Consider the following 57,671-nt stretch of genomic DNA (forward strand, 5'->3'; position numbering starts at 1 on the left):
CACGTTCCCCCCGGTTAATGGCTAACGTACGATGCGGCGGCAGCTTCTTAATCGGTTCTTGGTAAGCATAATACATTTCATAGACGGATTCTGCCTCGGCATCCTTCGCTTCGGTACGCAGCAAGCCTTGATCAATGGTATATTGCCGTACCCATGCGCGAATGGCAGCATCATCTGCAATCATCTCCGCTAGAATGTCCATGGCACCCTGCAAAGCTTCCTCTGGACTCGATACACCCTTCTCTTCATCGATATATCCGGTTGCCTCTTGCATCACATGGCCTTGTTTGGGCTGTGCCCAAATCCATAAGGCTAACGGCTCCAGCCCTTTTTCCTTCGCAATGCTCGCGCGTGTCTTCCGTTTCTGACGATAAGGACGGTATAAATCCTCGATTTCTTGAAGTTTCTCCGATGCAATGATGGCCTTCTGCAGTTCCTCGGTCAATTTCCCTTGCTCATCAATAAGGCGAAGAACCTCGCGTTTCCGCTCTTCGAGGTTACGGAGATATTGAAGACGTTCTTCAATCGAGCGTAGTTGATTCTCATCCAATTCTCCCGTCATTTCTTTCCGGTAACGCGCAATAAACGGGATCGTATTGCCTTCATCCAGCAATCCAACCGTTGTACGTACCTGTTTTGCGGCTAGCGATAGCTCTTTTGCCACTTGTTTGACAATGCGTTCGAGCTCTGCCGCCTTCATTTCTTCCGTCTGCAATCCTGCATCGGTCGTCTTTTCTGCCATCCACAATCCCTCACTTTTATCAACATCATACATTCTATTGTCTCAAAATGACAAAAAAAAACAAGGGTACGAAAAACCCTCGCATTGTTGCAGCATTAAAACTCGATCAACCCAATGCTAATTTGTAGAGCGTCGTCTACTTTACGCATGGTATCCTCGTCGAGATGAGTAATCTTATCGGTAAGTCGCTGCTTATCGATGGTTCGAATCTGTTCGAGCAAAATGACAGAATCCCGATCAAATCCATGGGTCTCTGCATCAATTTCCACGTGTGTCGGCAGCTTCGCTTTTTGGATTTGCGCTGTAATAGCCGCTACAATAACCGTTGGGCTGAAGCGATTGCCGATGTCATTCTGGATAATCAATACAGGTCTTACCCCACCTTGCTCCGAACCGACGACAGGCGAGAGATCCGCAAAAAATACGTCGCCACGCTTCACTATCAATGGTTACACCCCGCTCACTAAACGTCCAAGAGTGTCCTCTGCATCTTCCTCCGCATAAAATGCTTCCGATGCCATGGTCAAATTAATCTTGGCCATTTCCATATAGCCACGTTGCATCGATTCCCTGATATAACGTTTCTTACGATCCATTAAATACAATTTCATGGCTTGACGGATAAATTCACTACGGTTGGAGTTTTCTTTTGCTACGATCCCATCCACTTCCTGCAACAAATTGTCCGGTAGACTAATCATGATTCTTTTCGTGTTCTGAATATTGGACACCTTTACTCGCACCCCCACAAACTTTCAACAACAATTAATACCAGTATGTCGATAACGAAGTAAATTTATACAAAAGAATATATATGCTGTATATATACTATCTATGATCACTGTACAAGCATACTCTCGCGAATCGAGTACTTATCGACTTCTTCCCCCTACTACATTCTAGAAACGGGGACCAAACTCCTCTAACAAATGACAAAGTTTTTACTGGTAAATAAATACTAAGTATATCAGAGCAATCGATTGTCTATATCCATCGGCTGTCCATCTCGTGTATAGACTCTTGCTACTCGGCTAGCCAGCATACAGACGAACTCATAGTTAATCGTACCTGTGTGTGCGGCTAGCTCTTCGACCGTGATCGTCTCTTCCCCTTGGGAACCGACAAGAACAACCTCTTCACCAGCTTCGATATTCATTTCTTCCATTTCACTTAGCTGCACCATACATTGGTCCATGCAGATGTTCCCTAATACAGGCACACGTTTGCCGCGTACCAATACTTCAACTTTTCCGCCCATCATACGGGAGAATCCGTCAGCATATCCGATCGGCATCGTCCCAATGATCTCACCATTTCGCTTCGTCACATACTTCTTGCCATAACTGATGCCATATTGTTCAGGCAATGACTGAACGCGGACCAGTTTTGTTTTCAAGGATAATACAGGTTTCAAATCTACCCGATCTTGCTCCACCTCATCGGATGGATACAAGCCGTACAGACTGATGCCAAGACGCAGCATATTGCCTGTCAATTCAGGCAGGTCAATTCCTGTTGCGCTGTTACCTGTATGTATAATCGGAATAACAATCCCCAAGGCTTGCAGCCCATCTACCATATATTGAAAGCGACGATACTGCACCATCGTATAACTCTTGTCACATTCATCCGCACACGAAAAATGCGTAAACATGCCTTCAAGCTCCACTTGGGGCATTTGTTGCACGGATGCTATAAATGCAAGTGCATCTTCCCCTGGTAACAGACCGAGTCGTCCCATACCGGAGTCTATTTTGACATGCACCTTTAATTTCTTCTCATCAACAGGCAATTGAGCAATCGCTTCTGCCACTTCCTGGCTGAATACGGTCAATGTCACGTTAAATTGTTGTGCGACGGTTACGGCTTCTGGTGCCGTATAACCTAACACGAGGATCGGCGTCTTGATGCCCGCCTGGCGTAATTGAATCGCTTCATCTAGAAAGGCAACGCTCAAATAATCAATGCCAAGTCGTTCCGCTTCGCGTGATACACCGATCGCGCCATGCCCATAAGCATTCGCCTTCACACAAGCCAGCAGCTTCGTTGATGGTGAAATCGCACGACGAAACGTCTCTATATTATGTTGTAATGCATCTAATGATATCTCAGCCCATGTCGGGCGGTAATATGAATCCAATGATTCCACCTTCTTTTCACAGTACACATGCCTATTCCAATTATTTAATCGTAACGCCATGGAACTGTCAATGCAATGCGCTGTTTTATGGATATGAAACCATTAAATGCTAATTATGTGCATATAGTATAGACAAAAGGCTGCGCCCGAAGCATTTCGTCTGCTTCTTGGCCCAGCCTTCATTTAAGTACGTTTTCGTGCAGCTTTCAAGTTACTTGCCTGACTGATCTGCCAATGAGTTCGCAATGTTGACCATTTCGGCCTGCGGCAAATCTGCGCTCGTTAATTTGTACATAATGCCTTCATTCGTCCATGTCAACGTTCTTTGTTCGGTTCCCGTTAGTAAGCCGACGGTGTAGTCAAGCTGTACGCTATCACCTTCGATTAATGCGACTTCACGATCCTGCGGTCTGGATTCATGAATCGTATAGTTGTAGGTTCCAGCATAGCGAAGAAGCACCGAATGATTACTGTCATCTTTCATTTGAGAATAATCTTGAAGCACGACACCGTTTGGCACGTATCCTGGCTCAATAATACCGAAAGGCCCTAGAACCTTCGTTGGCGCTGCTGTTTCTTGGCTTGGCTCTGTCGTTGGTTCTGTCGTTGGTTCTGTTGTAGCCGTGCCATCTGTCGATGGAGTTACGGCATTCCCGTTCTCATCCACTTCATTCAACGCAGGCAGCGAATCCACGTTCATACTTGTCATGTTCCGCTGCATTTCGAAGGAATCCTTCTCAAATTGCGCATTGAAAGCAAATTGATCGAACTTCACTTCGACGACGACATTGGAATTGGCATCTGTCACTTGAACTTGCTGTGGCGCATACGTTTCTTTATTTAACCAAATTTTCTGCCGGACAAGCGAGCTCGTCTGGTAATTGGCTAGCACATCGAACACGTAAGACTCTTTCTCCGAAGCGAATTGACGCGCGTTGTCTGATAGAATGCTTTGGACCAATGTTTGATACAGATAGACCTGACCTTGCTTCTCTGGCCAGTCGCTTTGGAATCGGAAACTTTTGTTCAGGCTAGGCGTCAGCACGAACACTCCTTCATCGTTACGCAGGACGATTTGGGTAATATCCTTTTTTGCATTTTTGAGGGCAATCCGATAGTACGATGGGTTCTGGTACCAGACTTCCACTTGATACTCTTGTGGTTGTTGTCCAGTATACAGCTTCATCGTTCCTGTTCCTTGATAGCTCTGCAACTTGCTGACCACATGATCCAAATCCTTGACGATCGATGCTGCATCTTTTGTTCCGCATGCTGATAACAACAATGTTACGCATATCACGATGGCTGTTATCCATGTGATCCGACGCATGAAATCATCCCCTCTGCACAATTGTTAATTCATTGATACATGTCTATGAGGGACCTTGGCCAATTATGCAGACAAACATGACGAGCATGACAAGCATTTCTTTTTGCTAGGAAAATTACCCTTAATCGGGATTACCTCTACAACATAAAAAATGCACCTCATACCCCATCCATCGACAAATCTTCATTTGCCTTATGTATGAGATAGAGGTGCATCGTACGCCAATGGCTTAAACATCTCTAGGATTATCCTTCGGGATCAACTGATAGATGTCTCCGCTCTCCAACGAATCAATCAATCGATTTAACCACAGATAATAGCCTACCGCTTCTTCCATCTTCCGCTGATCTTCCATTAGAACACGTCGAATCGCGTCCTCCTCCGGTACATCCTGTATTAATTTTTGCATCTCCTCAATGGATTTGCGAAATATTTGAAGACTGGTCTCCACGGATTTTCTCCACTCGATGGCAAAGTAATCCGTAAACGTCTGGAACCAATCGTACTCTACTTCATAAAGATCCTTGCGAGAGCCCTTCTCCCACACCTTGTTGACCATCTGTAAATCTAACAACGTGCGTACGCTTGTGCTCATACTCGTCTTACTCATCTTCATTTCTTGGCCCATCTCGTCCAATGTCATGGGCTTGTCCGCAAAAAATAACAGACCGTACAAATGGCCCGTTGACTGGGTCACGCCATATAAATCCATGCTCCGGCCAATGGCTTCGATCACGCGTTTGCGTATTTTGATGACTTTGTCTTGATGCTCCTGGCTTAAATGGTCCAAGCTCATTGCTTGTAACCTCCTATTCTCAATCCATCCCGTTGTTGATTCTTCACCCACCAAATCCTCACAAATTTCTACATGTTTATCCATGATTATGGTGAATATAGTTATACCGCGTTTTATGCAGTTTATGCCTCTATAACGCCTTTGTCTATTGTAAGGAATGTCAAAAAAAATGTAAAGATACGCTTTGATTAGTTTGTACAGTTTTTACTGTACGTTCTAAATATACAGTATTTTTACTTGATATATTGTTCCCCTGTTTGTTACAATTAGTAGCGTTACTTTTGAAAATCAGGTAAAAACTGTGAATATAAGGAGTGAATTGCATGACGATTTTGGAAGTCAAAGACGTAAGCAAGCTCTTTGGTCCAAATGCAGAACAAGGTGTCAGCCTGCTTAACCAAGGCTATACCAAACAACAACTAGCAAAAGATAAACATATTACCGTCGGCGTCAATCGCGTCAACATGGAGATCCGTGAAGGGGAAATCTTTGTCATTATGGGTCTGTCAGGGAGTGGGAAATCCACCCTCGTACGGATGTTGAACCGACTCATTGAGCCTACCTCCGGCCAAATTCTTGTTCATGGCAAAGATATTATGAAAATGAACAAAGAACAGCTTCGGCAAGTTCGCCGCAAAACCATCAGCATGGTATTCCAGAGCTTTGCGCTATTCCCTCACCGCACAGTCCTCGAGAACGTGGAATACGGACTCGAAATTCAGAAAGTCAATAAATTGGAGCGCAAAGAAAAAGCGCTCAAATCCCTTGAACTCGTCGGCCTGAAGGGCTGGGGCGATAAAATGCCTAACGAACTCAGCGGCGGGATGCAGCAGCGTGTCGGTCTTGCCCGGGCGTTAGCGAACGATCCCGAAGTATTACTGATGGACGAAGCATTCAGCGCACTTGATCCACTCATTCGCCGCGATATGCAAGATGAATTGCTTGAACTACAAGATAAAATGAAACGGACGATCGTCTTCATAACCCATGATCTAGACGAGGCTCTCCGGATCGGAGATCGCGTCGCTTTGATGAAAGACGGATCTGTTGTGCAAATCGGGACACCCGAAGAAATCATGATTCATCCGGCGAATCGATTCGTCGAGAAATTCGTTGAAGATGTCGACTTGTCCAAGGTGCTTACTGCTGCCCATGTCATGCGTCGTCCAGAGACGATTACCTTAGATCGCGGTCCGCGGGTGGCACTCGGTCTGATGCGCGATATTGGGATTTCCAACTTATTCGTCATCAACCGCTCGAAGCAATTGCTTGGGGTCATTACAGCAGAAGACGCATCGAATGCCCTCAAGAACAATCAAACTTTACAGGATATCCTTATCACGGATGGCCCTCGGGTCACTCCAGAACGTCTCATAGGCGAACTATTCGAAATCACAAGCTCCAGCAAAGTCCCGTTGGCCGTGGTAGACGAGAACGAGCGCCTGCTTGGCGTTATTGTTCGCGGTGCTGTCCTCGGAGCGCTTGCTGGTGAGATCGATCTCAAGGAGGTGAATCAGCCTCATGCCTAGGATTCCATTAGCCGAGTGGGTTCAACGTATTGTCGAATGGATGGCTGATCATTTAGCAGGTCTGTTCGATGCCATCTCGTTAATCATCGCGACCGTCGTAGACTTTATATCCTGGTTGTTTCTGTTACCGCATCCGTTCTTATTCATTGTGATCCTTGGGATCATCGCCTATTTTGCGGGACGGATGTCACTCGCGATATTTTCCATGGTCGGGTTTCTTCTTATTTATAATCTGGGTTATTGGACGCAAACGATGGATAGCCTCGCTTTGGTCATCACATCTGGTCTGATTTCGATTATTATCGGGGTTCCCCTCGGGATTCTCATTGCTTACCGGCCAACCGCTCGCAAAATTATCGTCCCCATACTGGATTTTATGCAGACCATGCCTGCCTTTGTCTACTTACTTCCTGCGGTGACGTTCTTCAGCTTAGGGGTCGTTCCGGGTGTCATTGCTTCCGTCATTTTCTCTATTCCACCAACGATTCGCCTCACGCAGCTTGGCATTCAACAAGTTCCTGAGGCATTAGTCGAAGCTGCGAATGCGTTCGGATCAACTTCCTTCCAGAAGTTATTCAAGGTTCAACTTCCGCTCGCTATGCCTACCTTGATGGCCGGAGTCAATCAGACGATCATGTTATCCCTATCCATGGTTGTTATTGCTTCGATGATTGGTGCGCAAGGGATCGGTGCCGAAGTATATCGTGCGGTAACGCAATTGCAGATCGGGAAAGGGTTTGAAGCCGGGCTCGTAGTCGTGATCCTGGCCATCGTGCTCGATCGTCTCAGTCAGAATATTTTCAAAACAAAGGCAAGATAATGTTTCTCTCTATTGGACCAAATGAAAGGAGTGTCATATATGAGAAGAAAATCAACGCTCCCTGTGGTGCTCAGCTTATTAACGCTTGTCGTGCTCTTATCTGCTTGTAATCCAGAGCGCCGAACGCTAGGCCAGACCATTCCAGGGAAAAATAAAAATACTTCATTGGCTGAAAGCTCAATAGGCCAACAAGTAGATTATCAAATCATTGGTATCGACCCTGGGGCAGGGATTATGAAAGCAGCCCATAAAGCACTGCAAGATTATGAGCTGAACGACTGGACCTTGGTAGAAGGCTCCGGGGCTGCCATGACAGCAACGTTGGACAAAGCCATCAAGACGAAAAGTCCGATCATTATTACGGGCTGGACACCGCATTGGATGTTCTCCAAATACGATCTGAAGTATCTAGAAGATCCGAAGAAATCGTTCGGTGAAGCCGAAGAAATCCATACCATGGCAAGACTTGGACTCAAAAAAGATAAACCAACTGCCTATGAGTTCTTAAGCCGGTTTAAATGGACAGCCGATGATATGGGAGAAATCATGACGGCTATCCAAGGCGGGAAGCCAGCAGAAGCAGCGGCAAAGGCTTGGGCGGATTCGCATCCTGACAAAATAGAACCTTGGATAAAAGGGTTAAAGCCTGTGAACGGAGATGCCTTGCGTCTTGGCTACGTGGCGTGGGATTCGGAGATTGCGAGTACAAACCTGCTCAAAATTGTTCTCGAGGAGAAACTTGGCTATAAAGTTACTGCGTTACAAGTAGAAGCAGGACCGATGTTCACGGGCGTAGCCAATGGGGATGTCGATGCTATGGCTGCGGCTTGGTTGCCTCTAACCCATGCGGACTATTGGGATCGTTACAAGGATCGCCTCGATGATCTCGGAGCCAACATGACAGGTGTCAAAACCGGGTTTGTTGTTCCTGCCTATGTTGATATTCAATCCATTGAAGATTTGAAAAAATAAGGACATATCGTCGGACGGTTGCAGCACGGAACCGTCCGACTTTTTATGTTATAATGTGCAGCAAGCAGTATGTCACTACATATATAAGGAGAGATATTGATGAACCTACAAAATAAAACAGCCCTAATTACAGGCGCCGGCAAAGGAATTGGGAAAGCTCTAGCTGAAGCACTAGCTAAAGAAGGCACGCACCTCGGTCTCATCGCTAGAACCGCTTCCGATCTAGAACAGCTTCGCGCTTCTCTGACGGAAACATACGGTGTCCGTGTAGCCATTGCCACAGCCGATATCGCAAATCAAGGCCAAGTTGAATCCGCTGTGTCGACTCTTGTCCAAGAGCTGGGAGCCGTAGATATCCTTATTAACAATGCAGGAATGGCTAGCTTTGGTACGCTCGTAGATATGGACCCGCAAGAATGGGAACGTATCATTCAAGTGAACTTAATGGGGACCTACTATGCGACTCGCGCAGTCCTCCCCGCACTTATCGCACAGAATAGCGGGGCCATCATTAATGTGTCTTCGACCGCAGGCGAACGCGGATTTGCAACAGGTTCAGCCTATAACGCATCGAAGTTTGCTGTCATGGGATTAACAGAAGCCCTCATGCAAGAGGTACGCAAGTATAACATCCGTGTAACGGCTCTTACACCAAGTACGGTTAATACGGATCTCGCTGTTAACGCAGGCCTTAAAATCGGTGATGAAGACCGTATGATGCAGCCTGAAGATGTCGCAGAACTTGCGCTCGCTACATTAAAATTATCCGACCGTGTATTCGTCAAAACCGCGGGGATCTGGACAACAAATCCTCAATAAACCAAACAACGCCCCTATCGTGCATGACATCACGATAGGGGCGTTCCTGTATTAATTAAGCTTGTCCACGGATTGCATCATGGCAGCCATTTCCGCGCGTGTTACGGCTTGCTTAGGTCGGAAGGTACCGTCTTTATACCCACTAATAATGCCGTAATCTGCTAAGGATCGAATGGCTTCCGCTGACCAACGATCTCTGCCCACGTCAGAGAATTTCAGCGTACCTGAAGTGGATGGGGTTAACTCTAAGACACGAGATAACATCACTGCGAGCTCTTCCCTTGTAACGGGTTGATTAGGTCCAAAGCTGCCATCTGCACGCCCGCCTATCATCCCCTCTTGCTTCGCAATTCGGATATCAGCCGCTGCCCAATGGTTAGCCGGGACATCCCAATACAATGAAGTCGATGATCTTTGATCTAATGTTGCCCCCGTCATCCGCACCAGCACTGCAGCTGCTTGTGCCCGGGATAAGGAGCTGTTCGGCTGGAATAAATTCGATGCCGTACCCGTCATCCATCCTTTATCCGATACAAATTGGATGGAAGATTCCGCCCAATGACCGATAATATCCCGAAATGTAGAATTATTAATCCATGCCGTGTAATAATCCCATATAGAATCGGCTTCCTCATTCAGACTCCAGTTCCCGGCGCCTTTTAAGTCATACTTTTGCACGAGACTTAATTTCGCTTGGATCGATCGATCATTCTCATACCATACGGTATACGAGCCAGCCGTTAATTTCTTTCCATGCACACTCGTTCCAGGATCGCCTGCAGGAATGACGAACGACGCTTTGGCCGATTGGCTATTCTCATCAAAGACTTTTTTTCCGCCATATTTTTGGACCAATTGGTCTACGACGGTGTTCTGAATCCCTAGTCCCTTTATGCTTCCATCTGATTTCCAATAACGTCCGTAGAATGGAATCCCGATGACGATTTTTTCGCTGGGCACATATTTCAAGGCCTGTTGGATCGATTTCTCCACAAATGGCAAACTAGAAACAGGTCCAGGATCACTGCCTTCATAGCTTTCATCATACGTCATGAACATGAGGTAATCACTTGCTTTGCCGAGAGCGGCATAATCGAACGAACCAAACCAATCGCCCTCCCAGCCTTCTGGATTGGCTGCTACAGCAACCGACACTTCCTTCTGGGCTGGTATGGCAGCACGAAGCATTTGTACAAATTGGGTAAATGCATCCTTCTCTTTACCAGTAATATTCTCAATGTCTACATTCACACCGTCTAAGTTATAGGTCTCAATCGCTTTTGCAATTTGTTTTACGAGTGCTTCTTTATTATTCATAGCAGCGATACCCACATTCCGGTCCCAATGATTACTGAGGAATGGAACGACTTTCATCCCCTCTTGGTGCATCGCGGCAATGAAGTTTTTGTCCAATGCCGCTGTTAACTGTAAGGAACCATCCGGATTCAAGTCAAAATAACTCGGAGACACCATATCCAAGCTGCCGTTGGTCTGATTCACGGCTTCGATATACTTATCGGGATGGCCGAAATAGATATAAGACATGACAAACTTATGATTCGCTGCTTCTGCGGCAGGACTACTCGTTAACGTTAATCCTATTAATGATAGACCAATAATAGCTCCCTTTATGTATTTCTTCATATGCATACTCATCTTCCTCTCTGTCACCAGTTAATCTAGCAACCTATTCTATCTTGACATTTGAAAACTATTAGGAACAAGTAATAAATATTGGTAATCTAAGTTGTATCATCTGACATAACCTGTCGAAAAAGGGGCTAAAATTGTGTTTTGCCTCCATTCATGTTACCGTTAAATCATTGATGAACATAGGAATGAACACTACTCTGGAGGGAAATCCATTGCCTAACATTTACAAAAACCTAACAGAACTCATTGGTAACACACCATTGCTGGAACTTACCAATTACAATGCAAGCTTGCATTTAGGAGCGAATATTATTGCAAAGCTTGAATATTTCAATCCTGCGGGAAGCGTGAAGGACCGGATTGGATTTGCCATCATTAAAGACGCTGAGGAACGCGGATTGTTAAATAAGGATTCTGTTATTATTGAATCGACAAGCGGAAATACGGGGATTGGTCTTGCCTTTGCTGCCGCTGCACTTGGGTATAGATTAATTATCACGTTACCTGAAGCTTATAGCATTGAGCGTAGAAAATTACTTAAAGCACTAGGGGCAGAGCTTGTACTTACCCCTGCTACGGAAGGAATGACCGGTGCCATTCAAAAAGCCGAAGAACTTGCTGCTGATATTCCCGGCGCGTTCATTCCACAGCAATTTGACAACCCGGCGAACCCTGCCATCCACCGCGAAACGACAGCGGAAGAAATATGGAGAGATACGGACGGCAAGGTAGACATTGTTGTAGCCGGTGTCGGCACGGGCGGAACCATTTCGGGTGTAGGAAGCGCGTTGAAGGAAAAGAATCCAGCGATTCAAATCATCGCTGTCGAGCCTTCCGAATCCGCTGTTCTATCCGGAGGAAAACGCGGCATGCACGGTATTCAAGGGTTAGGGGCCGGGTTCATCCCTGGGAACTACAACGGGGATGTTGTAGATGAAATTATCCCAGTTAAGAGCAATCACGCTTACGAAACCGCTCGGATACTTGCGAAACGCGAGGGACTATTAGTCGGTATCTCATCGGGCGCAGCTGCTTATGCGGCAACGATCATCGCCAAGCGTCCTGAGAATAAAGGAAAGACCATCGTGGTGGTATTACCGGACACTGGAGAACGTTATCTCTCCACTCAATTATTTGACGAAGAATAGTTAACAATTTCGTGAATTTTAAAAATAAGCGAAAATCGAAGATTTTCAGTGATATTTCGCAATGCAATTTCTTGAGCAGGCGTACTCGCCTGCTCTTTATTCTACGCTCATCCCACTTCCTTCACATAATAGACAAGGAATGTTCAAAGATACTCCTTTAATTTCCTCTTATTTCCTCTTGTTTTCACCCTGTTTCCTTATTATTATTGGTTATGACTTCCAGAAACAGCAGGTTTACCGCTTTCAATTGTGACGGAATATTGATAATTGTTCTTTTTATCACAATTATGAATAAAAATCAAAATCACGGAATTCGGCGTTTTTCTGTGATATTTAGCACATTTCCGGGTTTTATTCATTTGAAAGCTTAAAAACCTTCTTGTAAAAATGGGAAATTATTGCTGCGTTGGTATTCTCTCGTGTTTGTTTTCAGTTCATTTTCTGACTACGATGAAGTATAGAAAATTGTTCTCCTAACGAATACATCATCTATTGTTCAATGCAGAGAAAGGGGTTAGTTATGAAAAAGAGAGGACCGCTATTTTTATTGTTTATCTCTGTGGTTTTACTGCTCAGCGGTTGCAGTTCAAACTTACTTGTACTTGATCCGAAAGGCCCCGTAGCTAGGACCCAGTCGAACACCATTATCTTCTCGATGATCGTTATGGCTGTGATCTTACTTGTTGTCTACATCTTATATGTTTTTGTGTTGACCAAGTATCGGGCTACGAAAGCTAACGAAGGTTATGAACCACCGCATGAGGAGGGTAACAAATGGTTGGAGTTAACTTGGACGCTGATTCCGGTGATCATTGTTATTGTTCTTTCCGTCGTAACCGTACGTACAACGAATGCTGTTGAGAAAGTTCCAGCAGGCTACGATAATGAAAAACCACTCGTCATTTATGCTGCATCCTCCAACTGGAAGTGGCACTTCAGTTATCCTGAAGAAGGGATCGAGACCGTCAACTACGTCAATATTCCGACACACCGCCCTGTTGAATTCCGCTTGTATGCCTACGGGCCAATTGCAAGTTTCTGGGTTCCACAGTTAGGCGGACAAAAGTATGCAATGAGTGACATGGTCAATACCTTGAACTTAGTCGCTGAAAGCCCAGGTTCATTCATGGGTAAGAACTCGAACTTCTCAGGTAAAGGCTTCGCACACATGGAGTTTGAAGTGTTAGGTATGAGTCCGACAGATTATACCAAATGGGTTGACGATGTGAAAAAGACAGCACCTAAATTGACCGAAACGGAATTCGATAAATTGCTTAATACGGAATTAGTTGGCCGTAAATCTTATTCATCCACACATCTGAGCTTCCGCCCAGCACCTGAAGGTGAGAACGCTGGTCATCATCATGGTAAGGCGAATTCCACAGATAACATGGATAACATGAATATGGATGATATGGACATGAGCAATATGGACCATTCACAACATGAATAAAATCACCTGGAAAGGAGTCATAGCTGTATGAATTTAGATAAATTTTTGGTTAAAGGCGAACCTATGATTTACGCTGCTATGGTCAGTATTGTCGTAGCTTCACTTGCGATTCTCATCGGTTTGACCTACTTCAAAAAATGGGGCTATATGTGGCGAGAATGGTTAACCACCGTTGATCATAAGAAAATCGGCGTCATGTACATCATTGCTGCACTCCTCATGCTCTTCCGCGGGGGCGTTGATGCATTGCTCATGCGTGCTCAACTTGCCATGCCAGAGAATGGGTTACTTGATGCACAGCATTACAATGAAATATTCACGACCCACGGGGTTATCATGATCCTGTTCATGGCGATGCCGTTTATTATCGGTCTCATGAACATCGTTATACCACTGCAAATTGGTGCGCGTGACGTTGCGTTCCCTCGCTTGAATGCCGTAAGTTTCTGGCTCTTCATGGCAGGGGCGATGTTATTCAACATTTCATTTGTTGTCGGGGGATCTCCTGATGCAGGTTGGACAGCTTACTTCCCGCTCGCAAGCTTAGAATATAGCCCGACTGTCGGGAATAACTACTATTCCATCGCATTACAAATTGCCGGGATCGGTACGTTGTTAACAGGTGTTAACTTCATCGTTACCATTCTAAAAATGCGTGCGCCTGGCATGAAATTAATGCGTATGCCTATGTTTACTTGGTCGGTATTAATTACTTGCGTCATCATCTTGTTCGCTTTCCCTGTCTTGACGGTTGCACTTGCATTAATGATGTTTGACCGGATGTTCGGAGGGCAATTCTTCACGATGGCCAATGGCGGTATGGATATGCTCTGGGCCAACTTGTTCTGGGTTTGGGGACATCCTGAGGTTTATATCGTTATTCTGCCTGCTTTCGGTATTTATAGTGAAATTATTTCTACCTTCTCGAAGAAGAACCTTTATGGTTATAAATCAATGGTTGTCAGTATGGTTGCTATCTCGTTACTCTCCTTCCTTGTATGGGCGCATCACTTCTATACAATGGGTCACGGAGCTATGGTTAACGGATTCTTCTCGATTACAACCATGGCGATTGCCATCCCAACCGGGGTTAAGATATTCAACTGGCTCTTCACCTTACGAAAAGGGCGAATATCATTTACAACACCAATGCTCTACTCACTCGCCTTTATTCCGATCTTTACGATCGGCGGTGTAACAGGGGTAATGCTAGCGATGGCATCTGCCGATTATCAGTATCATAATACAATGTTCCTGGTAGCCCATTTCCACTATGTATTAATTCCAGGTACCGTATTCGCTGTAATTGCTGGGTTCCACTATTGGTTCCCTAAAATGTTCGGATTCCGTCTGAATGAGAAACTTGGTAAACTTGCATTCTGGTTTATTGCCATCTGCTTCAACATTACGTTCTTCCCATTGTTCTTCTTGGGACTTAACGGGATGACACGTCGGATGTACACGTACTCCGAAGGCAGCGGCTTTGGGCCGTTAAATATGCTAGCAACAATCGGTTCTGTTGGTCTTGCGATTGGTTTTGTTATTCTGGTGTACAACGTGTACTGGAGTTTCCGTTACGCGCCGCGTGACACAACAGGCGATCCTTGGGATGCACGTACGCTCGAATGGAGTACACACAGTCCTGTTCCAGAGTACAACTTTGCAATTACACCGAATGTTAAGGGTATGGATGCTTTCTGGGCTGCGAAGAAAGAAAATCAACCTTTGTATGAAGGTAAAATTGAACCTATTCATATGCCGAACAATAGCGGTCAACCATTTATTCTAGGCGTTATTTTCTTCTTCCTTGGTTTCTTCCTTGTCTTTAGTATGTGGGTACCGGCCATTGTTACAGGCGTCGGCGTTGTCATCATGTTGGCATGGCGCTCCTTTGAACGTGATCACGGTCGCCACATCTCTGTTGAGGAAATCATCGAGACAGAACGCAAGTTAGGAGGGGATACCGTATGAAAATAAACTCTAATGTACCACTTGAGTATAGTACGGAAGAGAACAGTAATAAGATCCTCGGGTTCTGGCTATTCCTTGGCGCCGAGATTGCATTGTTCTCCACGCTGTTCGCAACGTATTTCACGCTATGGAACCGTACTGGCAATGGGCCGACGGGCCATGAGCTTTTCGAACTCAATGGCGTGTTGATGGAAACTTTCCTACTGTTAACCAGTAGTTTCACCTGTGGCCTCGCGATTCATGCGATGCGCCACGGGTTCAAAAAAGCAACGATGGTATTCTTCGCCATCACATTAGTTCTTGGTCTTGGCTTCTTAGGCGTTGAGATTACAGAGTTCGTCACTTATGTACATGATGGTGCTACCGTCTCCACAAGTGCGTTCCTATCCAGTCTATTTGTCTTATTAGGCACGCATGGTCTCCACGTATCGATGGGTATCCTGTGGGGAGCAGCGATCATGATTCAAATCAAACGACAAGGCTTTACAGCAGAAACAACGAACAAATCATTCATCTTCTCGCTTTACTGGCATTTCCTTGATGTGGTTTGGATCTTTATCTTTAGCTTTGTCTACTTGAAAGGAATGATGTGATATGAAACAATTATTCCCGATTAAGCACGTGATGGGATACCTTTTCTCACTCGTTCTTTCAGTAGTCGCACTAGCTGTTATTTTCTTTGATCTATCGTTCTCTGCAGCCATGGTGATCTTGCTTGTCTGTGCAATCTTGCAAGCATCCTTGCAATTGTTCCTCTTCATGCACGTGAGCGAGGCAGCAGATACGAAGAAAACCCTCTATCTCAACATTGCTTATGCCGTGTTTGTTGGACTCGTTACCATCTTTGGTACGTTGTTCACGATGATTTGGGGCTATCAATAATAGTAGAAACCGTCAGGGGAAACCCTGGCGGTTTTTTTGTTGTGACGCGTTTATTGGTGGATAGCATTGAATAAGGTTGATTGCGGGTAGTATCTCTTTCCGATCGCTTCTTGTCCGCCATTTTCTTTGATTAGATAGAAGGTTGAAAATGGCTACCAAAGAGCGAACGCAGGCTTCTCCAAGAGACACTACTCCTCCATCGAAATATTCACTGCTATCATCGTAACAACCTCTTAACAGCTCAAAACCGCCAACGCTCCCACCTGAGGTTTCAGGTGGGGGAGTATGTAACGACAAAGCCAGTCAGTGAGATCCTGACTGGCTTTGTTTTATTGAATAGTCGATTGTAGGAGTTTATGGAGTCGCTTGTGCTCCGTATCGTTCACGAGATAATAATAAATATGGTTGACTCCGGGTAGTATCTCTTTTCGATCGCTTCTTGTCCGCCATTGCTTTTGATTAGACTAGGAGGTTACCAATGGCTTCCAAAGAGCGAACGCAGGCTTCTCCAAGAGACACTACTCCTCCATCGAAATATTCCCTGCTATCATCATAACAACCTCTTAACAGCTCAAAACCGCCAACGCTCCCACCTGAGGTTTCAGGTGGGGAGTATGTAATGACAAAGCCAGTTATACATATTTAGTATTATTTCCTTTTCCTTAATTGCTTTTCTCGCTTCTATTTTCTTCTTATTTATCTTCTTTTGGCATTGGCAATGGTACTTTCCAATCCAGGTCATAGCTCTTTTTTGCCAATTCTGAAGTAAGACTGAGCTTTTGAGGGAGTTCTTTCATTTCATAACTTTGCAATTTTATTCGGATATGGTTTCTGCCTTGTTCATCCTTTCCTATCATTTTAAAATCTCCACCTGTTACATTGTATATTTTGCCCTTTTCATCCTTTATAGTCCAACCAAAACGATTAATAATTTTATCTGTGTCATCATCCATTAAAATCGTATCTGCTAGATTAATATATGATATATCCTTTAAATAAGCCTCTAGTAAAATAGTAGCGTGCTTCTCATTCTTTGGAGATGCTTCATTTAATGGTTCGTCAAAGGTTACTGACATGATCTCAATCGTTTTGCCATCCTTATCTACTCTTACAGGTTTTTCGGCAAGCTGTTTTGGCTCAAATGATACGTCTAGCTCATACGGTTCTGTTTTTTCTAAAGAATCCAATACTAGTATATATTGATGATCAGGAGACAGTGGAGCAAATCCATAACTCCGATTAGAATGACCGTATTCTCCTACGGCCTTGCGTGGAGTATCAAGCGCCCTAGTTAAATCTTTTACTTTCTCTCCTTTTTCATTTTCAACATGAAAATTCAGTTTATAATCATCATAGCGAACATAAGGATCAACTGAATCTACTTTTCCTTTCACTTGTTTGCTTTCCTGTACTAATCTTTTCTTTGCCTCTTCCGTCCATTTCGTTTCATAATCCACACGAGCAGCAGTCGGTGAATGCATAATGCTGTTTAGATTGATTTGCAGTCCCTGTGGTGTGGTATACGTCTTATCGATTGGTAGCACCTTTGAAGCCTTAATTGTTTTTTCTAAATCAAAAGGAATCTCTAAGGCCCAATTTCCTTTAACAGAGTCGATCTGATTCCCCTCGAACTGTAATAAAAGCTTCTGTTCTTCTGTTTCCCCGGGTTTTTTTAGAGTGAGATATCCGTAATTTTCTTGGATTTCTACCCCATACGTTTTAGTTTCTTTAATTACATTCCCTTTCAAATCTGTTACCTCTACGTTACTTATGTGAAGCTTATCCGGATGAATAAAGTTATTTTGCTGATCCTTGATCGAATAAACGGCCACAATTCTCATCGGATCAGCCAATATCTCCTCTATTTCAAGAGTATAGCCCCGATCAGTAACAGAGGCATTTACCTTCTGTGAAAAACCCTCCTGTGCTGCATATTGCAGTTCTTTATCAGAACCATCAAATAATGATTTAACATAGGCCGCAAAGGTAGGACTCACCGATATCGTTAAAAGCAAAGCGCAGCTAATTGAGACAGGAAGTACCAAAGTGCCTAGTAAACGCGACCTTTTTCTTTTATAGGCTACCACTTGGTCAGGCATCACAAAATTAGGCTGATCCAATTCTCCAGCTACCTTTTTTAGAGTTTGTGTAATCTGTTTGTCAAGATTAGTCATGCATGTTCACTCCCATCTCGGTAAATACCTGTGTTTCTTTCTTAACTTGTATTTTTTCAGCAATTAACTTTCTGGCCTTATGTAGCCTTGATTTTACCGTTCCCTCAAATACACCAAGGATTTTTGCAATTTCAGCTATACTAAACTCCTCATAATAGTAAAGAATAACTGCAGAGCGATGTTTCGGCGGCATCATCTGAATCGCTCGCCAAATCTGTTGCTCTTTCTCCTTTTGAAGAATACTCTCCAATGGGTTTTGCCCAGGGTCAATAGAGTCCATATATTCTTCCGTTTTTTTCTTTCTACGCACCATATTAAGTGCACGATGTGTCACAATTTTTATAAACCAAGCTCGAAACGATGTCCCTTTTCGTTTATCATATCGATAAAGTGATTGATACGCTTCCCATAGTGCTTCTTGAACGGCATCCTGAGCTAGATGGTAATCATGGACGATCAAAAAAGCGACTCGAAATGCACTAGTTAAGTGAGGTTGAACAAGTGTTTCAAAATCAACTGGACCTCCTTCCTTGGGTATTGGAAAATGATGATTTTCTTTCACTTAAAAGACCTCCTCGTTTTTCCTTTCACTTCTTATTCACCAGTTCTCGTATTTTGGTTCATAAAAAGAGGAAAAAACTTTTCCCTCACTTGGGTGAACTGCTACTTGCGAGGTTATCAATAAATTTTCCCATTTAATCAAATATACTTTGCGAGTGGTGTCAGCTTTGCTGGTACTACCCCGATTAAGAAAAAGAAGATGACGGGTCAAATTGAATAAACCCATAGTTTGAATTTCTTTTCAGGCTTTTTTGGCGTTAGTTCATTACGACAAGCTATTAGAGAAATCACCCATCTTTTCATAATAACCGTTCAGCTGAAGAAGTTTTCAGCCTACATTATCCAGCTTAATGGAGTCCAGTCTAACATTTGATCTCGTTTAACACCTAGGCTGAAAACTGAAGTTGGTACTCAAGTGGTGTCAGTATTTTTATTTATATCCGTAACCCATTTTTGGTTTGGTTTTGCTGTCGTGAATTCATGATCCAGCAAGTAACCTTTATATACGATTTATTTGGTTGCTCTCTTTTCCCCACAAAAACACCCCCTAAAGTAACATCGGTTTCCCATATGGGCTTTTCCAATGTCTACTTTAAGGGGTGCACTTAAGTATTCTGACTGGCTTTGTTTTATTGAAGAGTCGATTGTAGAAGATTATGGAGTCGCTTGCGCTCCGTATCATTCACGAGATAATAATAAATATGGTTGATCCGCGTTCCGCTGCCCTCTACCTCCGTCGAATCAATTTGTTGCAATGCAGGCAAATAGTTTTTATACATAAACTTCATTTCTTCAAAGGTGATATTCGTCTTTATATTACTCCCTAAAGCTTTGAGCATCCCAGGGATCCGATCGATATTGCCCCAGTTCATCGCGGTATCCATCAACTGCTCTAACACTTGGCGTTGTCGGTCATTACGTCCCAAATCGCCGCGTGGGTCTTCGTACCTCATCCTTGCATATAACAGAGCTAACTCCCCATCAAGCTTGATTGTCCCTTGATCGAAGTGTGTTCCCTCTTGATTAAAGGCAAATGGATTATTTACCTCAACGCCTCCAACCAAGTCGATCAGCTTCACAAAGCCCTCCATATTCATTTTGACCACATAATCGATCGGCATATCCAAAAACTTCTCCACACTTGCTAATGACATTTCAATGCCGCCGAACGCATACGCATGATTGATTTTATCCACGGTATGATGACCTACAATCTCTGTTCTTGTATCCCGAGGAATATTGAACATCAGCATGGATGGCTTATTCGGATTCACCGCAATGACGATCATCGTGTCTGATCTTCCGCGATCATGCTCCCGTTCATCGATGCCCATCACCAACACGCTAAAGGGACGAAATTTCTCCTCCTGGGCGGTTTTCGACTGATCATTTTGCTCCGTGCTGCCTTTAACTGAAGGGGGTTCGGTTACGGTTTTTTTTTGCATTAGGGACACCGGTTTATCCGCTTTAATAGGCACATACATCTGATCGACGGTTTCTTTCACAGAACTATATACGTAATAGAAAACACCGCCTGCACCGCACAACAACACCATAATCGTGATCGAGACAATCCACATCCATCGCTTCATTGCAAATACGCGCCTCCACATTGCTGCACGATTTCACCCCACGTAATCAAGAGTTGAATTTCATCCTCCTCGGTGTTACCCATCCCTGCCTGAATCTCCACCCATTCCACTTCCGTGATCCCGCGAATACTATGCCGATTCCCTGGCGGAATTTGTAAGACATCTCCTGCACGGACACGTCTTCGTTTCTCATTATGTATATATTCGCCTTCACCGAAAGTAATCACCCAAACCTTACTTCGTCTCCGGTTGCATTGATATTCAATATTACATCTTGGCTTCAAAAAATACTTCCCCGTAATGACAAGATGCCCACTGTCTTCTTGCTTCATATCCAGCACGCGGTATCGCCCCCATGCCCGCACTTCCTCATGCATCGGGTTCACCCGCGCTTCTAATCCCTTAACCATCCCAGAAACACACCTTCCTAATCTTACTCCATCGGTTTTAAAGCACTGCTCCTGTCGATATCGCAGATACAATAAGCTGTGCCAACACGAATATGAATCCTGTGATCTTCAGCAGCATCGGATCTATCATATCCTCGACCCATGTTCCAGATTGCCAGATATAACTATATATCCAATCGAAGTGCAGCATCGACGTGATCCTCCTCTATAGGGTCTATGTTGATGTATACTTAATTTATGATACAATTTGTAACTTGTCAATCCGAATTTACTTTAAACGATACAAATTGTTTCTTTTATATGAATCTAGCATAGATCATTAAATCCAACAAAAAAAGCACCCTAAGGTGCTTCTGCGTTATTATGATCTTGCAGTATCTCCTGTTCATTATGAAGCGTGAATAATGCGAAAATAAGCAGAACGGCAGCGATCCATACGGCCATCGTCCCCCAATACTGCGTTAAGAGCGCACCAATGACTGCTCCCATTAAAAACGATACGATGATCTCACTAAATTGCCGAAATTGGGTTGCTGCTTTCCGATCATGCGTAACGTAAGTCACATAAGCCGCTTGTATAGCCGTCCGAAGATTACCAGTAGTCATCGTTGTGTTGTAAGGCCAATTCCCTAGTTTACGAAATGTCGAAACCTGAACCGAGGCCACGAAAGCGATCGTTACCGTCACCACCATATTGGGTACACTCGCAGGTAGAATACCTACAAGAACAAGCACGATACTTTCCAACAATAGAATAGCTCGTGCCGGATCACGAAAAACGCGCTGCATCGACGGATGCTTGAATGATTCCGATACGATGACACCAATCATAAAAGCTAGGATCGGCGGGACATGCAGCAAAGCTTGTTGCCATGCACCTTGCGCGATCTGTACCCCAAGCAATACGATATTGCCTGTCTGTGCATTCGCAAATACGCCATCCCGACTAATAAACGTATACGCGTCTAGAAATCCGCCAACAAACGCTAATAAGATCCCTAATTTCACAGATTCCGAGGTGACATTTAACCATTTGGATTGAATTCTGCGCAAGTTCCTCTTACACCTCTTTAAGTATCCGGAGGATTTCTTGCTCCCGTTCGGTGCTTAGCCCCGCCTTCAACGATGCTTCATTCCGGTCTTGGTCCCATTGCCACAAATCCCGTAACGTATCCTCCAAAGGTCTACAGGATAATCCAGCTGCAAATGCCTTCTTGCAATTTACCGAGCCGCCGCCACGCCAAGGTTCTCCGCCTTCTTCTAACGGATATTTCTCCGGAAGCCACAAAGGCAGATCCGTCCAAGGTGCCACCTTTTGATCCAATAAGAAACGCTCGGATGTCCATACCCATGCCGCATCGGACTTCGTGACTCGCTGGCACGTCTCTAACAATTGCTCAAATGTCAGTGGATATTCAGGTCCCGTCGCATTATAGATCCCTGTTACTTGATACTCCATTGCATGAAGAATCCAGCGGGCAACATCCCGGGCATCGATGAACTGTACCTTTTGATGTGGATTCTCGGGAGTTAGCACAGAACCGCCTTGATGAACTCTACGAACCCAATACGTTAAGCGATCCGTATAATCATAGGGGCCTACCAAAAGCCCTGCACGAATAGAAAGCACCTGACCTGGCAAATGTCGTTCTGCTTCAACTTCACACATCCGTTTAAAAGGACCATAATAAGGCCCTGGCAGGGATACGGTGGAATCATTCATGACCTCTTGCAGCTTCTCCGCTGATAAGGTAGGCGTATCGTAGCTCTCGTCAATCCCTTCAGGTACCCAGTCTTGATACACGGAGATACTTGAGATGAACGTGTAATGCTTCGTTTTGCCTTGAAGCAGCTTGGTTAACTTCGTTACTTGTTCCGGAAGAAAGGCACAGGTATCAACAACTGCATCCCAAGTTCTTCCCTGCAATATCTCCAAATCGCTATTTCGATCACCAATCAGCATTTCAACGGATGTTTCTGCAAAAATTTCGTTATAATTCCCACGATTCAGCAAAGTCACTTGGTGTCCTCTGCTTAAAGCCTCTTGTACAACAAACCTCCCCAGAAACTTCGTACCTCCAATGACAAGGATGTTCATGCGGTTCGCCTCCCCTTCGATATGATTCTGCATCTCTTTCACCAGATTACCTTGATTCACGATAAAAATCAAAAAGCTGACCCCTCGCTGTGAATACGAGGAATCAGCCTTCTTCGCTTTATTTTGCCGTCAACAACTGACTTGCGATCTTATGCTCCATGAATTGAATAAATTGAACGGCAAGTTCAGGATCAAATTGACTTCCCGAGCATAGACGAATTTCTCCAAGCGCTTCATGGAATGATTTCGTTGCTTGATAAGGTCGTTCCGTCGTCATCGCGTCGAACGAGTCAATAATACATAACAACCGGGCGAGTCGCGGAATTTCTTCCCCTTGCAGGCCATATGGGTATCCTTTTCCATCGTAACGTTCATGATGCAATTCTACCAGAGGGATCAACTCTTTATATTTACCGGAAGCAAGGACAATTTCTTTCCCCCAAAGCACATGCTTCTTAACCATTTCCCATTCATCGGGCGTTAGCCGCGTTTTCTTGTTCAGTACATCGCGCGGAATCTCTAGTTTACCGATATCATGAATCAATGCGCCCAAGATCAAAGTCCGCCGGTCTTCTTCTTTCAATTGCAGAACTTCAGCCATTTCCACCGCATAGGAGTATACGCGCTTCGAGTGCTTATAGGTATAAACATCCTTGGATAGAAATATCTTAACTTGCTGCTCTATTTCATGAATATCATGCTCGAATCGTTGGGGGAGATAACTCTGCTCTCCATAGATAGACACCGTATTCTTCCCCTTCGACTTCGCAATATATAGCGCACGGTCGGCATGGTCCACAAGTTGGGATTTATCGTAATTATCCTTCGTGATCTCGAGTATCCCGGCTGAGAAGGAGATACAACCGTGCGGGAAGACGTCTACGCCATCGAACAACGAATTATTAACCTTTTTTCGCAATTCATTGATGAACTCATTTGCCTTTTCCTTGGTAACACCAGGCATAATAATCGAAAATTCTTCCCCACCATAGCGAGCAGGGAGAAATTTAGCGGCTTCACACTCTTTTTTGATGATGTCTCCAAAGAAACTAAGTAAGCGATCCCCTTGTGGATGTCCGTATGCGTCATTGTATTTTTTAAAATCATCCAAGTCTAACATGGCTAATGAGAATACTTGATCTCGATCGCGATAGAGCTTAATATAATCATCCAGCTTCTCTTCAAAATAACTGTGACTGTACAATCCCGTCCTTTGATCGATATTTGCCTTATCGCTTATTTGATTATAAATAACAAAGAGCTTTTTAAATGCAACGGATAAAAACATTGCAATACTTAAAAAGAGCATTAACCCAAAAATCCCGCTATTATCCGTCAAAATAAGAACGACAAGCGACAACAGCATCGTGCTAAGATAAGCAAATAGACTATTTCGAGAATAGATTAATAGCGTTTCTTTAACACTGCCTCCTTCATATATGACCGTAAGTACACTGATTAACAAAATATTAATTATTGAATAGACGATGATTGCGCCCAGGTAAGGATAAAGGTTATTAAATTGAAATGAACCTGTCATCCCCCCTGTCCATTTATAAGTGACATCTGCTCCTACAATCATAAAAGTATATAGGGCAGCGTTTACTCCATGCTTAATTATAGATGTTGTTTTGATTGTAATTCCTCTAATGATCATAAATAGGAAACTAATCATCATAATGATTAAGGTGAAACTTCCCCCATACATAAAGACAGCAGCTAGATAGACGGAGGAATCCATTGACTCACTATTACCCTCCGGGGGAATCTTAAACATATAGACGTCTAAGAGAACCACCGCGACAACCATGGAATAAATGATAATCCAATCCGATATGAATATAGGTCTGTAATGATATAAACTATAGATAACACCAAGTACGAGTCCGGTAAGTGTAAAGAAAAGCTCAAATATATGTTTATATTGACGCAGCTGAAGGATAGTCTTATCTAGCAATTCTGTTCACTACTTTCATATGATCTTCATAAAATAAGAAAGAAACAGGGTAACCCTGTTTCTTTCTTATTTATTTTATGGAGTAATTTTAATTCCTGATGTAAGCGCAATAACGACAGAAGCAACAATGACAGTATTGAGAAGAATGCGAGAAACAGTAGCTTTTTTCAAGGTAACATCCTCCTTTCACTTAGTATAAGTGATATTATGTAAATTTTATTATGCATCAACGGAAGAAGTTCGGAGTTTTTCTACGAGCATGATTTTTTGTAGATATATAAAAATTCCTATATTCATAACAATATCTCCAATACTAATGACTTGAGTCCGAGGATAAGGAGAAGATATAGGAATAATATCACCTAGAAACGAAAGATGTGTTGAATCGTCTAACATAATATGCTTTGTGACCGTCACACCGTCTTTCAGCATCTGGGTATAAATAGGGTCAAGTACCTTAGCAGCCTCTAGGGACACCGGCATTCTTCCACCATTTAGTACCATCACAAGAAAATTCAGACCCACTCCTATGAAAATATACCAGAAGCCTGGTTCGTTACGATTCAACCACAAAACATAAAGGCCTACAATGTATACAACCATAAAGAAATATCCGCTTATTTGATTAAAAAACTGCACTTGATCCTGAAAATAAAACATAAAAAACTGAAGAAGCAGCAATAAAGGGAAAATAATTCCACCTTTAATCCGAATATTCGAAAGGGCGACTAGACCGTTCTTGAAACCTGCACGGATCAGTCCTACGATGATTCCTATCACAATTCCATCGATAACCATATACTAACTTCTCCTTTAGACAGGATATTATATTTTAAAATAATATTTTACAAAAATATGTAAAATAAAAAGGATAAATAGACAAATTTCTCCATAAATATATGGCGATTATATGTTATCTTTGGTATAAAGTCAATCATTGGTTTTGTTCTGTAAAGGTTCTATTCAAGCCATACACACCTGAATGAATGAATAAATGAATGAATAAAAAAAAGGCTGTTCATTGGGTTGAACAACCTCTTACGATAATATACTTGGCTTAAGTCAATTTCACTAAGCTATAATTCTTCTTGCCTTTACGAATAATGATAAACCGGCCATCAAAAGAGTCCTCTACGGTGACATTCATCTCAATGTCATTAACACGTTCGCCATTCATTGAGATCGCACCTTTGGTAATATCCTCGCGGGCTTGGCGTTTGGAAGGCTCAATCCCAAGATCTACAAGCCAATCCACGATGTTTTTGGTTTCTTTCGTCGCCTGGAAGGTAGGCATCTCTTTGAAACCTTGCTCGATTTCGTCGGCTGTTAATGATTTGATATCCCCGCTGAATAACGCTGCTGTGATCTTTTTCGCTTGCTCAAGCAATGCCTCGCCATGAACGAATTTCGTCATTTCTTCGGCCAACGCTTTTTGCGCTTCACGTTTGTGAGGTTCGGTCTGCACCTTTTCAGCCAATCCATCAATCGCTTCTTTATCTAAGAAGGTAAAGAACTTCAAGTATTTGACGACATCACGGTCATCGGTATTCGCCCAGAATTGGTAGAATTCGAATGGCGTTGTCTTGTTCGGATCAAGCCAGATCGCGCCGCCTGCTGTTTTTCCGAACTTGGTTCCGTCAGCTTTCAGCATCAACGGAATCGTGAGTCCGAATGCTTTGGCCTCTGATCCTTCTTTCTTCCGGATTAAGTCTAGACCACTTGTAATGTTCCCCCATTGGTCTGAACCCCCGATTTGCAATTGAACGTCCTCTTCTTTGAACAAATGAAGGTAATCCAGGGATTGAAGAATCTGGTAAGAGAACTCCGTGAAAGAGATTCCGCTATCCAATCGGCTAGCCACGACATCCTTCGCTAACATCGCGTTAATGCTGAAGTTCTTTCCGTAGTCACGTAAGAATTCGATCACGTTGATTTTATGTGACCAATCATAATTGTTCACCATACGAAGTTGATTGCTGCCGTCGGTATCAAAAAGCTTTTTCATTTGTGCCGTTAACGCATCCACGTTCGCTTGCACTTGCTCCATCGTCTGTAAAGAACGTTCTGTCTGACGTCCGCTCGGATCACCGATGGTTCCCGTTGCTCCGCCAATCAAAATCACGGGACTGTGCCCTGCCAACTGGAACCGTTTCAACATCATAAACGGAATCAAATGGCCGATATGCATGCTATCGCCTGTTGGGTCGACGCCGCAATATAAGGAGATTTGTTTCTCATTCACAAGTTCGCGCAATCCTTCTGCGTCTGTCTGCTGGTTAATCGCGTCGCGCCATTCAAGTTCATCAATAATATTCATGATCTTTTTAGCCCCTTTTAATTAATTTATCTTCTACTTCGGATATACGCTGCTCTAGAAAAACAAAAAATCGTCCCTTGTCTATTCTAGACACAGGGACGATTGAATAACCGTGTTACCACCCAAATTGCATTCATAGCGCGATCGTCGCCACGAATACCACTTTTAGCAATAATATCGATTGCCACGCCGCTTAGGTTCAACTAAGATACTCCAGAGTGTAATTCGCAGGTTTGTGTGTGCTAGGTTCCATCAACCCCTAGCTTTCTGAAAACAGTGACAAGCTGCTACTAGGCTCTTTCAACGTATATCAAATATAAGATTACAGACAGTATAGTGAAATAATAATACAATGTCAATCACCATAACCAATTCTGTATTAGTTCTTCCATTTCTCCAGTAAATTCGCCAGTACTTGGGCACTCTCAGCACGTGTCAATGGGTTTGCAGGATGGAACATGTGTTGACCGCTGCCGCGAAGAAGTCCTAACGATACCGCTTCATCAATGGATTGTTGTGCCCAATCGCTAATGTTAGCTTGATCCCTAAATGCTGCATGTGGCATATCCTCTAATTCCTTCATGCCAGATGCCTTATAAGCATTCATAAGCAGTACAGCCATTTCCTCTCGGGTGATCGCAGCATTCGGATGGAACAATCCATCGTTCGACCTGTGAATGAAACCTGCCTTCGCAGCTGCTGATACTTCACCGGCGAACCAGTCATTCGTCTCAACATCAGCGAAAGGAGTATCCTCACCGGTCGGTAACTTCATAAGACGAACGAGTAAGGATACAAATTCACCTCGGGTGACCTCCTTGTTCGGGGAGAACGTCCCATCTGGTAAACCTTTGATGACATGTCTTGCCGCCATATCTTTAATCACTTGTTCTGCCCAATGTCGCGAATCAACATCGGTGAACGACTTGTCGTATGACATCGCGCCATATTGACCCGACTGCGAAACATCGGTTGTTATACGATTCCCTTCCGTTATCGTTCCGCCCACATATTGAATGCGCTTCTGCTCATCAATGCCATAAATCCCAACGCGTGAAGCCTTTGCAGTCTTAGGAATTGGGAGCGTAAGTGTTATTGGTTGTTTAAATGTTTTAAGTTCCGTTTTTGTCCCATCTTTGGATAGGACAAAGATTTGGAGTGTTACGATTTGTTCGCCGGATACAATCGCATCGGATTGCTTTTGCAAATCAGTCATTAGGTTCGTTATTTGCACGGTATCCAGTCGCTTAAGCGCTACGCCGATCTGGACGTCCACCGTGCTGGTGAGTTGTGCCTGCTTCACAGCTTCCTGTAAGACAGAAATCGGTATGGATACTGCCATTCCGTCAAAATCAAGATGAACCGTACCTTGTTTGCCCAAACGCTCCGCTACATTACCCGGCAATTGTACCTGTGTCTTGCCCGCTCCAGCAGAAATGTTCAGCTTACCATCTGGGGCATTCATTAATTCCTTCTCCGTTACGGTATAGACATCCGATGGCTTCGGCTTTGGAGCCGCTGGTGTGCTTGGTGCAGGATTCGAATTGGATGTCCCCGGCCCCGGATTCGTTGTCGGCTGGGATTGGACCGTCAGCGTATAGGATACGCTTTTACCTTGGTATGCTGCTGTAATCACCGTCGTTCCCGGAGCGAGCGCCTTGATCAAACCTGATTCGCTTATGCTAGCGATCGCCGGTTCCGTGCTCGTGAATGTGACACCCGAAGTCAGAACCTCTTCCTGTCCATTCTCATGCACAGCACTTACTGTTACTTGCTGAGTGTTACCCACGGTCATACTAGTTAATGGATTCAGCTTCAACTCTTGGATCGGGGACGCCAAGACGGATAGGCTATACGTCGCGCTAAATCCTTGATACGTAGCTGTTATCGTGGTTACTCCAGCTGCATGTGCTGTGATAAGGCCTGATTCGCTTATGCTAGCGATCGCCGGTTCCGTGCTCGTGAATGCGACATCCGAAGTCAGAACCTCTTCCTGCCCACTCTCATGCACAGCACTCACTGTCACTTGCTGAGTGTTACCTACGTTCATGCTAGTTAATGGATTCAGCTTCAGTTCTTGGATCGGGGACGCCAAGACGGATAGGCTATACGTCGCGCTGAATCCTTGATACGCTGCCGTTATCGTCGTTATCCCAGCCGTATGCGCTGTGATCAGTCCATTAAGGCTAATACTAGCCACCGTCGGTTGTGTACTTGTGAATTCCACACCTGAAGTCAGAACCTCTTCCTCTCCATTCTCATGCACAGCACTCACTGTCACTTGCTGAGTGTTGCCAACGCTCATATCAGTTAATGGATTCAGCTTCAACTCTTGGATCGGGGACGCAAAGACAGATAGGCTATACGTCGCGCTGAATCCTTGATACGTTGCCGTTATCGTGGTGATTCCAGCTGCATGTGCCGTGATAAGACCCGATACGCTTATACTAGCAACTTTGGCATCTGAACTTTGAAATGCAATACCGGATGTGAGTTCCTCTTTGTCGCCGAACACATTCGTGCCAAAAACATGAACCTGCTGGGTTTGCGGAATGATCATACTTGTTAATTCACCTAATTCAATGCCCAAAAGTGACGGCGATGTCGTAGGTTCAGAAATCGTATTGCTCATGACGCTCTCCACATGCAATCGGCTGACCGCCGTTACCGCATAGGTATAGACTTGACCCGGAACAGCTGTATTGTCCGTATAGGTCTGAATCGGACCCTCTGCTCTTCGGACCGTGTCCAAAAGATTCGCGGTATTATTTACATCAGGCGCTTCAAGACCTGATGCTCGATACACCGCATAATAAGTAGGCTGACTGCTTCCGCTATCTTTCCAAGACAGTTGCTTCGCTCCAGAAACCTCGCTTAATCCGACGATTTCCGGTGCATTTGGCACATCTCCCTTTATCCACGGCATAACGGGAATAAGTGCTGGCCGGGCATACATCGATGCAATTGCATCTCTCACACCAAGCGGGTTCGCGAGAACATCTGACGAACTAAACAAGATGTTCCCTGAAACCTTATCCCCATAATCATTATTAAATCGCAGCTGCGCCGGCAGCTGATCTGGGTTCTTCCAGTTATCTTCGCCTACGCGGTAGGCTCCCTGACCAATGTAGAGATGAATATCGTGTTTGCCTGAACCGTCATTTTGACCGTTAATTTCCTTGGTCCACCAATCCATTAATTTCTCGTATGCCGCTGCGGAATATCCAAAATGCCAGTAGATCTGCGGCGCGAGATAATCCACCCAACCTTCTTTCATCCATGTTCGAGTGTCGGCAAATAGACCATCATAATTTTCCTGACCTGCCGTATCTGAGCCTGTAGGGTCTGTTCCCTTGTTTCGCCAAATACCGAACGGGCTGATACCGAATTTCACGTAAGGCTTGATTTGCTTAACGCCTGTATGCAAACCCTTCACGATGGAATTCACATTATCTCTACGCCAGTCTTGAAGATTCATCGTCCCGCCATTCGTTTTGTATGCATCATACTGCTTGCTGTCATTAAAAGGCTCATTGCCCGGATAAGGATAGAAATAATCATCCATATGAATGCCGTCGACATCATAATTCTCTACAATTTCTTTCACGCCGTTGATAATATAATCTTTGGCCTCGGCTACGCCGGGATTAAAGTACAGCTTGCCGCCATTGGCCACAACCCAGTCCGGGTGAAGCCTCGCAGGGTGATTAGGTGCGAGCAGGTTCGGATTATCATGCATGCTAATCCGGTAAGGATTAATCCAAGCATGGAATTCAATATTGCGTTTATGTGTCTCTTCTATCATAAATTTAAGCGGGTCATAGCCGTCGCTTGGCGCCTTCCCTTGCTCTCCCGTTAGCCAGTGCGACCATGGGAAATACTTCGAAGGGAAGAAGGAATCGCTTGTTGGTCTGACCTGAACGAATACAGCATTGATGCCCGTGTCATGCAATTGATCGATGAGGCGAATAAAGTCTTGTCTTTGCTGCTCCGGATCAAATACATTTTTGGTCGGCCAATCAATATTCTCAACGGTAGCAATCCATGCCCCTCGCAACTCCCGCTTCGGATGAGCAGGCGGATTCGTTACGACAACAAGCTGTTGCGCTGTTTTTCCTTCCACCGTAGCCGTAATCAAGGTCGTGCCCGGCGATACCGCCTTCACCTCACCGGTGAGTGAATCGATTGTTGCAATGGCTGGATTCGCACTCGTGAACGCTGCCCCCGAAGGTATTTCTTTTTTCCCTTCGATCTTATAGTCCCCGAAGACTTTAGCCTTCACGGAGTCACCGCCTATAATCACGGAAAATACATTGGCAATTTCAATGCTTTTTAATTCTCCTGCCTTAACTTGTACGGTATAGCTATGCTTCCGTCCTTTATAATTAGCAGTGATGTTCATCGCCCCGATCGCTTTCGCTTGAATCGTCTGGCCCGTGACCACAGCCACTGGGCTTCCCTCTTCCCCTGTAAATACCGTATCCGATGATACATCGACAGGTTCATTCGTTCCAAAGATCGCAAACGCCTTTAGTTTGGCTGTTTCTGTAAGAACAAGTGAAGCCGGTCCTTCCATCTGCAGGGCATCCGGTAGCACAGATTGATCCGAGACGACCAACCGATAGATGGTTGAAAAGGTATTATACGTGGCCGTCAATTCCGTCTCCCCCGTTCCGACCGCCTTGATCCTACCCATCGTATCGATGGTCGCCACATTCTCATTGCTGCTTGTGTAGGTGACGTTACCGTCTACAAGCTGTGGTTCGGCATATCCTTTTCGCGTGACGAGCACCTGAGCTTGCAGCGATTCACCTACCCCCATCGGCATCACGCCCGCCCATTCCAACCCGAACATATCGGTATTTTCATAGACAGCGCTCACCTGGTCCACATAAAGAGTGCCCGAGGTTTTATTGCTCGTCTCTACCAGATATATATAATTCAGTTTGATTGGAAAGTTGCTAGACGGTATATCCGCTGTAACGTAACGCCAACCATTTAGCACTTCACTGCTCCCGGTAAAATCAAGCGTAAATTGTCCTCCCAACTGATCCTGCACTTGGCCGCGAATCCAATGCTTTTTATCTTCACCATAAACCCAGAAGCCGATCTTCTTCGGTTTTCCTGCGATCTCTCGTCCATCTTTTCCTTCTGCATTTTTAAATCGGATATAGGCCGCTGAAGTCCCTCCCGTCCCCGTAAAATCATACTCGAGCTTGCCAGCCTTGAATCCGTATTTCACTGGAGCTGGACGTTCTGACTGCGTCAGAACCGCGGAATTCGACTGTACGGACGTGACGCGAACATCACCGATATCCTCAAAGTCCTCAAACACTTGGGTCCATGCCGTATTGGCGGATGCCATGAGCGAGGGGGCTTCGACGATCACGTTCACTTCCGCGGTGATCCCGTTATACACAGCCTCGATGACACCTGTTGCCGGTTGATCCCCTGTTGTTAGCGTCCCATCCACTAAAGTGCCTATCCCCGGTACGCTGTCCGATTTGATACTCCAGTTAATCTGATCTTGCGGCACTTCTAGTTCCTTAGCGTTTGTATCAAAACCCTTTGCTGTGAACGTCTGTGTAGAATGGGTCGGTATGACCACAGGACTTGGTTCAATCTCCAGACGCGCGGCTTCACCCGTTGGCATGGATTGTTCAATGATTTGAGGGTCTGAATTACTCTGCTCTGTCAGCACATCTACAGTCTCTCCTTCATGGTAGACAGCACTATATACTGGCTTTACCGCAATCGGTATGAATGCGCTTACAATTAAACTTATTATGAGTACTACGCTTAGAGGTCTGCTAAATAATGATAACCTACGTACCATGCATTGCACTTCCCTTCCCCATAACTAAAAGTTTAAAATACATCAAATGCACACCGCAGAGTTATACCTCGGTCATCGTATCACCGCCTCATTCCCCTGTTTAATTCATTTTATGAAATAAAATTTCATAAATAACATTTCATAAAAATTTATTATACGAAATATTCCTTCTAGTATATGAATTACTAGTTTCCTTGTAAACCCTTTTTTGCTTAAAATTTAAAATAAATCACCAATGAGAAAAACCGTCAGGGGATCACCCGACGGTCCTTTATTGTGGGAACTTATAAATCGGTGGATAGGAGATGCATAACGGACATGAGAGACCTTATTGTTTGCTATGCTCATAGATTAGCCGTTTTCGCGGACCTAGATGCCCTTATTCCATTCGAATCATGAGTATACAGCTTATGTTTAGCATGATAAGAGCTGCTGTGTCCGTTCATTTCACTCCGTTCCCTGCACCCTAATTTGATTTCGCCAATCTCTCGAAAAGTTATAAATTCTAGAATGTCAAAAAAAAGCCTTCCCGGTTTCACCCAGAAAAGCTCTTAAACTTATAAAGCAGCTTGATTCATATGAAAGCCTGAAGACGTACGATTGCTTGTGCACGGTCGACGACCTCCAATTTGCTATACAGGTTACTGATATAATTACGCGCCGTACCCTCAGCAATGTGCAGCGTATCGGCGATTTCACGGTTGTTCAGACCCTTGATAATAAGACGGGCCAACTCCTCTTCCCGCTCAGTCAACTTGATGCTGCTCAAATTAGTTTTTTGCAAAAAATCATAATCCTCCGTCAATTTGTTCATTCTTGCCGCCAATTTAGCTGCGACAGAAGCCGGGAGAATGAATTGCCCAGATATCGTATCGCGAATGGAACCAATCATTTTATCCGCATCCATGTCCTTCAGCATATACCCGCTTGCTCCGTGCGCCATCCCTTCGACGATGTAGTCTGTCTCAATAAAAGTCGTCAAAATCAGAATATACATCCCTGGGCAACTCCGCTTGATTCGCTTCAACGCACTAATCCCGTCCATAACAGGCATTTGGATATCCAATAAGACGAGATCCGGGCGAAGCGTCTCCGCCATTTCACAAGCTTCCAGTCCATTCTTAGCAACGCCAATGACCTCTATATCGTCCTCCAAATCAAGAATTGTTCGAAGACCTTCCCGCGTCAGCATTTGATCATCTGCGATGACAATCCTAATTGTTCTCATTTTCGCATCTCCAATCCGCCGCTTCGAATAGGTAAATCAATCCCCAGCAAGCTGCCGCGGTTCGCCCAAGAATCGATCATGAAACGCCCCCCTAATTGTTCAGCTCGCTCTTTCATCGCTTTCAGTCCAAATCCCAGCGTAATCTGATCCGTGCCTAACCCTTTGTCTTCAAGCCTGAATTGCACATACGAGCCTACTAGCTCCAGACTGAAGCGGAACTCCTTGCTCCGACCATGCCGAATCCCATTGGTTAACCCTTCCTGCAGCGCATGATAGATCATTTTTTTATGAAAAATCGATAACTCAGGCACATCATGAATCATCCGATGAATGACAACTCCTGCGTTTCGCTCCGTATCTTGAATAAGTCGATTTAACATCGCGGACAGATCGGCGTATTTGTCCTCCTTCAACATATGGACGGAGCCCCGTATTTCATTTAGGCTATGGCGGACAAGATCCTGTGCCTCATTCAGCCGCTGAACACCCGCTGTTATATCCTTACTGAGCAGCCGTTTGCCAGCCTCGATTTGAAGGATTGTTGATGTGAGCGTATGTCCCACGATGTCATGAATTTCGTGCGCGATACGATTCCGTTCCTCATAAATCGAAACTTCCGCCAGGGCAGCCGACGTCTCACGCATCGATCGTTCCAGACTGCGGGTCCTTTCCTCTACTTGATCTTCCAGATGATGTGTAAGATATTGAATCCCGGCATATAGCTTCGCATTCATAATGGAAATAGCGCATTGCGAGCCCAGCATCTTCAACACATCCAACCGATGCGGCGTAAATATGTTCCGCGAGAGTTTATTCTCCATATAGAGCAGACAAATCAGCTTGTTCTGATGTATCACCGGAAGACAGAGAATCGATTTCAAATCTTTATCCATTACATATGGAATCTGGACAAATAACCCTTCTTGTGCCGCGTCATGCAGCACAACTTCCTCTTGCGTTCTTGCTGCATATCCGATAATGGCTGCGGGAACTAAGTTGGACTCTTCCTCCAGCGGGATGGATTCGATACGAAGCTCCTCTTCCGTTCCATGCACTTCGATAACCCATTTGTCCTCATGGTCAAATAAGAGCGCACCGTATTCGGCCCCTGCATTGTGGAGCATGATGCGCATCAATGTGTCGAGCAGGCGGCTCATCTCCATTTCACCCGACAAGGCTTGCGCCGCCATGACAACGGAGAGTGAATCGACGCGTTCTAAACCCGACTGTCCGCTGATATGCAGCAGATGTCCGTATTTTTGTTCCAAATCTGCGGCTTTCGCTGCTGCGCCCCATTGCACATAGGCTTCATACGCCTCTGTCATATAGACCTTTGCAAGCTGGAGCTTGCCTTGACGAAGACTATATCTACCGTAACATTCCGCAGCGATCGCCAAATCGTGTATATGACCATTCGATCGTGCAGTCTCCATCGATTGCGAATAAAAATCTTCGGCTTGGCGGTTTTTACTTGTCAACCGAGCCATTTCTGCATGGATCAGTAAGTACTTATGCTGATAATTTTCAGGGCAACGCATGGCATATTTCTTCATTTTTTTCAGTCGGTAGCGTAACTTCATCCAACATTCTTTTTGCTCCTCAACCGACATTTCTTCATAAAGCTGTGCCCACACAAGCGATTCATACATGTATTGAACGACACGATTAGAATCATCCTGGCGTAATGCGATGATAGCAGCCGATTTCTTCAACGCCTCATTCGCCTCTTGATACTGACCGAACAAATAACCGGGTAAATATTGCAGCGTGTAGACAAGCTCTTGAATCATTTGGAACTCATCTCCGTGAACCGAATCCGCGAAATCCTCCCGCATAACATCCGATAATTCGAAAGGATCATCCGGTGCTCGGTATCCTGTTAGACGGACAAGCAGCGATGTAAATATAGCTGCTTGCTTCCAATGCAGGCTGTTATTATGACGTTGAAAATCCCCCGACTGCGCAATTAGTCGATCATAAATGTCCCCAAGTGGATGACCGAATTGAAGCAATGAAGCACAATTGACGAGTACGCTCTGATTCCCATGCCACAGATCCCCAGACTCGAGTCCTACTTTGCCAGCGTGATCCGTAAACATCTTAAGCAGCGTTGGATCATAGCGGCGCCAGCTATCGTAACACAAGGTGAATGAAGTCAGCGTCTTCACATACAGCGTTGGGTAAGGTCTTGATACGTTACAGGCCAGCATCCCCCACGTAAATGCCTCTTCATCTTGCCGAAAGTGAAAATAAAGAAACATGGCGTATCCCACAAACCCGATCGAAGCTTCCGGAGTCAAGCCATAATCCAGCGTCATTTCAAGCATGGTGAAGGTGGATGCAAGCCAGCCTTTCGGATGTATAAAGTAGCAGGCATGGCCCGTATGGACTAAGGCGGTCATAGCTACTCTGCGCGTTTCTTCGTTCATCGGCGGAAGTTGACCAAGCGATTCAAGCGGATGTTTGCGGATTTTCCGACGCAGCCTAAGCCATTGAAGGGTCAGTTGGGTTGAACTTGGCGTGAAATTGTGGCGCACATCTAACAAAGCCAAGGTTGTACGCCCTAAAGAAATAACCTTCTCATAATTGTCATGATTCGCCTCCAACTGAATCTTTATCGTGCAGACGCGCGCCTTGTCCAAATTTGTTGCCGCTTTGTGAATTAATATATCGAACAAATCATTCGCCGTCTCGAACTGGGCACACAAGAATTCCGTCTCCGCCCGTTCTTGGAAAGCACTGAAGGTTAAGGCATAGTCTTGATTCCAACTTTCTTCATCTAACAATGACGTCGCTTGGCGCAAATACGCGAGCGATGTCTCATAGGCGGTGGATTGCTTCGCCTTCAAACCCGCCTGCAAGTTCAATGCTGCCACTTCCAGCTTCTGTTCCGGACATGGGATCCGCGCTAAGGCTTGATTTAAATGGTTAACCGCTTCGAAAATGTTAGTCCCCTCACCTGATTTCATACGATGTATGAAAAGCCAGCCGATTCTCCCATGCAAGTCAGGACGTTCTATCTCGTCAACAAGTGCATAGGCGGCTTGATGAATACGGTCATGTTGAAATCTGTACTGCTGAGCTCCTTCAACCCCAACAGGCTGTAGCAAACGCTCGTGCATCGCGATCGTCATCACTTCGGCAAGCTCGTGTAAGGAAAGTTCCGTAATCGAAGAAAGGGTATTAAGGTCAAAACTGCTGCCCAAAAATGCAGCCCTTCCAAGAACGTAAACCGTAGGATATGAAAACAACTTCAGCTTATCTGATAGATAGTCGGCTGCATTATCCGGCACGCTCATCTCGCCAATGCGCTGTAGATCCCATTGCCAGCTTCCGCTCCATTCGTCAAAGGTTACCTGTTTGTCGTCAATTAAATCTTGAAGAAATTGCTTAAGGAAAAACGGATTTCCTTCCGTCTTGTGCAGCAATAGCTGTGCAAGTTCGTCCGTATCAGAACCTTGGTAACGCATGGCATCCCTTATCAGCTGCTGCAGATCTTCGAGTTCGAGCGCCTTCAGATGAATGCTGCTCATGGCTATGTTCCGTTCTGCAAGCTCCTCGCTGAGTCGATGGACCGGATGCGAGACTGAAGTTTCTGCTCGACAAGCCATGACGATAAGGAGATTCTTCGTTGCCCGATCCTCTAGCAGGTGGGCGAGATATTGAAGCGACGCATCATCCGCCCACTGAAGGTCGTCTAAGAATACCACCAAAGGATGGTTGGGATGAAGGAACAGTTGGAGAAATCGATTCATTATCGTATGCAATCGGTGCTGGGCTTGCACAGGTGGTAAAGGCTGCACTTGCTGTTGCTTGCCAATAAGCAATTCCAACTTGGGAACGAAATCAATCAGAAGCTGTCCATAGCCATCTACCGCGTTCAGAATACGAAGCTTCCACACTTCCTCTTGCAGCTTGTTCTCCATCAATAGTTGACCGACTAATTCTCCTATGGCCTGTACCCATACATCATAAGGGAGTGCGGTGTGTTGTGGATTACACTTGCCCTTCGCGAATATACCTTCAAATGGAACTAATTTACGAAATGTTTCTCTGACCAAGGAAGTTTTCCCTATCCCCCCGCTTCCTTTGATCCAGACAACCTCTGCAGCCCCCTCCGACGCCCTTTGCAGCGCTTCTTGCAAACATCGTTGTTCTTTCCGTCGACCGTAGAAATGAGCTGGAACCGTCCAGCGCTCAGGAATATCTCGGCTTGCAAGCACAAAGGAGTCGACTTTCCCAGAAGCTTGATATTGTTCGAGGCACTCCTGCAGATCCGACTTCAGTCCAAACGCGCTAGCATATCTTGCATCAGGCATCTTCTCCATACATTTTCCGATAATGTCCGAGACGGGTCTAGGTATCGAGAGAACTCGATGATGTAGAGGTTGGGGTGTACTGGCAAGATGGCGGTATACGATATCCAGCACATCTTGAAACGCAAAAGGAAGGCTGCCTGATAACCATTCATATAAAGTAATACCCAGCGAATAAAAATCAGAACGATAATCCGGCGTGATTCCTGTTCTGCCCGTCAGCTCCGGCGAAATATAGGGTAGAATATCGTCCGATCGACCACTTAACAACGGCAGCGGACTCTTCTCCTGTTCCGTTGAACACCTGCGAATATCGATAAATTTCACTTCAAATGTATCGGGATTCACGATCAGATGGAAGGGAGTGATGTCATGAAGTGTCATTTTCTCACGATGGATTTGCATAAGACTATCGACTGCAGCAATGGCAATACGAAGCAGGACAGGTAACCCTAAGGCATTCGAACGTGTACACAATACCCGATCCAGCCTACTTCCTCCGATATCTTGTAAGAACATCATGGGCCGCTCCGCTATGATTTCCAGATGATAAACTTCTAACGCGCCCCGACCCCCTAAACGCGTAAGCTTATCATATTCATAACGAAAAGCTTCTATCATCGCGGGACCTGGAAATTCATCGCATGTCGTCTTGAGAATCACATTTCTACGATCCTTAAGACGTAACAATCTATATAACTGGATATCTCCATGACTCCCTATGACATCCAATGTTTGATAACCTGGTATCTCGATCATAATTCCACACTCCCTAATGGTATAGATGAAATCCGAAGCTCGTCCATTTTCCGTTAAATTATACCAATTATATCATCGGATTTGGTTGAATGAACACTTGAATAAAGCAGACGGAATATGCAAATAGACCGCCCAGAGGACGGTCCTGTTCATTATTCAACTTTACGTTTGGTTTTGTTTTTGCAGCAGATCATTTATCTATCAAATATCCGTCTTCGGCGATTGCTCCTAATTTTATACCATAACTGACGATCACCATCTTTGAAGACACGAATGCCCACCCATCGGAAAGGTGTCCAAACTTCTTTAAATATCAAATATCCTGCCATTGCTATCCCCCCGATACTCTTCCTCTTCATCTATCTAAAATTTTAATGGATTGGTCCCTTGTTACATAGTGAGCGTTGTCATGAATTCTGTCATATGACAAACATAAAAAAGGACCCTTTCGGGTCCTTCCAGCCTGTAGACAAAGTTCCATTAGGAACAAGTCAGCAGGCGTTTTTATATTCTGATATACTCGTTACTCTGACAGCTTCACCGGGCGTCCTGTACGAGCGGACTCATATACCGCCAATATAATTTCCAGTGGTTTTTGTGCGGTATCGCCATTCATTTTCGGTTCACGATCCTCTTCAATTGCTTCAATCATATCGATGAATTGTCTTGCATGCCCCTGGGTAGCAATAGCGGTTGGATCAGCACTTCCTGTATCATCTTGAGCCCCGGATTCCTTTTCCTCGTGAGCTCCACCAAAGTGACCGACTTCACCGTTCTCATATTGGTCACGGAATTTGCAGTGAACGAGCTGATCATTATCAATTACGGCCGAACCATCTCTACCAACAATTTCAATTCGAGCTGATAGTCCCGGGAAAGCACATGTTGTTCCCACAAGTGTTCCTATCGCCCCATTACGAAAACGCAACGTCGCAACAGCAGTATCCTCAACTTCCATCCTCTCGTGACCTAATGTTTCACAATGAGCATATACGCTGTCAACGGGTCCCATCAAGTGCTGCAATACGTCAACGGTATGAACACCTTGATTCATAAGCGCACCGCCGCCGTCCAGCTCCCAGGTAGCTCTCCAGTCGCCGCTGTCATAATAATCTTGAGATCGGTACCAGTTAATCGCACCTGTGCCGAGGATAAGTTTTCCGAATCTGCCGTTGTCCACCTGCTTCTTCACTTCAACCGTTGAAGGCTGGAAACGATGCTGTGAAATAACAGCCAACTTCACTCCTGCTTGCTTGCAAGCTTCATTCATTAGCTTCGCCTTATCCATGGTAACTTCTATAGGTTTCTCACAAATGATTTGCTTGCCTGCCTTAGCGCAGATCATAACGTGTTCCGCATGCATACCGCTCGGAGTCGCGATCGTCACAATGTCCATACCAACATGCTGCAGAATCTCATCAATATTCGTATACCATTCACAATGATGCTTCTCAGCCAGCTCCTGTGCGCGTTCAGGAATGATGTCGCATACAGCAACTAGTACTGCATTATCAATTGTTGAAATGGTTGCCGCGTGATGTTTTCCGATATTGCCTGCTCCAATAATTGCAAAACGATATTGTTTTTGAGACATTCTAAATACACTCCTTCTAAACAAGTGGTTACTCCCAATCCCAATGTAATTCATCCAAAATGACCTTGCATGCTTGAGTCGCTTCCTTAAACAGCTGAGCACCACTAAAGCCTTTAAAGGTTCCCGCAGATTGAAGATGCGGCTCTAATGATAAAAATCCGTTATAGCCTTCCTGTTTAAGAGCAGCCAGCGCTTCCTTTACTTGTCCGTCGCCTTTGCCGGCAACCGTAACATGACCATCCGAGTGAATAGCATCCTTAATATGTACATATTCAATGTACGGCTTAAGAATTGGGAAAGCTTCCTTAAAAGGCTTAACCCCGCACTGTACAAAGTTTGCTGGATCATAAGCTGCACGTAAGCTTGGAGAGTTTACTGTTTGGAGAATATCCAGACAGCGCTCGCTTGTGTCACCGAATATATCTTTTTCATTCTCATGAAGCAGAATAATTTCCCTTTTTTCAGCGCGTTTTACCAGTTGATTCATTCGCTCCATTACTTCATCACGATAACGGGATGGATCATTATTTTCGGGAATAAAGAAGGAGAATACGCGAATATAGCGAGTGTTGAAATATTCAGCAACATGTAAAGCACGTTCAAAATCTTGGAGATGCGGCTCGAACGGATCTTCAATTGAAATTTTTCCGATTGGCGATCCAATCGACGAAACACCTATTTCACGACGTTGCAGTTCTTCTTTAACAGCAGCAAGCTCCGCATCATTTAGCTTCAATACATTTTTGCCCCAGACTCCACGGAACTCTAAATAACGCATCGATTCCGATTCTAGACAAGTTAACTGTTCATTCAAATCTGTTGATATTTCATCGGAAAATCCTGTTAATGTGATCATATGGACTTATCCACTCCTTCAGATTTTGTTTTATCATACCATTACTGTAAATTTGCTACTGTGTCATCTGCACGTTTAATAAAATCTTCATACGCTTTTTCAGGAGTAATTTTATTGAACATAACACCTTGGAATGTGGATTGCATATCTTTGTTGAAATCTGTCCAACCCGCTGGCAATGATGTAAACGGTTGTGCGTTATTTGAAATTTTATCAATCATTTCTTTTCCCAAAAGATCTCCAACGCTCAAATCAGCCTGGATGCTGTTTAATACATCATTATTCACTGGAGTACCGCGTTCTGTTTTCAGAATTTTACCAGCTTCTACATCATTTAATAACCAGTCAATTAACTTTTTTGATTCTTCGGCTTGCTTCGATACAGAGCTTACCGTCCAGAAGAAGGTTGGCTTCAGCCAGCTTCCTGCCTCTTTAGCCATAGGAAAGGCTGCAACGCCGATTTTACCTGGCATTAAGCCATCATAAGCGCCAGCCTGAGCAGCATGCATCGCTTTAATAAGGATGTTGCCTTTAACAAGATTATCGAACTGTGCATCAAGCTCAACATCAGCAACAGATTGATCTACCGGTGGAACAATTCCTTCCTTACGGAAATCTCTCCAAGTGTTGGCCCATTCTAACCAAGTATCTTTATCCAAATTAAGTTTTTCATCTACATATAAAGGACCTTTACCTTTAGCTAATTGGTAAGCGGTATACTCAAGTTCGCCTTTTGACATGTCTATAGAAAAAAATTTATCTTTGGGCAATTTAGTACGAGCATCACGAGCCACTGTGAAGAATTCGTCCCACGTCCAACCTTCCTTAGGCTCTTCGATTCCATACTCTGCGAATAGTTCTTTGTTATACACCATTCCATATCCGTTTCTCCCGGCTGGAATCGCATATTGCTTGCCATTCACTTTCCCGGCTTCCATGAGGTCCGCATCAATTTTCGGCAAGCTCAGATCAGTTAGATCCATAAGCTGATTACGTTTCGCATAGTCCCCTAAATAAGCAGCGTCCATTTGAATAATATCAGGCAAATTTTTAGCTGCTGACAAGGTAGCAAGCTTGTCCCAATAGCCGTCCCAACCTGAATACTCCGGTTCAATCTTTACATGTGGATTTAGTTCTTCATATAATTTAATCGCTTTCAAAGTTACATCATGTCTAGATTGTGAACCCCACCACATCATTCTTAACGTAACGTCTTGATTCCCTGAAGTTGTTCCAGAAGTACCCGCTGTGCCTGATGCAGCCTCATCTTTATTTCCCCCACTACATGCCGTAATTGAAGCGACTAGTGTTAAAGCCAATAACCCCGTGAACCATTTCTTTGTTCGCATCACGTATCCTCCTTTTTTGGTTAGGTTGCTGTACAAGAAAATGTTATCATAGGGCTAATTTATTGAATACGAGATGGATGTCTGATTTGTATCAATATTTGACGAAAAACCTGTTTTATAGGTTTCATACAATTGAGTCGGATTCAACCCTGTAAACTTTTTGAATAATGTGTTGAAATACGGAACGTTCTTGTATCCTACTTTCTCTGAAACCTCGTAAATCAGATATTTACCTTCCATGATCATCGCTTTCGCTTTTTCAATGCGCACTCGGGTAACGTAGTTATTGAATGTATCTCCTGTTGCGTTTTTGAATATATAACTTAGATAGCTGCGAGACATACAGATTTGATCAGCAATTTCACCAAGTGCCAGCTCTTTGTGATAATTTTCGTGAACACACTTTATGATAAAATCAACGGCATGACGGTGCTTTAGGTTGACATTCGATTGAAATTGCTTGCCTATATGCTTCAACTTCTCTATCAACCACTTTTCCAGTTCTTGAGGTGTCGAAAGCGAATCCAGCTCATCAAGCATTTGCTCCTTTGGATAAAAGCTGTCGATCTGTATACCTGCTTTTGCAAACGAATTCACAATGATGATCCACAATTCATAACCATAATTTCGAAGGTAAACCATAGGAACCTTATGTATTCCATCCAAATGAATAATAAACTGCTGAACAATGGTAATGGCCTGATCTATTTGCGTATACGAAATAGCTTCGGATAACTCTTGGTATAACTTAAATGGATGCATCTCATGCTTCAGATCATTGTATAGGTGGATCTCTTTCTTCGAGAATTCCTCAGGAAGCGCAAACACCAAGCCCGACTTCCCTATTCGCTTATTTTTGTAAAACAAGGCTATAAACCCTTCCTCTGTCGAACGGGCAATATCTCTCCACTGTTCTTTTAATCCGCCTATACCAATAGAAATCTCAATTTTTAAGTAAGCGAACACGGATTCAGCAATACGCTCTGCTAATTCAACGACATGCTGCAAGGGTGTCTCCTCAGCCGCTTGATTGTTCAAATGAAGCAGTAAAGCGCAGTGATGACTGTACAACTCAACAAAATTAAACTCAGGCCAATGCTGCTGAGAAATTTCCTGAATAATATTATTTAATCCAAAATAAAATAAACTTTGATCAACAAGCGACATTCCTGCCAATCGATCCGTCTTCATCATCTCAATTACGAGCACCATATGACTTTTATAGTTCCAGTGCTTAAATCTCTGATTCATCTCCTGTACTTGCTGAAAATCCGAATCATGTGTGCCGGTAACGACATAATGCAACCACTTCTTCTGAACATACGGCTCATAGACTGTAAGCTTTTGCTTAAGCTGAGCTTGTTCGATTTGCTCCATTTGAAGCGCCTTTAAGTCCTCAATCGATTTCATAAGCACTTCTTTCATCGTTTCCAACGAGATTGGCTTGCTTAAATAATCATCAACTTGTAAACGCAAGGCTTGTCTTGCATAATCAAAGTCAGAATATCCGGATAACACAATAATTTTGCCGGCAAAGTTATGCAATCGCAATTGCTCAACCATTTCAAGTCCGTTCATAACAGGCATATAAATGTCGGTAATCACAATATCAGGATTTTGTTCAAATATTAGCTTCATGCCCTCTTGACCATCGGTGGCATCCCCTACAACCTCAATTTCAAGCTCACTCCAAATTGGAATATTGCGCATGATCTGAATTATTTTATGCTCATCATCAACAATAACTGCTTTCCACATAGCGTTCTCCCTTCAAAATAAATCAGATAAAATAATCTCCCTTATCTCGCTTCGGAACATAAATATGGATCGTTGTACCTTGATTAAGTTCGCTTGTTATAGATACTCCATATGGTTCTCCAAACAAAGCGTCAATCCGCTCTCTTACATTGCGAATTCCGTAACCGCCTATATTGGCCTGATATGTAGGAATTCGATTGGTTTGAAACCCTTGGCCATCATCTTGTATACTGAAAAGAATGCCCGCCTCCTTCTCTTCTACGCGAATAACAATCGAGCCTCCATTACGACCATGAAAGCCGTGCATAATCGCATTTTCTACAAATGGCTGCAGCAGCATCTTCGGTACATAATAATTTTCCAAAGCCGAAGGTAAATCCAATGTTACATCCAACCGATGGGGCTCCATCCGAATGCGTTGGATTTGCAGATAATAATTGATATACGTCATCTCTTCATGAACTGTTAAAATAGACTCCCCTCGGGAAAGCCCCATCCTGAACATTTTTCCTGTTAACTCTAAAATACGGCTAATTTGGGGTTGATTCGCTTCAATTGCCATCCAATTGATTTGATCCAGTGTATTATATAAGAAATGCGGGTTGATCATCGCTTGCAGGGCTTTTACATCCAGTTCCTTCTGTCTGATATATTGCTTCTCCAAGTCGATGTACAACTGCTTGACTCTTTCCATTAGATTGCTATAGCCACTGAATAAAATACCAAACTCATTCGTATAATCGCCAGGCATCTTGACTGGCTGCATATCAACGGAGAATCGCCCCATTGCGCGTGTCATAATAATAATTGGTTTCATAAATCTATGTGACAGGAGTAAAGTGAAAAATAATGCAACCATCACGGCAATTAATCCAATGGCGCCTAGCATATATGCGATTCTGAGACTGTCATTCGCTATCTCTTTCCACGGCGTAAACTGAATGATGCTCCATTTCGTTGTTCGATTATTCGATTCAGTAACAAGATAACTTTGATTCAAATCAGTCTTTTGATTGCGGTAACGATCAGGTTCCTTGCTATACACCGTAATGAACTCATTAAGCTTCGAGTTTATCTCCATAGAAAACCCCGCGCTTGTGATGAGATTCTGTCCGTTACCCATTAATACCCTCTTAATTCCCTGATTCTCATTTTCACGATTTAATAATGTATTATGAACAGCTGACATCTTCATATTTAACACAAGTAAGCCCAGATATTTGCCTGAATTCGAATACACTTTCCGAGCGAAGCTGATGACGGTTTCCGTACCTCCTATTCCTATTTTTCGTTCACCCACCCATGCAAAATCAGATAATTCAACCCGAGAAAACCATTCTTCATTCCTCGCTTCCTCAAGCTCTATGAAACTAACTGGAAGATTCGGTTTTGGCAGCGGATTTCTCATATAGATTTGGATTGAATCGACCGTATTATTCCAGCTATATACTAAATTTGTAAAATAGGAGGTTAATTTCTGACTTGCAACCAATCGATCGTACATATCCATATCAAGCTCTTCATAGTTCAAATAGTTAAGAAAATCATTGTTTCGTGTAATAGACAATGCGATTTGTTCAACAGAACTCATCTGGTTGTCGATCCTTATACTAAGCTCGTTAAGGATTTCCTGTTGATATTTTGAAGCTTGATTCGACATGTATGAAGATGCGACCTTGTAACTTACAGCCATAAGCACGATTAGCAGAGCGGCCATAAATCCGGCAAATAAGATAAAAAACAACCTACCTAGACGGTAGGTTTTAAATGGATTTCGCATAAAATTCACAGCACCTCACACTAAACCAGGTTACGTATATACAATTGAGTCCAAATTGAATCCTATCCTTTTAGACCGGTAGTGGCAATGCCTTCAACGAAATATTTCTGTGCTAAAAAGAAAATAACAACTGACGGTATGATAGAAAGAAGCGACATGGATAGCATTTGGCCCCATTCCACTGCGGACTGCGAATCCATGAACAACCGTAATGCAAGGCCAACCGTAAATTTATCTACAGAGCTGATGTACAGCAATTGCTGGAAGAAATCGTCCCACGTCCACATGAAGCAGTAAATCGCAACGGTAATGAGCGCCGGCTTAATTAACGGCATGATGATATGCCAGTAAATGCCGAAGGTTGAACAACCATCAATTGTTGCTGATTCATCCAGTTCACGCGGAAGTCCGCGAATAAATTGAACAAGCAGGAAGACGAAAAACCCACCGCCGCCAAAAAAATGCGGAGTAATGATTGGCAAATACGTGTTGATCCAATCGAGTTTGAAGAATATAACATATTGAGGAATAATAAGTACTTGGGAAGGAATCATCATTGTCATAAGCAGCATCGAGAACCATAGGTTGCTGAACTTAAATTTCACGCGTGCAAAACCGAAAGCAATTAAACTAGCAGATATGACTGTTCCTGCTACACTAAACAATTCAATAACGAAGGTGTTCGTAAAAAATTTAGTGAACGTATGACCTGGAATGGCTGTCCATCCATTTACATAGTTACTCCATTGTGGCACACTTGGAAAAATATTAGGCAAGCTCAATTCCGCATTCGTTTTAAGTGATGCACCAATCCACCAAATAACGGGATAGATCATAATTAAGCTCAAGAGCACAAGAAGGATATGCGTATTCATTTGTTTTTGTTTGATCCATTCTTTCGTTGTCATAATTATTTATCCCCTCCCGACTCATAGAACACCCAATACTTCGAAACCGTGAAGTTAATAATGGTGGCTATACCAATGATAATCAGCATTACCCATGCAAGCGCCGAGGCGTAGCCCATTTGAAATGAACCAAATGCTTTATCATACAGATATAATGCGTACATATAAGTGGATTTCACAGGACCACCTTTGGTGATAACATACGCTTGAGTAAACATTTGAAATGAATTAATAATGCCTAGGATAAGGTTAAACAGAATAACAGGAGAAAGCATGGGAAGCGTAACACTGAAAAATTTACGAATCATTCCCGCCCCATCTACAGATGATGCTTCGTACAATTCCTTGGGAATTTGCTTCAGTCCCGCCAAGAAAATAATCATAGCCGAACCGAATTGCCACGCTTGAAGCAATACTAATGTACTTAATGCTGTATCGGGATTCGATACTAAACCGATGCCTTCCATCCCAAAAATCGCAAGAAATTTGCTTATGAATCCGTCAATTCCGAAAATGTTCTTCCATAACACTGCGACCGCTATACTTCCCCCAATGATAGATGGAAAATATATCAACGTACGATAGAATGACATACCTTTCATGTTTTTGTTGAGCAGCATCGCAACTAACAATGCGAACATTAGCTTTAACGGCACTGCAAAAATAACATAGGTAAACGTGACACCGAGTGATGTCTTAAAGGTTGGGTCACTCGTAAACATCCTCATATAGTTTTTTGTTCCTACCCATTGTGCCGGCTGCAGCAGCGAGTAGTCTGTAAATGAAAAGTATAACGATTGCATCATAGGGAATAAAGTAAGTAGAAAAAAACCAATTAAAAACGGTGAAATAAATAAATAACCAGTCAAATTTTGTCTCGTTTTCATAGGCTACACCTCGCTCGTATGGTCGAATTGATCTGCAAGTAAAGTTTCATCACTCCCTGACCTTATTAGTATTAATTATATGAGTGAGCATTTTCCATTTAAAGTATAGAGATGAGCTATTTCTTTCAACATATGACTTTTCTCATGGAAATCACGATAAGGAGGGCAAGTATGGAAAGTACGAATTGCGAGGGGAAAAAGGACAATCTACTAACAAAATACGAAGAACGTCTGTCATCTAGAAAATCTTGATATGCAAATTTTAATAACATAAAAAAGACTACCTCCTGTTTTTAGGAAGTAGTCTATACTTTAGAAATTAGTTTTTTACGTGACCAGTTCTCAAACTGGGGGAAATAGCCTAGACTATTTCTCAGATGTAAGGTCTGATACCTTACATCATACCGCCCATGCCACCCATTCCGCCCATATCAGGCATAGCTGGTTTGTTCGGTTCTGGTTTGTCAGCGATAACCGCTTCTGTAGTCAAGAACATAGCTGCTACAGATGCTGCGTTTTGCAATGCATAACGTGTTACTTTCGCTGGGTCAACGATACCTGACAAAGCCTTTTAAGCAAATGTATCACTGTTATTAATAACAAATTTAGAGCAATGACCGCTTCTTGCAATCATGCTTACAATTACATTGTAAAGTGGTGGTTGTTTTTTGTAAATACTCTCTTCAACTCTTACTTAGATTCATCGAACAACCCATTAATTTCAGACACAAAAAACTCTCTATCATCGACTAACTAAAGCGACTGGTTGACGTTCTCCACCTCGCTTACGATACGAACAGAGATTTTCTCTAACACATCCCAAAGGATATGTGCCCAGTTCGCAGTCATACCATCGATAGCAGTTACTGATTAAAATTCGGATTAGATTTTCATCACTATATCTCTTGTATCACTTTTTTAACAATGCTCCACGCTAAAGCTGCGTTCTCTTCGTTAACAATAATAGAAGTTTTTCGTTTTTCAACACCAGGATGGATTAAGTTTCTAAAACCTCTTATGGCATGAGAAAGATGGTACAGTTGAAGATCAATGTATGCTTCTTTATTCGCAATATACAATAACTCATTCAAGTCCATTTGATTGGTTTTCTTACTTTTTCCATTCTCCAAAATATACGATGTTATATTTTTTGATGTTATGTGATCTAAAAGAACCGCTTCAATTATGCTACCACTCATTATTAGTGATGTTTTATAAGATTTAGTAATTAGTGCAATCACATTTTCATTAAGGTCTCTTTCTAACATACTTTTTAATTCAGGATTAACAACTTTATCGAGAGATTTTATCAATTTCTCATCAAATCCAAACTTATTATATTGATCTATATTAATGTTCTCAGCAATACTTATCAATTCATTTTCTCTTTGGTTCACTAATTGTAATTCTTCTATCAACTCAACTATTTTTGAATTTATTCGATAAACTGAACTATTAGTATCTATGTTATGATCAGCTGTTTTAATCACATATTTTTTTTCTAAGAATGATTTAATTAACTCATTAGCTTTTATTTCTGAAACACCAAGGAATTGGGGCAACTGTCTATAAGGACATACTATAAATCCATCTATATTTCTTTGTTTTGAAAATGATATTAACTTTCCCTTTATCCAAGCATTCTCTGAGTTAAAAACAATCGCTGATTTATTTATTTCTTCTTCTTGCTTTTCTTGTTCAACAACTAGTTTTGTTACGTTTTCATAGTTATTCAATGCAGTTTTATCATCAGGTTTTAATTCTACCGCCTTCTTGAACATCTCTTGAGCCTTATGAAGGTCATTTTGTTTGCGGTAGATAACTCCTAAATTATTCAAGGAGGCATTCGTATCTCCATGCTTTTTTTGGTACAATTCATAAATTTCTTTTGCTGAGTTTAAATCTCCTTTCTCCGAAAACGAATATGCAACTTCAAACAAGAAATCACCTTTCATCAAATTCGTATTAAAAGATTTAAATATCCCAAGAATTTCATTATATCTTTTTAAAGAATATAATTTCTCTATAAGCGCTTCACAAATCGCTCCAGAGTATATCTTATTTTTTAAAAAGTCAGTCTGAATGATATTGATCAAACTATTTGTCATTTCAAGTACATCGTCAAGTCCAGAACTATTAATAAAACCCCAAAAATATTCACTCTCTAAATATTTTTCGTTCTTTTCGAACGTGTATTTTATAAGTGACAGACCATAATTGAATGCATCTAGATTCCTATCATTCGACTCCGCAATGTTCTTAAGTGTCTCAATATAAATAAAAGTATTAGGCAAGTATCTATTCGCATATTCAAGGTCTTTAATAACTCTTTTTTCATTCTTTTTATCATCTACGTTTGAAAGGTAAATCCCTCTCAAACCTTTGATTTTTGCCAAAATATTTGGATTTTTAGTGTTATTCTCTAGTTCTTGGAAAAATCCTAATAACTCAGTTTCAAATGAAAATGTAAACTCAGGATATGAGTACAGTTCCGCTGATATTGCATAATCAAATGGAATTTCATCAAACAACTCAAAACCTTTATTAATTTCTCCTTGCTTTAGATTACAAAGAACAGCTCCTATAAAAGGAGCAACATCAAGCTCTTGATTTATATCTTCCTCTATTAGAAAAGTAAATATACTCTTAGCCTTAGATATATCATTAATTCTATAAGAACAAAATCCCTTTGCTAGTTCAATAAGAAGAAAAAAGTCTTTGCTTTCAACATTCATCTTTATAGCAATATCATACGCATCTTGATATTTCCCTAGTCCGTAATAATAAGAGAACATATAGTTATATATTTCATTTGAACAGATTCCCTTTTTGGTTATCTCCTGATATATTTCTTCTTTTTCTTTGATATTACTTTGTATAAGTAATCTCTTATTAAGTTCAAAACTATCAGGAAATACTTCAAGCCCCTTTTTTATTAGTCTTAATGAATGATTCTTGTTCTCTTCCTTTCCAGCTAAAAAAATAAATGCATATTCATATACATATTCTCCATTAATGACATTTTGAAAATGCTTTTTAGATTTTTCATCTGATTTCTTGGGGTTATCATATTTAGAATATAAGATGCCTAAATAGAAATCGATCGCAGTGTTATTGTAATCTTCATTTTTTAACTCTAAAAGCAATTTTTCAGCGTCATCATAAAGTCTTTCTTCCAATAATGTGGTTATCTGTTGAAATTTCTCTTCCACAATAACATTCATCCTTTCTAGAAAAATTATTAAAGATGGTTAATAGATTTATATTAATCCCTCGAATTTAATTATTTCACTATCATAGTAATACCAGATAATCAATAGTTATATATTACCACATTATGTCGAATCATTATAGATTTTACCTCCTACACAAAAAGAGACAATCCTATTGACTGTCCTTTATTTGTAGCTCTTTCCTATCTAAACACTGCAACTGTATCAAGCCCTGATACAGTGGTACTGCTAAAATTCCAATTCCCAAGCGAGTAGCTACTTCTTGTCGAACTGGAGAACCTTAAATTCTCGCTGCCATTATGCTTTATTGTTATAAATTAAGAGGAGCTGGCTATAGGAACTTTGAAAGGGAGTATTGTATTAAACAATATATCAAATACTACCTTGGTGTGAGCCTCTAAGTGCTAGGGAGACATAACACAACAATCTGGACTTGAAAAGTTTTATATATCCCCCACTACCATCCCTTATCCGCATGAAATGCAGTTTTTATCAGTAATTAAATAAAAAGGAAGGTCGTCACATTACCCAATAGAATGTACTTGGATGATGTGTTACCTTCCCAATTTATAGATTAATACAGATAATTCAGCAGTAGAATTAATCTTAACCATACGTTAGGGTGTTACTGTACTGTTTCCTTTCGCTTGGCAATTGCTCTATATAATGTAGCCCGCTTCACACTAGTTAACTCCTCTATCTCTTTGACCGTGTGAGATTGTGCATCATACAACTTCAAAGCTTGTTCAATCTTTTTCTGATCGCTTACTGGTCTACCACCTTTACGTCCTCTTGTTCAAGCCTCTATTAAACCACCTGTGTACGTTCAATAATTATGTTGCGCTCAAACTCTGCAAAAACATCTAACATTCCAAATAGAGCCTTACCTGCTGCCGTTGTAGTATCTATGTTGTCATTAATCGAAACCAAGTTCGCTCCTTTTTGCTGAATATCATCAAGTACTTGAATCAGTTTAACCGTAGAGCGGGCGAGCCTGTCCAACTTATAAACTACAAGCGTATCATCTTGACCCAATATATAGGGCAATCTGTAACTGCTCTCTTGTCATTTAATATACCACCTTGATTCTTTAAAAATATTTTATGCTGCGTTGATTGTCCATAATTTCATATATATATGGAAATTACACGTTCATTATAAAAAGTATGTATAAACATTCTTTATTTTATTATTCATTTTGATTTGCTTAATTTCATTGAAATCTTCTCACCTCCTTTTCTTATCGCTAATATATCAAAATCAAAACATAAAAAGTAAATAGTTTTTTTTGAAAAATCTCGATTGTAAATAAAACTGTTCTTTTTACATATAAATATCTTATTATAAATGGGAGATAACCTTTAAGAATACTAAAAAAAATATTGGAGCGAAAATGATGAACTATCAAGACATTCAATGGATTTTTAGTGGTATTGGAGTTGCAATCTTTGCGGCAATTAAAATCACTAATATTATTAACCCATTCAGTATTATTACAAACTCTAAGGAGGAGATACTATTTAGTAATAACATTAATAAAATATCTAATAAGATATTTCTCTTTTTCTTCACAATCATTTTTTTAACAATATATTTTACAGTATTCTCAAACATAGATCTAAAAGAAGATTCCTCTAATTTTCTCTTAAAGGTATTTATTTCATGGTGGTCTTTAGGAGTAATGTTAGTTTTACTTCTTTTTTTTAATATCCTTATTTTCTCAAAAAAAATAAGAGAATTTATCTTTAAAAAAATCTACTTTGAAATGAGATATAATAAAAACAGGAGCTTATTTTATGTAATTCCTATGCTATTGTTGCTACTACTATATTTTGTTATTGTTTCGATGATGTATGGAAATTCAATAAACTTAATAATAATTACAATAGCTAATAATAATAAAATTACCTCATCGACTTCTCTGGGACAATTATATTATTTACCTCTACGTGAAATTTTATATATAGTATCACTATCACTTTTAGTTGCTTTGGTATATAGCCTTTTCTTATTTCCTTTATTAAGATTACTCAAACTAATATCTAGCTCAAAACTTATTTTAAACATACATATGAATGATGGCACAATTTATAAAGATAAATTCATACTGAATAATAATCTCGATGGTTTTCTTTTAGTATCTGATGTTCCATATAAAGAAGCAGTAGATAAACAGATGTTACCTCGCAATAACATAAAAGAAATTCAATCTAGAACAATAACAACAGTATTTGGTTATGAAGCAAAAAAATCTGATTTAATATTACCTAAAGATTTCACTGATGAAGAAAAAAGATTGTATAACAATATTAAAAAATAAAGTTGAGTGTGTGAGCTAAACAGTTGGGGGGCATTTTTGGGTAAACAACGGCCTAATAAATGTAAACCTCCCCCCTGTATTTTTTAAAAAAATTATATAAATCAATCAAGTTCATTAAATGATATTTTAATGAAAGAATTATTAAGTCATATACTACAAAGGAGTATACTAATGACAAACATAATACGTAAAACATCATTAAACTTAAACTATATTAATAGTAAGTTTCTTAGTGCATGCGTTATTGTAGGTGCAATAAGTTCATAATTTCGCGTATAGAGATAGACAAAAACAATATGCATGATTACGTGGAAAATTAAATTTGGATAATACACCATGATATGATCAATTAGAGACATATCTGCTTGGAGCATTTGAAACGGTATATGCATCAGTGAGAACATTATACCCACAACGAAAATCGCCACATATTTGTTTCGAATCAACCCTAGAATTCTCGTCTGGATATACCCCCGAAAAGCGATTTCTTCTACGAGTGCTATACAAATAAAAGTATCAAACAATCTAAAAACGAGATCATTCCCATGAAGCGGATAAGATTCGAAATCAGTAAAATACGCCAAAAATTCAGACCATGTTAAAATTATTGCACCAATAATGCCAAGACATATTGAAAACAAGACTTTCTTAAACCTAAAGCCTATTGAGACTAGCGTCTGCTTACGAATATGTAAAACGAAAAAAATTGGTAATACGGAAATTATTGACACAAATAAATGAACACTGAAAACAAATACATACGGATTAGAAAAAAATTTAGACATTTCCTTCATAATGCTTGTCTGAAATATGAGTAAACCATATAAATAAAGAAACACTATATAATATACATAAAATGCAAGAGAAATTAGCCCATCCATTTTATTGTATCTTCCAACATCTTTTTCCTGTAATGGTATACTAAAAATATTCTTAAAAACTCTCACTTATCAAGCCACCTTCGATATTTACTTTCCGAGTTTCACTGCTTCAGTCGTTAAAATCGTGGGTCTCTTGAAATTATGGGTTTCCGATACAATGTTAGACTCGATTATAACCAGCTAATATAAAGGTTTCAATTTTATTAGTTGTTATCGATTAACCTAAGCTACCTTTGAAATTCTAGTTCATTAATATCTACTAATGGATATTCACTAATAGTTCCTCTATTCATTTGTAATATTCGATCGTTACTGTAAATAATCCCTCTTTTATGTGTAGTGTAAAGAATAGTAGATTCTGCACACTCCACTCGAAAGTTTCCCCATACTATTTTTTCCGTAAGTTCATCTAATCCTGAGGTTGGCTCATCTAAAATAATCAGATCGGGCTTTAGAAGCATGATTCTTGCAAGTTCGAGCCTTTGTTTCTCTCCCTTAGAGAGTACATTTTTATCAATAATTAAGTTTAGACCGTCATTTTGAATATAAAGGTATTCTAAACAAAGTTTGTCCAGTATTTTTTTTATAACGTTGATATCTTTCTGTTCTTCCACAAGCCCATATGTAATATTATCCCACAAGCTCCCCCTAAAAACAGTGCTCTCATCTAACATAAATCCAATCGTAGGCTTATCTTTGTTTTTATTATGCGATAAAATAATTTCGCCATCATAAAGGTATAATCCAGCTATAAGTTTACAAAAAGTAGATTTTCCTGAACCGCTTTCCCCTACTAAGGCCACTTTTTCTTTAGAATATAATGTGAAATTAATATTCCTCATTAATTGTACATCATTAATAATAAGATTTACCTCTTTGCAAGCAAGTTTTTCATTAGATTCCTCGATCAAGTTATACTGATCATGAATAACAGTTTTCATTATCTCCTCTATTCTTTCATGAGAAGATAATAAGTCTTTATAGTGATGAATCCAACTGCTAAAGAATTGCATCGGAGAGGCTAGCGAATTTACCAATTGATTGAAAGCAATAAGAACACCAATTGATAATTGGCCTTGATAAATTAAATAAGCTCCTATTGCGAGAACTAGCATTTGCCTTGATCCAGAAATAATATTAGTAACAGCCGAAATGATCGACTGGCTAAAATAATATCTTTCGGTATTTTTTAAACATTCAGATAAAACATCTGTAAAACGAACAATTTCTTTCTCCTGCAATCTATTTAATCTTATATATATATATCGATTAATTATTTGCTTATATATTTCTAATAAATTTGAATCAGAAATCTTAAGAATATCTAATTTAGATTTCAAACGATTTGCACAAAAATAGTTATAGAAGTATTCAATCAACATCATTAATAATACACAAGCACTCAAAATAATGCTGCTCTTAAACATTAATATCAGAAGACCAATTATAAAAGTAAACTGAGTAAATGTTTTTATAAGGAGTTCTAAAGAAATTTGATTTATATGCTGTATATCACTATTTCCACGGTATATAATATCACCTTCCGAGTATTTTGAAAGGGAATTATAGTCTTTGGACAGATATGACGAGAGAAATTTTTTTCGAAAAATTAAACTAGATGAATTAAGTATTTTCACATAAAATAGTGTAGTAATTATATTTAGTATTCCATATAACAAGAAAAACAGAATCAAAAGTACAATAATTCTAAATAATTGGTTAAAATCAAAATTACTAATAATTTTATCAAATATTATTTGGATCAAGTACACAGGTATTAATGAAAAATAAGAAGTAAATATATTTAGTATAATTAAGGCTATTATCGATATAATAAATTTTTTAGATCTCACTTGAGAAAAAAAATAGGAAATGGGCCTTTTTTTCATGTATTTCACTCCGGAATTTTGACAATTATCGCTTTCCATTAATATCACTATTAAAAAACATTTAAAATAAAGTAATATTCTTTTCTACCTAACCGAGGTGCTTTTATAGTAAAATATATTTGCGTTTATGGGTTATGATTTATAACCCATAAACGCGAATCTTAAAATCTTATAAGACATGAAACTCGAGTTCCACAATCTGCACCTTTGGTGTTACATACATCAACTTTAACCGCACAATATCCTTTGCAATCTCCACCAACACCACCGGTGCCTGCGTCATTCCCATAAGGCTTAACGATAATATCCATATTTTCACCTCCTTTCGAAATAATGTCTATGCATTGGTGATTCACAAAATTGTGTTACCACTTGATAAAACATGGAGAATAACTATAACAGTCGCCACCCCTAATGTTGCATATATCAATTTTAACTCCACAATACCCTTTGCAATCTCCACCAACACCACCGGTACCTTGGTCATTCCCATAAGGCTTAACGATAATATTCATATTCTCACCTCCAATCAAAAATAATAATTATACATCTATAAATACTTTATTAACTTGCTGCTGAGAAAGAGAATGAATATTAAAATATCGTATTAATCGATCAATAATGTTGTATTTCAACTGATTACATTCAAAACTTTCTCCTTCTAAACTCATTTCAGGACATCTACCTTTGCATAATGGGAATATTGAACAATT

The 57,671-nt window shown here is 41.9% G+C and carries 42 protein-coding genes, 3 pseudogenes and 1 other annotated feature (2 of these 46 cut by a window edge); of the genes and pseudogenes, 9 read left to right on the forward strand and 36 right to left on the reverse strand.

From position 1 onward, the window contains the following. The 6 genes from BVG16_RS25140 to BVG16_RS25165 form a co-directional block, all read right to left on the reverse strand. Nucleotides 1-742, reverse strand: partial view of a Tex family protein gene (locus BVG16_RS25140; RefSeq protein WP_078502075.1) — the beginning only. It extends 1,463 nt beyond the left edge of the window; 742 of the gene's 2,205 nt are visible here — the first part of the coding sequence; it begins with the start codon at nucleotides 740-742; its stop codon lies beyond the left edge, outside the window. 95 nt (nucleotides 743-837) lie between these two features. Next, nucleotides 838-1,188: a type II toxin-antitoxin system PemK/MazF family toxin gene (locus tag BVG16_RS25145; RefSeq protein ID WP_078501956.1), complete on the reverse strand. Its 351-nt coding sequence runs from the start codon at nucleotides 1,186-1,188 to the stop codon at nucleotides 838-840. A 3-nt stretch (nucleotides 1,189-1,191) separates the two neighbouring features. Further along, the gene (locus BVG16_RS25150; RefSeq protein WP_078501957.1) at nucleotides 1,192-1,473 is read right to left on the reverse strand and encodes a CopG family ribbon-helix-helix protein; all 282 of its coding nucleotides are present in this window, start codon (nucleotides 1,471-1,473) and stop codon (nucleotides 1,192-1,194) included. 236 nt (nucleotides 1,474-1,709) lie between these two features. Continuing rightward, entirely contained in the window at nucleotides 1,710-2,882 is a 1,173-nt protein-coding gene (gene alr, locus BVG16_RS25155) for an alanine racemase (protein WP_078501958.1), read from the reverse strand. A 211-nt stretch (nucleotides 2,883-3,093) separates the two neighbouring features. Continuing rightward, nucleotides 3,094-4,212, reverse strand: a complete 1,119-nt coding sequence (locus BVG16_RS25160) for an outer membrane lipoprotein-sorting protein (protein ID WP_078501959.1) — start codon at nucleotides 4,210-4,212, stop codon at nucleotides 3,094-3,096. A gap of 229 nt (nucleotides 4,213-4,441) precedes the next feature. Continuing rightward, nucleotides 4,442-5,008 (reverse strand): GbsR/MarR family transcriptional regulator, encoded by a 567-nt coding sequence (locus tag BVG16_RS25165; protein WP_078501960.1) that lies wholly within the window; start codon nucleotides 5,006-5,008, stop codon nucleotides 4,442-4,444. A gap of 323 nt (nucleotides 5,009-5,331) precedes the next feature. On the opposite strand from BVG16_RS25165, the gene BVG16_RS25170 reads away from it, so the two are divergent. From BVG16_RS25170 to BVG16_RS25185, 3 genes and pseudogenes are all read left to right on the forward strand, one after another. Then, on the forward strand, nucleotides 5,332-6,537 hold the full coding sequence (locus tag BVG16_RS25170) for a quaternary amine ABC transporter ATP-binding protein (protein WP_078501961.1): 1,206 nt from the start codon (nucleotides 5,332-5,334) through the stop codon (nucleotides 6,535-6,537). Continuing rightward, nucleotides 6,530-8,329 (forward strand): annotated as a pseudogene (locus BVG16_RS34075) (glycine betaine ABC transporter substrate-binding protein). Before BVG16_RS25170 ends, BVG16_RS34075 begins: the two are co-directional and overlap by 8 nt. 99 nt (nucleotides 8,330-8,428) lie before the next feature. Next, nucleotides 8,429-9,148: a 3-ketoacyl-ACP reductase gene (locus BVG16_RS25185; protein WP_078501964.1), complete on the forward strand. Its 720-nt coding sequence runs from the start codon at nucleotides 8,429-8,431 to the stop codon at nucleotides 9,146-9,148. A gap of 51 nt (nucleotides 9,149-9,199) precedes the next feature. Here the strand turns inward: BVG16_RS25185 and BVG16_RS25190 are convergent, their stop codons facing one another. Next, the gene (locus BVG16_RS25190; RefSeq protein ID WP_158081785.1) at nucleotides 9,200-10,792 is read right to left on the reverse strand and encodes an S-layer homology domain-containing protein; all 1,593 of its coding nucleotides are present in this window, start codon (nucleotides 10,790-10,792) and stop codon (nucleotides 9,200-9,202) included. Nucleotides 10,793-11,013: 221 nt separating this feature from the next. Here BVG16_RS25190 and cysK point away from each other — a divergent pair, with 221 nt between their 5' ends. The 5 genes from cysK (at nucleotide 11,014) to qoxD (ending at nucleotide 16,255) form a co-directional block, all read left to right on the forward strand. After that, entirely contained in the window at nucleotides 11,014-11,949 is a 936-nt protein-coding gene (cysK, locus tag BVG16_RS25195; RefSeq protein ID WP_144027487.1) for a cysteine synthase A, read from the forward strand. Between the two features lie 520 nt (nucleotides 11,950-12,469). Further along, nucleotides 12,470-13,402 (forward strand): cytochrome aa3 quinol oxidase subunit II, encoded by a 933-nt coding sequence (qoxA, locus tag BVG16_RS25200; protein ID WP_078501966.1) that lies wholly within the window; start codon nucleotides 12,470-12,472, stop codon nucleotides 13,400-13,402. 27 nt (nucleotides 13,403-13,429) lie between these two features. Continuing rightward, nucleotides 13,430-15,373: a cytochrome aa3 quinol oxidase subunit I gene (gene qoxB / locus BVG16_RS25205; protein WP_078501967.1), complete on the forward strand. Its 1,944-nt coding sequence runs from the start codon at nucleotides 13,430-13,432 to the stop codon at nucleotides 15,371-15,373. Further along, nucleotides 15,370-15,966, forward strand: a complete 597-nt coding sequence (gene qoxC / locus BVG16_RS25210; RefSeq protein WP_078501968.1) for a cytochrome aa3 quinol oxidase subunit III — start codon at nucleotides 15,370-15,372, stop codon at nucleotides 15,964-15,966. The genes qoxB and qoxC overlap by 4 nt, the downstream gene beginning before the upstream one ends. A gap of 1 nt (nucleotide 15,967) precedes the next feature. Beyond that, nucleotides 15,968-16,255 carry a cytochrome aa3 quinol oxidase subunit IV gene (gene qoxD, locus BVG16_RS25215; RefSeq protein WP_078501969.1) on the forward strand — a complete coding sequence of 96 codons (288 nt, stop codon included), beginning with the start codon at nucleotides 15,968-15,970 and terminating at the stop codon, nucleotides 16,253-16,255. A 692-nt stretch (nucleotides 16,256-16,947) separates the two neighbouring features. On the opposite strand, the gene BVG16_RS25220 is transcribed toward qoxD, so the two are convergent. The 25 genes and pseudogenes from BVG16_RS25220 to BVG16_RS33475 all read right to left on the reverse strand — a co-directional run bounded on the left by BVG16_RS25220 (nucleotide 16,948) and on the right by BVG16_RS33475 (nucleotide 52,915). Then, on the reverse strand, nucleotides 16,948-18,429 hold the full coding sequence (locus tag BVG16_RS25220; protein WP_078501970.1) for a DUF4179 domain-containing protein: 1,482 nt from the start codon (nucleotides 18,427-18,429) through the stop codon (nucleotides 16,948-16,950). Continuing rightward, nucleotides 18,422-18,991: an RNA polymerase sigma factor gene (locus BVG16_RS25225; RefSeq protein WP_078501971.1), complete on the reverse strand. Its 570-nt coding sequence runs from the start codon at nucleotides 18,989-18,991 to the stop codon at nucleotides 18,422-18,424. The genes BVG16_RS25220 and BVG16_RS25225 overlap by 8 nt, the downstream gene beginning before the upstream one ends. Before the next feature lie 628 nt (nucleotides 18,992-19,619). Then, on the reverse strand, nucleotides 19,620-20,582 hold the full coding sequence (locus BVG16_RS25230; protein WP_078501972.1) for an LCP family glycopolymer transferase: 963 nt from the start codon (nucleotides 20,580-20,582) through the stop codon (nucleotides 19,620-19,622). Then, the gene (locus BVG16_RS25235) at nucleotides 20,579-20,992 is read right to left on the reverse strand and encodes a cupin domain-containing protein (RefSeq protein ID WP_078501973.1); all 414 of its coding nucleotides are present in this window, start codon (nucleotides 20,990-20,992) and stop codon (nucleotides 20,579-20,581) included. The genes BVG16_RS25230 and BVG16_RS25235 overlap by 4 nt, the downstream gene beginning before the upstream one ends. Before the next feature lie 37 nt (nucleotides 20,993-21,029). Beyond that, a complete protein-coding gene (locus BVG16_RS32935) occupies nucleotides 21,030-21,182 on the reverse strand; it encodes a hypothetical protein (protein WP_158081786.1) in 153 nt (50 codons plus the stop codon). A 152-nt stretch (nucleotides 21,183-21,334) separates the two neighbouring features. Next, entirely contained in the window at nucleotides 21,335-22,045 is a 711-nt protein-coding gene (locus BVG16_RS25240; protein WP_078501974.1) for a YoaK family protein, read from the reverse strand. Between the two features lie 7 nt (nucleotides 22,046-22,052). Then, complete coding sequence (locus tag BVG16_RS25245; protein WP_332888811.1) at nucleotides 22,053-23,162, reverse strand: SDR family oxidoreductase; 1,110 nt, start codon at nucleotides 23,160-23,162, stop codon at nucleotides 22,053-22,055. Nucleotides 23,163-23,208: 46 nt separating this feature from the next. Continuing rightward, nucleotides 23,209-25,047, reverse strand: coding sequence for a bifunctional diguanylate cyclase/phosphohydrolase (locus BVG16_RS25250; RefSeq protein ID WP_233147166.1), 1,839 nt, complete (start codon nucleotides 25,045-25,047; stop codon nucleotides 23,209-23,211). 219 nt (nucleotides 25,048-25,266) lie between these two features. Then, nucleotides 25,267-25,845, reverse strand: a complete 579-nt coding sequence (locus BVG16_RS25255; protein WP_078501975.1) for a DUF5317 domain-containing protein — start codon at nucleotides 25,843-25,845, stop codon at nucleotides 25,267-25,269. Between the two features lie 259 nt (nucleotides 25,846-26,104). Continuing rightward, the gene (gene tyrS, locus BVG16_RS25260; RefSeq protein WP_078501976.1) at nucleotides 26,105-27,364 is read right to left on the reverse strand and encodes a tyrosine--tRNA ligase; all 1,260 of its coding nucleotides are present in this window, start codon (nucleotides 27,362-27,364) and stop codon (nucleotides 26,105-26,107) included. A 91-nt stretch (nucleotides 27,365-27,455) separates the two neighbouring features. Then, nucleotides 27,456-27,677: a binding site (T-box leader), on the reverse strand. Between the two features lie 66 nt (nucleotides 27,678-27,743). Next, on the reverse strand, nucleotides 27,744-33,200 hold the full coding sequence (locus BVG16_RS25265; protein ID WP_078501977.1) for a family 10 glycosylhydrolase: 5,457 nt from the start codon (nucleotides 33,198-33,200) through the stop codon (nucleotides 27,744-27,746). Nucleotides 33,201-33,774: 574 nt separating this feature from the next. Continuing rightward, nucleotides 33,775-34,428 (reverse strand): response regulator transcription factor, encoded by a 654-nt coding sequence (locus tag BVG16_RS25270; protein ID WP_078501978.1) that lies wholly within the window; start codon nucleotides 34,426-34,428, stop codon nucleotides 33,775-33,777. Then, on the reverse strand, nucleotides 34,425-39,503 hold the full coding sequence (locus tag BVG16_RS25275) for an AAA family ATPase (RefSeq protein ID WP_078501979.1): 5,079 nt from the start codon (nucleotides 39,501-39,503) through the stop codon (nucleotides 34,425-34,427). Before BVG16_RS25275 ends, BVG16_RS25270 begins: the two co-directional genes overlap by 4 nt. A gap of 523 nt (nucleotides 39,504-40,026) precedes the next feature. Further along, nucleotides 40,027-41,097 carry a Gfo/Idh/MocA family protein gene (locus BVG16_RS25280; protein ID WP_078501980.1) on the reverse strand — a complete coding sequence of 357 codons (1,071 nt, stop codon included), beginning with the start codon at nucleotides 41,095-41,097 and terminating at the stop codon, nucleotides 40,027-40,029. A gap of 28 nt (nucleotides 41,098-41,125) precedes the next feature. Then, the gene (locus BVG16_RS25285) at nucleotides 41,126-41,953 is read right to left on the reverse strand and encodes a sugar phosphate isomerase/epimerase family protein (RefSeq protein WP_078501981.1); all 828 of its coding nucleotides are present in this window, start codon (nucleotides 41,951-41,953) and stop codon (nucleotides 41,126-41,128) included. A gap of 41 nt (nucleotides 41,954-41,994) precedes the next feature. Then, nucleotides 41,995-43,302, reverse strand: a complete 1,308-nt coding sequence (locus BVG16_RS25290) for an ABC transporter substrate-binding protein (protein ID WP_078501982.1) — start codon at nucleotides 43,300-43,302, stop codon at nucleotides 41,995-41,997. A 54-nt stretch (nucleotides 43,303-43,356) separates the two neighbouring features. Beyond that, complete coding sequence (locus BVG16_RS25295; protein WP_078501983.1) at nucleotides 43,357-45,060, reverse strand: response regulator transcription factor; 1,704 nt, start codon at nucleotides 45,058-45,060, stop codon at nucleotides 43,357-43,359. A 22-nt stretch (nucleotides 45,061-45,082) separates the two neighbouring features. Beyond that, nucleotides 45,083-46,840 (reverse strand): sensor histidine kinase, encoded by a 1,758-nt coding sequence (locus tag BVG16_RS25300; RefSeq protein ID WP_078501984.1) that lies wholly within the window; start codon nucleotides 46,838-46,840, stop codon nucleotides 45,083-45,085. A 62-nt stretch (nucleotides 46,841-46,902) separates the two neighbouring features. After that, the gene (locus BVG16_RS25305; RefSeq protein ID WP_078501985.1) at nucleotides 46,903-47,748 is read right to left on the reverse strand and encodes a carbohydrate ABC transporter permease; all 846 of its coding nucleotides are present in this window, start codon (nucleotides 47,746-47,748) and stop codon (nucleotides 46,903-46,905) included. 2 nt (nucleotides 47,749-47,750) lie between these two features. Next, entirely contained in the window at nucleotides 47,751-48,635 is an 885-nt protein-coding gene (locus BVG16_RS25310; RefSeq protein ID WP_078501986.1) for a carbohydrate ABC transporter permease, read from the reverse strand. A gap of 394 nt (nucleotides 48,636-49,029) precedes the next feature. Next, nucleotides 49,030-49,197: pseudogene (gene groEL, locus BVG16_RS25315) on the reverse strand (chaperonin GroEL); the annotation flags it as partial. Nucleotides 49,198-49,388: 191 nt separating this feature from the next. Beyond that, nucleotides 49,389-49,505: pseudogene (locus BVG16_RS33785) on the reverse strand (GMP synthase (glutamine-hydrolyzing)); the annotation flags it as partial. Between the two features lie 26 nt (nucleotides 49,506-49,531). Further along, nucleotides 49,532-51,847, reverse strand: coding sequence for a tetratricopeptide repeat protein (locus tag BVG16_RS25325; RefSeq protein WP_158081787.1), 2,316 nt, complete (start codon nucleotides 51,845-51,847; stop codon nucleotides 49,532-49,534). 646 nt (nucleotides 51,848-52,493) lie between these two features. Further along, nucleotides 52,494-52,607 carry a hypothetical protein gene (locus tag BVG16_RS33470; protein ID WP_332888812.1) on the reverse strand — a complete coding sequence of 38 codons (114 nt, stop codon included), beginning with the start codon at nucleotides 52,605-52,607 and terminating at the stop codon, nucleotides 52,494-52,496. A 68-nt stretch (nucleotides 52,608-52,675) separates the two neighbouring features. Next, nucleotides 52,676-52,915: a recombinase family protein gene (locus tag BVG16_RS33475; protein WP_233147167.1), complete on the reverse strand. Its 240-nt coding sequence runs from the start codon at nucleotides 52,913-52,915 to the stop codon at nucleotides 52,676-52,678. Nucleotides 52,916-53,261: 346 nt separating this feature from the next. Between BVG16_RS33475 and BVG16_RS25335 the strand changes: the two genes are divergently transcribed. Beyond that, nucleotides 53,262-54,188, forward strand: a complete 927-nt coding sequence (locus BVG16_RS25335) for a hypothetical protein (RefSeq protein WP_144027488.1) — start codon at nucleotides 53,262-53,264, stop codon at nucleotides 54,186-54,188. A gap of 209 nt (nucleotides 54,189-54,397) precedes the next feature. Here the strand turns inward: BVG16_RS25335 and BVG16_RS34080 are convergent, their stop codons facing one another. The 4 genes from BVG16_RS34080 to BVG16_RS25350 form a co-directional block, all read right to left on the reverse strand. Next, a complete protein-coding gene (locus tag BVG16_RS34080; protein ID WP_408635385.1) occupies nucleotides 54,398-55,069 on the reverse strand; it encodes a CPBP family intramembrane glutamic endopeptidase in 672 nt (223 codons plus the stop codon). Nucleotides 55,070-55,296: 227 nt separating this feature from the next. After that, entirely contained in the window at nucleotides 55,297-56,997 is a 1,701-nt protein-coding gene (locus tag BVG16_RS25345; protein WP_078501991.1) for an ATP-binding cassette domain-containing protein, read from the reverse strand. Between the two features lie 122 nt (nucleotides 56,998-57,119). Continuing rightward, nucleotides 57,120-57,269, reverse strand: a complete 150-nt coding sequence (locus BVG16_RS32940; RefSeq protein WP_158081789.1) for a hypothetical protein — start codon at nucleotides 57,267-57,269, stop codon at nucleotides 57,120-57,122. A 231-nt stretch (nucleotides 57,270-57,500) separates the two neighbouring features. Next, nucleotides 57,501-57,671, reverse strand: partial view of a radical SAM/SPASM domain-containing protein gene (locus BVG16_RS25350; protein WP_078501992.1) — the final stretch only. 1,146 nt of this gene lie beyond the right edge of the window; the window shows 171 of its 1,317 coding nt (coding positions 1,147-1,317); its start codon lies beyond the right edge, outside the window — the gene reads right to left on this strand; it ends in the stop codon at nucleotides 57,501-57,503.

It is taken from the genome of Paenibacillus selenitireducens (assembly GCF_002021565.1).
In the GTDB taxonomy this organism is placed as follows: Bacteria; Bacillota; Bacilli; order Paenibacillales; family Paenibacillaceae; genus Paenibacillus_K; species Paenibacillus_K selenitireducens.

Coding starts and splice junctions, on each gene's coding strand:
- BVG16_RS25170 (WP_078501961.1), top strand. CDS start 5,332: ATGACGATTTTGGAAGTCAAAGACGTAAGCAAGCTCTTTGGTCCAAAT.
- BVG16_RS25285 (WP_078501981.1), bottom strand. CDS start 41,953: ATGATCACATTAACAGGATTTTCCGATGAAATATCAACAGATTTGAAT.
- qoxC (WP_078501968.1), top strand. CDS start 15,370: ATGAAAATAAACTCTAATGTACCACTTGAGTATAGTACGGAAGAGAAC.
- BVG16_RS25305 (WP_078501985.1), bottom strand. CDS start 47,748: ATGACAACGAAAGAATGGATCAAACAAAAACAAATGAATACGCATATC.
- BVG16_RS25165 (WP_078501960.1), bottom strand. CDS start 5,008: ATGAGCTTGGACCATTTAAGCCAGGAGCATCAAGACAAAGTCATCAAA.
- BVG16_RS34080 (WP_408635385.1), bottom strand. CDS start 55,069: ATGGATGGGCTAATTTCTCTTGCATTTTATGTATATTATATAGTGTTT.
- BVG16_RS25300 (WP_078501984.1), bottom strand. CDS start 46,840: ATGCGAAATCCATTTAAAACCTACCGTCTAGGTAGGTTGTTTTTTATC.
- BVG16_RS25335 (WP_144027488.1), top strand. CDS start 53,262: ATGATGAACTATCAAGACATTCAATGGATTTTTAGTGGTATTGGAGTT.
- BVG16_RS25290 (WP_078501982.1), bottom strand. CDS start 43,302: ATGCGAACAAAGAAATGGTTCACGGGGTTATTGGCTTTAACACTAGTC.
- BVG16_RS25275 (WP_078501979.1), bottom strand. CDS start 39,503: ATGATCGAGATACCAGGTTATCAAACATTGGATGTCATAGGGAGTCAT.
- BVG16_RS25185 (WP_078501964.1), top strand. CDS start 8,429: ATGAACCTACAAAATAAAACAGCCCTAATTACAGGCGCCGGCAAAGGA.
- qoxD (WP_078501969.1), top strand. CDS start 15,968: ATGAAACAATTATTCCCGATTAAGCACGTGATGGGATACCTTTTCTCA.
- BVG16_RS25190 (WP_158081785.1), bottom strand. CDS start 10,792: ATGAAGAAATACATAAAGGGAGCTATTATTGGTCTATCATTAATAGGA.
- qoxB (WP_078501967.1), top strand. CDS start 13,430: ATGAATTTAGATAAATTTTTGGTTAAAGGCGAACCTATGATTTACGCT.
- BVG16_RS25235 (WP_078501973.1), bottom strand. CDS start 20,992: ATGGTTAAGGGATTAGAAGCGCGGGTGAACCCGATGCATGAGGAAGTG.
- BVG16_RS25255 (WP_078501975.1), bottom strand. CDS start 25,845: ATGGTTATCGATGGAATTGTGATAGGAATCATCGTAGGACTGATCCGT.
- qoxA (WP_078501966.1), top strand. CDS start 12,470: ATGAAAAAGAGAGGACCGCTATTTTTATTGTTTATCTCTGTGGTTTTA.
- BVG16_RS25220 (WP_078501970.1), bottom strand. CDS start 18,429: ATGACTAATCTTGACAAACAGATTACACAAACTCTAAAAAAGGTAGCT.
- BVG16_RS25230 (WP_078501972.1), bottom strand. CDS start 20,582: ATGAAGCGATGGATGTGGATTGTCTCGATCACGATTATGGTGTTGTTG.
- BVG16_RS25280 (WP_078501980.1), bottom strand. CDS start 41,097: ATGTCTCAAAAACAATATCGTTTTGCAATTATTGGAGCAGGCAATATC.
- BVG16_RS25295 (WP_078501983.1), bottom strand. CDS start 45,060: ATGTGGAAAGCAGTTATTGTTGATGATGAGCATAAAATAATTCAGATC.
- BVG16_RS25160 (WP_078501959.1), bottom strand. CDS start 4,212: ATGCGTCGGATCACATGGATAACAGCCATCGTGATATGCGTAACATTG.
- BVG16_RS25345 (WP_078501991.1), bottom strand. CDS start 56,997: ATGGAAAGCGATAATTGTCAAAATTCCGGAGTGAAATACATGAAAAAA.
- BVG16_RS32935 (WP_158081786.1), bottom strand. CDS start 21,182: ATGCTGCACTTCGATTGGATATATAGTTATATCTGGCAATCTGGAACA.
- BVG16_RS25270 (WP_078501978.1), bottom strand. CDS start 34,428: ATGAGAACAATTAGGATTGTCATCGCAGATGATCAAATGCTGACGCGG.
- tyrS (WP_078501976.1), bottom strand. CDS start 27,364: ATGAATATTATTGATGAACTTGAATGGCGCGACGCGATTAACCAGCAG.
- BVG16_RS25310 (WP_078501986.1), bottom strand. CDS start 48,635: ATGAAAACGAGACAAAATTTGACTGGTTATTTATTTATTTCACCGTTT.
- BVG16_RS32940 (WP_158081789.1), bottom strand. CDS start 57,269: ATGGATATTATCGTTAAGCCTTATGGGAATGACGCAGGCACCGGTGGT.
- BVG16_RS25265 (WP_078501977.1), bottom strand. CDS start 33,200: ATGGTACGTAGGTTATCATTATTTAGCAGACCTCTAAGCGTAGTACTC.